Source organism: Variovorax sp. GW821-FHT09D07, assembly GCF_059416345.1.
The window spans coordinates 169582-226671 of record NZ_JBWKOY010000001.1 but is presented as its reverse complement, the minus strand read 5'-3'; the positions used below and the strand labels follow the sequence as shown (position 1 = coordinate 226671).

Below are 57090 nucleotides of genomic sequence, written 5' to 3'. Positions count from 1 at the left end.
CACCACCAGTTCGATGCGTTCGACCAGCGCCTTGGGCGCCTCGTTGAACAGCAGGTGGGCCTCGTCGAAGAAGAAGGCCAGCTTCGGCTTCTCGGGGTCGCCGATTTCGGGCAGCTGCTCGAACAGTTCCGACAGCATCCACAGCAGGAAGGTGGCGTACAGGCGCGGCGAGTTCATGAGCTTGTCGGCCGCCAGGATGTTCACCACCCCCTTGCCGCCCACCGTCTGCATGAAGTCGGTGATGTTGAGCATCGGCTCGCCGAAGAACTTGTCGCCACCCTGGGTCTCGATCTGCAGCAGGCCGCGCTGGATCGCGCCCACGCTGGCGGCGCTGATGTTGCCGTACTCGGTGGTGAACTGGCTCGCGTTCTCGCCCACGTACTGCAGCATGGCGCGCAGGTCCTTCAGGTCGAGCAGCAGCATGCCGCTGTCGTCGGCGATCTTGAACACCAGGTTCAGCACGCCGGCCTGGGTTTCGTTCACGTCGAGCATGCGGCCCAGCAGCAGCGGGCCCATGTCGGACACTGTGGCGCGCACCGGATGGCCCTGTTCGCCGAACACGTCCCACAGCGTGACGGGGCAGGCGGCCGGCTCGGGCACCTCGATGCCGCGTTCCTTGAGCGTGGCGGCCAGTTTTTCGCCGACGCTGCCTTTCTGGCTGATGCCGGTCAGGTCGCCCTTGACGTCGGCCATGAACACCGGCACGCCGATGTTCGACAGTTGTTCGGCGATGGTCTGGAGCGAGACGGTCTTGCCGGTGCCGGTGGCGCCGGTGATCAGGCCATGGCGGTTGGCCAGGCCGGGCAGGAGGGTGCACTCGATGGTGTCGTGGCGTGCGATCAGAAGGGGGTCGGCCATGGGGCGCTCCGGGTCGTATCGAAGCGCGCAGTCTAATCAACCGCCACTCCTATAATTCACGACCCCGCACGGTCGTTCAGGAAAAAAGTTCAGGAGGTTTTTTTGTCATCGACTGCTCAGCCCCCCATTCCCGCCACTGGCGATGCATCCGAACAGTCGCCGATCGAAAAAGAGCTGGCCGTGTTGCTCGTGAACGCGCTCAATCTCGAGGTCGCACCTGAAGAGATCGTTCCCACCGACCCGCTGTACGGCGAAGGTCTGGGCCTCGACTCCATCGACATCCTCGAAGTCGCGCTCGAAGTCTCGCGCCGCTACGGTTTCCAGCTGCGCTCGGACGACGAGCGCAACCAGCAGATCTTCCAGTCGCTGCGTACGCTCGCGACCCACGTCGCCGAGCACCGCAGCGCCACCTGATCCATGTCCCGATGGCGACTCGTACTCCTGCTGCTGGTAGGGGTCACGTATGCCGGCCTCTCCCACTGGATGACGCTGTTCCACGCCACCGAGCCCTGGGCTGTGGTGGTGTTGCTCGGGCCGTTGTGGATCGCGGCCATGGGCTGCGCCGCCAGCTGGTTCGGCCGCTGGGGCCTGGCCATTGCGGCGGCGCTGGGCATCGGCGGCTTCTCGCTCGTCTTCCTCGGTGAGGCGGGCGACACGAACCGCCTGTACGTGCTGCAGCACATCGGCATCAACGGCGCCTTGTGCGGCTGGTTCGGCTCGACGCTGCGTGGCAAGGGCCTGCCGCTGATCACCCAGTTCGCGCAACGCGTGCACCCGCTGAAGGGGCACATGCTGTCGTACACGACGCACCTGACGCAGGTGTGGACGGTGTATTTCGCCGTGGTGGTGGTCTCGTCGATCGTGGTCTACCTGACGATGCCGTTCTCGGCCTGGTCGCTGCTGGCCAACGTGCTGTCGCCGCTGAGCGTGGCGCTGCTTTTCGTGGGCGAGCACCTCGTGCGCTACCGCCTGCATCCCGAATTCGAACGCACGCGACTGGTCGATGCGGTGCGCGCGTTCTACGGCACCTCGACGGTGGACAACGGCGCTGGCGGCCAATGAAACAGGCGCAGCCCGTGTGACCCCCGACACCGCTTCTTCTTCCTTCCTGCCGCTGCTCGCGGACCGCAATCCCGATGCGCCCCTGGCCTGGCGCGCCGGCCAGCCGGTGAGCACGCGGCAGTTCCTGGCCGACGTCGCGCGCCTCGCGCCCGCACTGCCTGCCGAGGGGCCTGCCGTCAACCTCTGCCTCGATCGCTACGCCTTCGCCGTGAGCCTGGGCGCCGCGCTGGTGCGCGGCCACGCCAGCCTGCTGCCGCCCGATGCGCGGCCGGACACGCTGGCGCGCCTGACCGAAACCGGCGGCGCCCACCTGTTCGCGCTGACCGACGACGCCAAGCTCGAGACGCCCGGCATGCGACGCCTGCAGGTCGAGGCCGTGCCCGGCCCGGCCGGCGATGCGCCCGTGCCCGCCATCGATGGCGGCCGGCATGCGGCCAGCCTGCTCACATCGGGTTCCACCGGCGTGCCGCAACCGCATGCCAAGGCCTGGCGCACGCTGGTCGGCGACGTCGAAGTGGCGGTCGAGCGGCTGTGCCGCGTGCTGCAGCGGCCCACGCTCGAAGGGCTCACGCTGGTGGCGACCGTGCCGGTGCAGCACAGCTACGGCCTGGAGTCGTCGGTGCTGCTCGCGATGCTCGGTGGGGCCGCGTTCGAAACCGGGCGGCCGTTCTTTCCGGCCGACGTCGCGAAGGCGCTGGCCTCGGTGCCGCGTCCGCGCGCGCTGGTGACCACGCCGTTCCACCTGAAGACGCTGCTGCTGTCGGGCATCGAGCTGCCGCCGGTCGACCTGATCCTGTCGGCCACCGCGCCGCTGTCGCCGCAACTGGCCGCGCAGGCCGAGCAGGCGCTGGGCGGCGTGCTGCTCGAAATCTACGGCAGCACCGAATCGGGCCAGGTGGCCACGCGCCGCACGACCGAGAGCGAAATCTGGGAAACCTTCGGCGAGATCCGCGTGCATGCGGAATCGGGGGAGGGCGACGGCCCCGAGCGCTTCATCTTCAGCGGCGACTTCATTCCCGAGCCGACGCCGATGGCCGACGTGCTCGAGCTGCTCGATGCACGGCGCTTTCGCCTGTTCGGCCGCGCCAACGACCTGATCCACGTCGCTGGCCGGCGCAGTTCGCTCGCCCATCTGAACTACCACCTCAACAGCATCGCCGGCGTCGACGACGGCGCCTTCTGGCTGCCCGACGAGGTGGCCGACGGCGTGGTGCGGCCGGTGGCGTTCGTGGTCGCGCCCACGCTGTCGGCGGCGGACATCATTGCTGCACTGCGGCAACGCCTGGAGCCCGTGTTCGTGCCGCGCCGCGTGGTGCAGGTCAAGGCCTTCCCGCGCGAAGGCACGGGCAAGCTCACGGTGCGGGCGCTGCGCGAATTTGCGCTGGCGCAGCTGGCCGACGACCAGACGCCGGTGCAGATGGCGCACACGGTGCCGGTCGACCATCCGGCCTTTGCCGGTCATTTCCCCGGCCAGCCACTGGTGCCCGGCGCGCTGCTGCTGGCCGAAGTCATGGAAGTCGTGCGGCGCGTGCCGGCGCTGTCGGCACGGCTCGGCCCGAGCCCGACGCTGGCGGCCGCCAAGTTCCTGGCGCCCGTGCGACCCGGCAGCACGCTGTCCATCGAGCTGCATCCCGAGGCCGGCACCGGCCGCGGCGTGCGTTTCGACGTGCGCTGTGACGGCGTGGCGGCTGTCACCGGCCGCTGGACGGCTGTGCCAGAGTCGGCGGGATGAAGCACACCGACGCCGAAACGCGCGCCGTGGACGAAGCGGCGCGGCAGACTGCCCGCCCGGCGGCCCAGCAGGGCGACTGGGCGCGCGCGCCCGAGCGCAGCAACATGCTGGCGCTGCGCTTCATCTGCCTCATGGCGCTGGTGTGCGGACGGCACGTCACGCGGCTGCTGCTGCCGCCGATCAGCCTGTATTTCCTGCTGTTCGCGCCGGCACCGCGCCGCTACATCAAGCGCTACCTGTTCAGGGCCATCGGCCCGCGCGCGGGCTGGGTCGACGGCTACCGCCTGCTGCACGCGTTTTCCTCCACCGTGCTCGACCGCGTGTACTTCCTGCGCGGGCGCATGGACCTGTTCAAGCTGAAGATCGAAGGCAACGGCCCGATCGAGGCCGAGGCGGCCGAAGGGCGGGGCGCTTTCCTGCTCGGCGCCCACATCGGCAGCTTCGAGGTGCTCGGCGCCTGCAAGCAGCAAAAGCACCAGAACCGCATGCGGCTGGCGATGCTGATGTACCCGGACAACGCGCAGCGCATCACCGCCATCCTGAACGCCATCGCGCTGCCCGAGATGCGGCCCCACGTGATCGCGCTGGGCCGGCCGCATTCGATGCTCGCGCTGCGCGACTGGCTCGACGGCGGCGGCCTGGGCGGTATGCTGGCCGACCGCACCTTGCCGGGCAGCGAGGAGCAGCCGGCGCACCAGCGCGGCAACAACATCGTGCTGCCCTTCCTGGGGCAGCCGGCCGTCTTCAACGACGGCCCGTTCCGGCTGGCGGCGCTGCTGCGCCGCAAGGTGTTCTTCATGGCCGGCATGTACGGCGGCGGTGCCCGCTACGATGTCCGGTTCGATCCGCTGGCCGACTTCGGCACGCCGTTCGTCGACGCCGCGGAGCGTGAACGCCGCATCCGAAGCGCGGTCGAAGCCTATGTGGCCCGCCTGGAGGCGCTGTGCCGCGCCTACCCGTACAACTGGTTCAATTTTCATGATTTCTGGCTCGAAGATGCGGCTTGATCGGCTTTGCAGGGTGGTGGTGCTGGCGGTGGCTTTCTGTGCCGCGCCGGCCTGGGCGGCGTTCGACCTGCCCGAACTGATGGGCCTGCTGGCCCGGCAGAAGAGCGGCGAGGCGCGCTTCACCGAGCAGCGCTTCGTGCACGGCCTCGAAGGCCCGCTCGACGCGAGCGGCACGCTGAGCTTCGAGGCGCCCGACAAGCTGGTGCGCCGCACGCTGTCGCCGCGCATCGAGACCATGTCCGTCGACGGCAACACGCTGACCCTGTCGCGCGGCAACCGCAACCGCACGCTGGCGCTGGACAGCATGCCCGAGCTGCTGGGCCTGGTCGAAGCCATGCGCGGCACGCTGAGTGGCGACGGCGCCACGCTGCAGCGCTACTTCAAGAGCACTGTGACCGGCGCCGCCGGCAAGTGGACGCTCGACCTCACGCCCAACGACAGCCGGCTGGCCGCGCAGGTGCGCAGCATGCGCATCACCGGCCGCAACAGCGAGGTGCTGGGGCTGGAGATGGAGTTCGTGGGCGGTGACCGTTCGGTCATGCACATCTCGCCCAATGCGCCGCCGTCGGCGGTACCGGCCGGCGCTCCCGGGCGCGCGACGCCGTGAGCCTGGCGCAGGCGGGCGGGCCGCCGGGGTGGTCGCGCCGCATCGTCGTTCTGCTGGCGTGGCTCTTGGTCGTGGCCCTGGGCGCGGTCGTCATCGCGCGCACCCAGATCGGCGCCGACCTGTCGGCCTTTCTTCCCAAGAGCCCTGACCTGCGCCAGCGCGTGCTCATCGAGCAGCTGCAAAGCGGCGTCGCCTCGCGCACGCTGATGCTGGGTTTCGAGGGCGGCAGCGTCGCGCAGCGCGCTGAGGTCTCGCGTGCCGTCGGCAAGGCGATGCGCGAGAGCCAGCTCTTCGACCTGGTGCAGAACGGCGACGTGAGCGACTGGAGCGAGGCCGGCACCTGGGTGTTCCAGCACCGCTACCAGCTCTCGTCCGGCGTGATGCCGGGGCAGTTCACGGCCGAAGGGTTGCGCGAGGCCATCGTCGACACGCTGTCGATGCTCGGCACGCCGGCCGGCAACGCGATCAAGCCCTTGCTCGACAGCGATCCGACGGGCGAGACCCAGCGCATCGCGATGGAGCTGGTGCCGGCCAGCGCACCGCGCAGTGAGGCCGGCGTCTGGATGTCGCGCGAGGCGCCGCGTGCGCTCATGATCGCCACCACGCGCGCGGCCGGCGGCGACCTCGATGCGCAGGCCGTCGCCATCGCCCGTGTGCAGGCTGCCTATGAAGCCGCCGCACGCGGCATGGGCGAGGCTGCGCCCAGGCTGTTGTTGAGCGGGCCACCCGTGTTCTCGGTCATGAGCCGCGAAAAGATCAAGACCGAAGCCATCCACCTCGCGGTGGTGGGCGGCATCGTGATGAGCGTGCTGCTGCTGCTGGCCTTTGCCTCGCCGCGTGCGCTGGTCATCGCCTTCCTGCCGGTGGCCACGGGCGTGGTGGTGGGCACCGCGTCGGTCAGCCTCGTGTTCGGCTCGGTGCACGGGCTCACGCTGGGCTTCGGCAGCACGCTGATCGGCGAGACGGTCGACTACGCCATCTACTACCTGATCCAGGCGCGCGGCGCGGCCGTGGCCGGCACCGGCTGGCAGCGCTGGCGCGAGGTGCATTGGCCTACTGTGCGGCTGGGCCTGCTGACCTCCGTGTGCGGCTTTGCGGCGCTGGTGTTCTCGGGCTTTCCGGGGCTGGCGCAGCTGGGCGTGTTCTCGATCGCCGGACTGGTGTCGGCCGCGCTCGCCACGCGCTACGTGCTGCCCGTGCTGGCACCCGATGGCGCGACCGGCATGGGCATGCGCCGGCACATGGCGCGCCTGGCCGGCCTGCTGGTGCGCGGCCTGCCGCGCCTGCGCTGGCCGCTGGCGGCGCTCGGCGTGGCGGCGCTCGCGCTGGTGCTGTGGCAGGGCGGCCACCTGTGGCGCGCCGACCTGAGCGCGATGAGCCCCGTGCCGCGCTCGGCCCAGCAGCTCGACGAGATGCTGCGCAAGGACATCGGCGCCAGCGACGGCGGCGTGCTCGTGGTGGCCTTCGGCGACGACGAACAGGCCGCACTGCGCCACACCGAGGCCGCGGCCGCGCGCCTCGATGCATTGGTCGACAAGGGCGAGCTCAGCGGCTACGAAGCCGTGACCCGCGTGCTGCCCAGCGTGGCCGCGCAAACGGCGCGCCAGGCCAGCCTGCCCGACGCCGACACGCTGCGTGCCAACCTGGCCGAGGCGACCAAGGGCCTGCCGCTGCCGGCATCGCGCCTCGGACCCTTCGTGGCCGACGTGGAGGCTGCGCGCAAGCAAGCGCCTGTGCAGCGCGCCGACCTCATGGGCGGCCCGCTGGGCTCCGTGGTCAACACGCTGATGTACGAGCGACCGGGTGGTGGCTGGTCCACGCTGGTCGTGCTGCATCCCGGCCCGGGCTTCGAACAGGGGCGCCTCGAGGAGGCGCTGGCCGGTCTGCCCGAAGTGCAGGTGGTGGACGTCGGCCGCGAGCTCGGCGGCCTCTACCAGCGCTACCTGCACGAGGCCTTCGTGCAGGTGCTGCTCGGCGCGCTGGCGGTGGTGGTGCTGTTGGGCGTGTACCTGCGCTCGTGGCGCCGGCTGCTGGCCGTGTGCCAGCCGCTGCTGTTCGCTGTGGTGCTCACGCTGGGTGGCATGGCGCTGGCGCAGGCGGCGCTCGGCATCCTGCACCTCGTGGGGCTGCTGCTGATCGTCGCCGTGGGATCGAACTACGCGCTCTTCTTCGACCAGCTGCGCACGACCGGGCGCGCCGACGAAGACACGCTGGCCTCGCTGATGCTGGCCAACCTCACGACGGTGGTGTCGTTCGGGCTGATCGCGATCTCGGACATTCCGGCGCTGTCGTCCATCGGCCGCGTGGTCGCGCCGGGCGCCTTGCTGGCGCTGCTGCTGTCGGCCGCGTTCGCGCGCAACGTGGCGCCCGGGAAGGGCCCGAGCCCGCAGCGTCCGCGCTGATGGGAAAATCCGGACCCACCATGTCGTCGCCTTCCGTCCCTTCCACTGGTTCTGCCGCCTCCGAGTCCTGGCCCTGGCCGCCGGCCATGCGCGCCAGCGCGGCCGTGCATGTGGCGGCGCTGGGCGCAGGCGTGCTGGTGCCGGGCGCATGGCCCTGGGCCCTCGGCGCGGTGGTGCTGAACCATGCGCTGATCACCGGCGCCGGGCTCACGCCGCGCAGCAACCTGCTCGGCCCGAACGTCACGCGTCTGCCCGAGGCCGCCGCTGCGCGTCGCGAGGTGGCGATCACCATCGACGACGGGCCCGAGCCCGAGGTCACGCCCCGCGTGCTCGACCTGCTGGACGCCCACGGCCAGCGCGCCACCTTCTTCTGCATCGCCGAGCGCGTGCTGGCGCATCCCGCACTGGCGCGCGAGATCGTCGCGCGCGGCCACAGCATCCAGAACCACACCGCGCGGCATCGCCACAACTTCTCCTTCCTCGGCCCGCGCGGCTTTGCGGCGGAGATCACGCGCGCGCAGGACATCCTGACCGACGTGACCGGCCAGCGCCCGACCTGTTTCCGCGCGCCCGCCGGCCTGCGCAACCCTTTCCTCGAACCCGTGCTGCACCGCCTCGGCCTCTCGCTCGTGAGCTGGACGCGGCGCGGTTTCGACACCCGCGAAGGCGACGCTGCCAAGGTGATGGCGCGCCTCGCCCGCCACCTGCAGGCACGCGACATCCTGCTGCTGCACGACGGCAATGCCGCGCGCACCGCGGCGGGGCAACCCGTCTTGCTGGAAGTCCTGCCCTTGTTGCTCCAACGCCTGCGCACCGATGGATTGCGCGCCGTGACCCTGCCTGAAGGATTGAAGACCGCATGAGCGCCGTGATGCCATCGACGATGACCACCGACCAAGCCTGGCGTGAGCTGCATGAAGCCGCGACCGTCCCCTACAAGAAGGGCGGTACCTTCGCTTGGCAGTTCGCGCGCGGCAAGCTCGGGCGCGACCCGGTGTTCCGCGGCCTGCTCGAACGCGGCCTGATCGACGCGCAGCACCGGCGCGTGGTCGACATCGGCTGCGGGCAGGGCCTTTTCGTGAGCCTGCTGGCGTCGATGAGCACGATGCAGCAGCAAGGACGCTGGCCCGCTTCATGGGCCGCCACGCCGGCCGCCGCGGACTACACGGGCATCGAACTGATGCCGAAGGATGTGGCGCGCGCCGAGGCGTCGGTCGGCCACCTGAAGCCGACGCCGCGGCTGGTGTGCGCCGACATGTGCTCGGCCGCCTTGCCCGACTGCGACCTGGTCGTGATCCTCGACGTGCTGCACTACGTGGACCTCGCCGCGCAGGAGGGCGTCTTGACCCGCGTGCGCGACGCGCTGCGCCGTGGCGGCAACCCGAAGGCGCGCCTGCTGCTGCGCGTGGGCGACGCGTCGAGCACGCGCGGTTTCGCGATCAGCCAGTGGGTCGATCGCACCGTGACGCGCATCCGCGGCCACAAGGTCTCGCCGACCTGGGGCCGCCCGCTGGCCGAGTGGATCGCCGTGCTGCAGCGCCTGGGTTTCCGCGTGCAGAGCATGCCGATGAGCGAAGGCACGCCCTTTGCCAACGTGCTGCTGGTGGCCGACCTGGAGACTGCCGCTTGACGGCACCGCAGACGCTCGACCGCGCGGGCATCGCCGCGCGCATTCCGCACAGCGGCAGCATGTGCCTGCTGGAGCGCCTCGAAGGCTGGGACGCCGAATCGATCCATTGCAGCACCACGACGCACAGCCAGGCGGACAACCCGCTGCGCACCGAGAGCGGCCTGCTCGCGCCCAACGCCATCGAGTACGCGGCGCAGGCCATGGCGCTGCACGGCGGCCTGCTGGCCGTCGAGGGCAGCACACCGTCGGCCGGCTTCCTGGCCAGCGCGCGCAACGTGAAGCTGGCGGTGGCGCGGCTGGACGACATCGCCGGGGCGTTGCAGGTGCGCGCGAAGCGCCTGTCCGGCGACGACCGGCAGGTCTTGTATGAATTCACGGTGGCGGCCGACGACGGCCGCCTGCTGGCCGAGGGCCGGGCCGTGGTGGTCTTGAACACGCCGCTGGCGGACATGGGAAGCACACCGTCATGAGTTTCGAAGGAAAACGCACACTGATCACCGGCGCAAGCGGGGCGCTCGGCGCGGCCATGGCGGAGCGTTTTGCACGCGACGGCGCCACCGTGCTACTGCATGCTAACTCGCGGCCCGAGGCCATCGAGCAACTGGCCGCGTCGATCACCGCCGCCGGCGGCAAGGCGGAATGCCACGTGTTCGATCTGCGCAGCGACGAGGCCTGCGCGGCCGGCTGCGCACGCATCCTCGAAGGCGGCGCAGTGCAGATCCTCGTCAACAACGCCGGCGTGCACGACGACGCCGTGCTGCCCGGCATGCGCGCGGAGCAATGGCACAAGGTGATCGACGTGTCGCTGAACGGATTCTTCCGCGTGACCCAGCCGCTGCTGCTGCCGATGATGCGCACCCGCTGGGGTCGCGTGCTGAACATCTCGTCCGTCGCCGCCATCGCGGGGAACAAGGGGCAAGTGAACTACGCCGCAGCCAAGGGCGCGCTGAACAGTGCGACCAAGGCGCTGTCGCTCGAAGTGGCGTCGCGCGGCGTGACCGTGAACGCGATCGCGCCGGGGATCATCGCCTCGCCGATGGCCGATGCGGTGTTCGATCCCGCGCTCATCAATCAGATGGTGCCCGTGAAGCGTGCCGGAACACCGCAGGAAGTGGCGGCGCTGGCAGCGTTCCTGGCAGGCGATGAAGCCGCGTACATCACGGGTCAGGTGATCTCGATCAACGGCGGAATGATCTGAGGCCCGGCTGCTTCGTTCTTCCTTGCGAAGGACAGTGCATCCGTTTCACCCCGAAGCCCGGCAGGCGGTGCGGTGTGGGCGGCCCCTCTGTGCCGCCGAGGAGCGCAGCGTTTCGCGGATCAGGGCTCGCAGCTGTTTGAGCGAAGCGAGTTCTGCGAGACCCCGCGAAACGCGAGCACCGCAGGGAAGCCGCGAAGCGGCCGGCGCAGTGGGGCCGACCGCGCCGTGCCGCCTGTCGGGCGCCCTCCAAAGGTCTAAAGAGGCAGCGTATCGAACGCAGCGTAAGCCGTAGCCAGCCAAGACTTCACACGCTGCCGCTCCAGCAAACCCAGCGCATGCGCCCCTTCGCGGTCGTTCACGGCCTTCCAGAAACTGGTGTTCTGCGCATCAATCTTGCGCATGCTGGCTTCGTGCAGGCGAGGCAAGGCAATCACGCGTGCCCCATTCGCATTGGCCTTCGACAGCGACTGCGACGCCAGCAGCATCCCGAAGTCGCTGCCGCGCCCGTAGTTCTGCACCACGATGTAGTTGGGCCGGTTGCCGAAGGTGTCGATCAGCGTGCCGAGCAGGTCGGTGGAGTCCTTGCCGTCGTCCAGCACGTGCCAGAAGTTGACCGTGACGTCGATCTCCTCGAACACATCGAACAGGTCCGATTCCTTGATCCAGCGTGACAGCGGCGCCAGCGTCTGCGCCGCGAGGTCGACGATCACGCTCTGCTTCGGGTTGGTCTCGAAGCCGTTCACCACCGTGTCCAGGCCTTCGAAGCTGTCGACCACCACGGGCGAGGCAAAGCCCTCGTAGAAGCGCGTGAAGGAGCTGTGCGAACGGTCAGTGTCGAAGCCGGTGAAAGGTCGGCTGCGATCGATGAAGTACTGGGCCAGCACGCGGGCCGTGACCGATTTGCCGACACCGCCTTTTTCGCCGCCGATGAAGTTGATGGAGCTCATGAGTGGTTGCTGCCTCGAATGGGTTGAGGGGTGGAGGAGGGCGGATTCATTCTAGGGGTCGCCTGTCGCACCGCTGTGGCTAGCGACCCCGCTTGCTCATGCCCTGCAGCAAGGGATGTGCCTGCAGGCGCTGCTGCAGCCGTTTCTTCCACGGGGCCGGCAGTGCCGACGCGTCGATCATCGCGGGCCACTGGTCGCGCGCAAGGCGGGCCGTGTCGGCCACCACGCGCCGCATGCGCGGCTCGTGCAAGCCAGCCGAGAAACAGAACGCGCGCACATTGGCCGGCGCGAACATCGCGGTACGACGCGCAGCGGTGGCGCTAACCGGGGCCGGCAGCAGCGGCAGCGCATGGCCTTCGACACCCTGCAATGCCGCATAGGCCACGATGTCGTAGGCCGGCGCCAGGCGAGGCGCAATGCCATCGGGATACAGCACGCCGAAGTTCTTCAGGTGCGCATCCGGGTTGCCCAGCAGGTCGTTGACCACGAGCCGGCGCACCAGTTCGAGCACAGCGTCTTCGCCCAGCGACGGAAAGGCGCGCATCGCGAGCGCCATGTCGAGGTAGCTTCCGCTGTACTTATGCATCGGGTCAACCGCGAGCACCTGCGCGAAATCTTCGAAGTGGATGCGGCGCGCGCCATCGCGGTCGAAGCGCGTGACGGCCAGGAACTCGGGCTCGTCCGGCAGCGCATAGCTGTGCTCCGCCGCAATGGCCGACAGCGGTGCGAGTTCGGCGTGGCACACCTCGACGCCCGCCACGCCGGCCATCTGCAGCGAGAGCATCTCGAGTTGCGGCATGTGCGGCCGGCCGGCCACCGGCAGCTTGGCGATCACGCGCGTGCTGGCGCCGGCGCGCACGCGCGCCACGTAGCGTCCGCCCTGGCGGCGCAGGCCCAACTTGGGCTGCACGCCCGAGACCGAGATGCCCTGCGGCATCGGCAACTCGACCACCGACATCTCGAGTGCGTCCTGGTCCTGCGTGATGAGCCGCTGCAGCGTGCCACGGTCCACCGACACGGGGCGCGCGGCCACGGCGCCGGGCAGGTCGCCGCCGCAGGCCGCCAGCAATTCGAAGTGATCGTTCTCGCGGCACCCGCGCAGCTGCGCGATGTGGCTGCGCAGCACACCCTCGGGCAGCAGGTTCTGGAAGAAGCCGGGCAACTGGCCGCCTTGGGCGTTGAACAGCGGGTTCTTCACGTCGCTCCACAACGCGGCCTGGGTCGCCGGGTCGCTCGCGACCATCGACAGCGAAAGCACGCCGGGCGGCGGGTTGGCGATCAGCTCGGGCTCCGCCACGAAACGGCACAGATCGGCGTACTGGAACAGCTTGCCGAGGCGGTGCACGCCGAGCGAAATCTCGAGGATCTTGACGTTCATGGCTGAGAGCGGCGGCCCCGCACGTAGGGCGGCGCGGCGGGCGCTTCGGCCAGCGCCCGACCGACGCGCGTGGCGACCGGCCGGTAGCCGGGATCGACGGCCGTGCCTTCACCGAAGCCCTTGGGCGCGAGCTGCAGTTCGAGCCCCAGCGCATCGACCAGCGCGAGCAGCGACGACAGCTGCGGATTGCCCTTCAGGCTCAGGGCATTGCGCACCGAGCGCTCGGTGAGCCCCGAACGCAAGGCGATCTCGGCGTTCGTGAGGCCGGCGGCCCCGCGACGCGCCGTGAGGGCGGTGATGAGTTCCTGCTTGTCCACGGAAAGATAATACCGCAAATGCCTATTTCGGAAACATATTTCCGATGCGAAGAACCTACTTGGGTATCAGAGTGAAGAGCGGCATGACCACGCCCATCACCCAGTTCTGGCCGAAGTCGAGGGCCGCCCGGCGGTACTTCTCGTCGGCCTGCGCGGCCAGCAGGTCGAGCCGTGCCACCACCTTCGACAGCTCGCGGTCGGCCACGAGGTTGCGCCCGCGCTCGCTGATCTCGGTGGCCAGCAGCAGTGGCTGGCCGTCGGGGCCGGTCTTGGAAGAAATGAGCCAGAGCGAAATCTCGAAGTTGCGCGCCGTGCGGTAGCTGTTCTCGGCGTCGACCCCGTCGATCATGGTCTGGTCCCAGGTGTTGCCGTTGGCCTGCTTGAGCATCGAGGCCCACCCGACGACCAGCGCCGCCACGCGGTCGCCCTGGTAGGCCTGCGGGCCGGTCTCGAAGGCCAGGCGGATGGCGTCGATGCCGGTGGCGCCGCGCAATTCGGGCAGCGGCGTGCCCTGCAGGACCGCGTCCCAGGTGCGCTGCGTGGCTTCTTCCATGCTGGCGGCCGACTTGCGCCATTCGCGCGGGTTGCGCCGGTACAGCGTGGTCTGCACGCGGCGCACCGATTGCAGGTTGTCGCGCAGCGACAGGTTGGCGATGCGGTTGGTGGCCGATTGCAGCCATTCCTGGTTGCCGTAGGGCTCGGCGCGCTCGGTGGAACGGAAGGAGGAACAGCCCGTCAGCGCCAGCGGCGCGAGCAGGGCGGCCGCGGTGCCTGCCAGCAGGCAGGTGCGTCGCGCCGCGAGGGGAGAAGCCAGGGAATCGCTCATGCCCTGACGTTATCATCCACGGCTGGGGCGGCGGCCCGCTTCAAGCTGCGGGCCCGTGCAATTTTCCTTACAAATCAATACCTTGGCGCTACGCCAAGGCAGGGCGACAAGTCGTGCGTCTTAACTCCATCAAGCTCTCGGGCTTCAAGTCGTTCGCCGAACCCACCAACTTCCTGCTGCCGGGCCAACTGGTCGGGGTGGTGGGGCCGAACGGCTGCGGCAAGTCGAACATCATGGACGCCGTGCGCTGGGTGCTCGGCGAGTCGCGTGCGTCGGAACTGCGCGGCGAGTCGATGCAGGACGTGATCTTCAACGGCACGACCACCCGCAAGCAGGCCAGCCGCTCGAGCGTCGAACTCGTGTTCGACAACGCCGACCACCGCGCCGGCGGCCAGTGGAACCAGTTCACGGAAATCGCCGTGCGCCGCGTGCTCACGCGCGACGGCACCAGCAGCTACTACATCAACAACCAGCCGGTGCGTCGCCGCGACGTGCAGGACGTGTTCCTGGGCACGGGCCTCGGGCCCCGCGCCTACGCCATCATCGGCCAGGGCACGATCAGCCGGATCATCGAATCCAAGCCCGAAGAACTGCGCCTGTTCCTCGAAGAGGCCGCGGGTGTCTCCAAGTACAAGGAGCGCCGCCGCGAAACCGAGAACCGCCTGGGCGACACGCGCGAGAACCTCACGCGCGTCGAAGACATCCTGCGTGAACTCAACGCCAACCTCGAGAAGCTCGAGAAGCAGGCCGAAGTGGCGGCGCGCTACAACGCGCTGCAGGGCGACGCCACGAAGAAGCAGCACCAGCTGTGGTTCCTCAAGCGCGGCGAAAGCGATGCCGACCAGGCCAAGATCAAGGCCGATTCGGAAAAGGCCATCAACGACCTCGAATCGCGCACCGCCGACCTGCGCCGCATCGAGTCCGAACTCGAAACCGTGCGCCAGGCCCACTACGGCGCCGGCGACCTGGTGAACCAGGCGCAGGGCAAGCTGTACGAAGCCAGCGCGGAAGTCGGCCGGCTCGAAGGCGAGATCCGCTTCGTGGTCGAAGGCCGCCAGCGCGTCGAGCAGCGCCTCGTGCAGTTGCGCGAACAGATGGGCCAATGGGGCCGTCGCCGCGAAGAAGCCGAAGCCGAGATCGAGACGCTGGCCGGTGCCGGCGTCGATGCCGAAGAGCAGGCCATCCTGCTGGCCGCGCAGCTCGAAGAGCACGACGCGCGCCTGCCCGACCTCGAAGAGGCCGTGCAGCGTGCGCAGAACGAGGCCAACACCCAGCGCGCGACGGTGTCGCAGGTGCAGCAGCAGATCCAGGTGCTGGCCGCCGACCAGCGCAACATCGAAGACCAGAGCCGTCAGCTCACGCTGCGCAGCGAACGTCTGCGCGCCGATCAGAACGCACTCGCCGCACCCGACGAAGACCGGCTGACCGAAATGCAGGAGCAGCTGGCCGCGGCGCAAGAAACCGCGAGCGAATCCGATGCCCGCCTGCAGGAACTGCAGGAGGCCGTGCCCCAGCTCGACGAAGACCGCCGCGCCAAGCAGCAGGCCGTCAACACCGAGGGCGCCCGCCACGCCGAGTTCTCGGCCCGCCTCGAAGCGCTGCGTGCGCTGCAAGAGAAGGTAAAGACCGACGGCAAGCTCGCCCCCTGGCTCGCCAAGCACGGGCTCGACGGCCTGCAGGGCCTGTGGAGCCGCATCCACATCGAACAGGGCTGGGAGAACGCGCTCGAATCCGCACTGCGCGAACGCCTGGGCGCGCTCGAGGTCAGCCGGCTCGACATGGTGCGTGCCTTCGGCAACGACGCACCGCCCGCCAAGCTGGCCTTCTACAGCCCGCCCGCCGCTGGCGTGCCGCAGGGCGCGGGTGCGCTGCCCAAGCTGTCGAGCCTGCTGCGCCTGAACGACGCCGGCCAGCAGGCGTTGCTGAACGACTGGCTGCACGGCTGCTTCACGGCCGAGACTTTCGAAGAGGCGCTGGCCCAGCGCGCCACGCTGCAGCCCGGCGAGGTGATCTACGTGCGCAGCGGCCATGCCGTGTCGTCGCACAGCGTGAACTTCTACGCGCCCGATTCCGAGCAGGCCGGCCTCCTGGCCCGCCAGCAGGAAATGGAAAACCTCGAGCGCCAGCTCAAGGCCCAGACGCTCATCAACGAAGAGGCGCGCACCGCGCTGGTCCGCGCCGAAGCGGCCTACGGCGATGCCGCACAGCGCCTCGTCACGGCCCGCCGCGAAGCCGCCGAAACGCAGTCGCGCGCCCATGAACTGCAGGTCGAGACGCTGCGCATGACGCAGCTCGCCGAACAGACCCGCGCGCGCAGCCAGCAGCTGGCCGCCGACCTCGGCGAGGTCGATGCCCAGCTCGAAGAACTGCAGGAAAAGCGCATCGCCGCCGAAGGTCGTTTCGAAGAGCTTGATATGCAGCTCGCCGACAGCCAGGAGCGGCATGCACAACTCGACGAGCGTGTGATCGAAGCCGGCCGCGCGCTCACGGCCAGCCGCGAACAGCACCGCAGCCTCGAACGGCAGGCGCAGGAAGCCACCTTCTCGCAGCGCACCCTCGAAGCGCGCCGCGGCGAACTGAACCGCAGCATCGAAACCGCTTCGCAGCAGACCGTGGCGCTGACCGACGAAGACGAGCGCGCCCGTGCCGAACTCAGCCGCCTGTCGGATGCCGCCGCGCAAGCCGGCCTGCAGGACGCGCTATCGCTCAAGCTGGAGCGCGAGACCGCGTTGGGCGCGGCCCGCAGCCAGTACGACGACCTCACGCTCAAGCTGCGCGCCAGCGACGAGCGCCGGCTGCAGCTGGAGCGTGAACTCGATCCGCTGCGCCAGCGCATCACCGAGTTCCAGCTCAAGGAGCAGGCCGCGCGCCTGGGCGTCGAGCAGTACCAGCAGCTGCTGGACGACGCCGGTGCCGACCTCGAAGCGGTGGCGCAATCGATCGAGACCGAGAAGGTGCGCCTGACCGGCCTGCAAAGCGAAATCGACCGCCTGAACCGCGAGGTGGTCGCGCTCGGCGCCGTCAACCTGGCCGCGCTCGACGAACTCGCGATTGCGAGCGAGCGCAAGATCTTCCTCGACGCCCAGTCGGCCGACCTGAACGAAGCCATCGGCACGCTCGAAGACGCCATCCGCAAGATCGACGCCGAAACGCGCGACCTGCTCGGCGGCACCTTCAAGATCGTCAACGAGCACTTCAGCCGCATGTTCCCGGAGCTGTTCGGCGGCGGCAACGCCAAGCTGATGATGACGGGCGACGAAATCCTCGATTCCGGCGTGCAGGTCATGGCCCAGCCGCCCGGCAAGAAGAACCAGACCATCCACCTGCTCTCGGGCGGTGAGAAGGCGCTCACGGCCATTGCGCTCGTGTTCGCCATCTTCCAGCTGAACCCGGCGCCTTTCTGTCTGCTGGACGAAGTGGACGCGCCGCTGGACGACGCCAACACCGAACGCTATGCCAAACTCGTCTCCGCCATGAGCCGTGAAACCCAGTTCCTTTTCATCAGCCACAACAAGATCGCCATGGAAATGGCCGAACAGCTGATCGGCGTGACCATGCAGGAGCAGGGCGTGTCGCGCATCGTTGCGGTCGACATGGAGTCGGCGGTCTCGATGGTCGAAGCGGCATAAGGCAGGCGCGCGCATGAGCAATCTCACCCTCGCCCTGGCGATCCTCGGCGGCCTCGTTCTCGCGGCCGTCGTGGCCTACAACACCCTGATGTCGCGCCGCAATGCGCCGCGCCAGCCCGATGCGGTCGATGTCGCCCTGGCCGAAGCCGAGCGCGCGTTGGCCGGCGGCAGCGACGGCGGCGTGGAGCCGATGCTCCATGCCGACCCGAGCCAGGTGGCCGGCAGCGACCGCCACGAGCCGCTGTTCGACCCCGACCTGCCCGCGCCCAGCGGCGTGCCCGTGCCCACCGGCGAGCGCCGCGGCGGGCTCGATCCGCTGATCGATGTCATCGCGCCCATTTCGCTCGAAGGCCTGGCCTCGGGCGATGCCGCGCTCGCGTCCATGCCGTCGACGCGCCGCGCCGGCAGCAAGCCGGTGGCCATCGAAGGCCTGAACGACCTCACCAGCCAATGGGAGCCGCCGGCGCCCGGACAGCGCTACCGCGCGTTCCAGGTCGGCGTGCAGCTGGCCAACCGCACCGGGGCGCTCAACGAGATCGAGTACTCCGAATTCGTGGTCAAGGCGCAGGCTTTTGCCGATGCCGTGAACGGCGCGCCCGAGTTTCCCGAGATGCTCGACGAAGTGGCGCGCGCCCGCGAGCTCGACCAGTTCGCCAGCGCGCACGACGCACAGCTGGGCTTCGTGCTGCGCGCGCTGCACGCCGCCTGGAGCCCGGGCTACGTGCAGCAGAACGCCGCGCGGCTGGGCTTCGTGGCCGGGATCATTCCGGGCCGCATGGTGCTGCCGACCAGCGAGGCCGGCCTGCCGCCGATCCTCGGGCTCTCGTTCGACACCCAGGCGGCGCTGGCCGACGATCCGGCGCAATCGGCCATCCGCGAGCTCAGCCTGAGCCTCGATGTGCCGCAGGTCGATCGCGGCGAAGAGCCGTTCCGTCGCATGCGTGAAGCTGCTGCCACGCTCGCCCGCGAGATGGACGGCGTGGTGACCGACAGCGACGGCCAGTTGCTGCGCGACGAAACCATGGACGTGATCGGCACCGACCTCGAGCAGCTGTACGACACGCTCGACGCACGCGATCTCGCCGCGGGTTCGCCGCTGGCGCGACGCCTCTTCAGCTGATCCGTCTTTTTCCCGAGGGACCCCCCATGACAACGCGCGACGAAGCGGCACGCGAAGCCGCCGCACTGAGCGAGCAGCTGCATCGCCACGCCCATCTGTACTACGTGCTCGACGCCCCCGAGCTGCCCGACGCCGAGTACGACAAGATGTTCCAGCGCCTGCAGGTGCTGGAGACCGAGTTTCCCGAGCTGCGCACGCCCGATTCGCCGACGCAGCGCGTGGGCGGCACGGTGCTCGACAGCCTGGCCAAGGTGCGCCACCGGGTGCCGATGCTGTCGATCCGCACCGAGACCGACATCACGCCCGCCGGCGCCAGCGCCTTCGACGCACGCGTGCGCCGCGAGCTGGGCCTGGCCGAAGACGCGCCGCAGATCAGCTACGTCTGCGAACTCAAGTTCGACGGGCTGGCCATGAGCCTGCGCTACGAACACGGCGTGCTGGTGCAGGCCGCCACGCGCGGCGACGGCGAGGTGGGCGAGGACGTCACGCAGAACATCCGCACCGTGCGCGAGATTCCACTCAAGCTCAAGGGCGCGGCGCCACCCGTGGTCGAGGTGCGCGGCGAGGTCTACATGAAGCGCGCCGATTTCGATGCCCTCAACGAACGCCAGCGCCAGAAGATCGCCGCCGGGCAGAAGAACGAGAAGGTGTTCGTCAACCCGCGCAACGCGGCGGCCGGCGCGGTGCGCCAGCACGACCCGGCGATCGCGGCAGAACGCCCGCTGAGCTTCTTTGCCTACGGCCTGGGCGAGGTTTCGCCCGCGAGCGACGGCGGCCCCGACATCGCGACCCAGTTCGACTGGCTGCAGCAGTTCCACGCCTGGGGCTTTCCGGTAGCCACGCAGACCGCGCGGGCGACCGGTGCTATTGAACTGATAGCGTTCCACGAAACCATCGGCCGCCAGCGGGATGCGCTGCCGTACGACATCGACGGCGTGGTCTACAAGGTCGACAGCCTGGAGCTGCAGCGCCAGCTGGGTTTTGTTTCGCGCGAACCGCGCTGGGCCGTGGCCCACAAGTACCCGGCGCAGGAGCAGCTGACCGAGGTGGTCGGCATCGAGATCCAGGTGGGCCGAACCGGCAAGCTCACGCCGGTGGCCAAGCTGGCGCCGGTGTTCGTGGGTGGCGTGACCGTGACCAACGCCACGCTGCACAACGAGGACGAAGCCCGCCGCAAGGACGTGCGCGTGGGCGACACGGTGATCGTGCGGCGCGCCGGCGACGTGATTCCCGAAGTGGTGGGCGTGGCGCCCGACAGCCTGGCCAAGCCCGATGACCAGCGCGGCGCGGTCTTCACCATGCCCCACAAGTGCCCCGTCTGCGATTCCGAGGCGGTGCGGGAGGAGGGCGAGGTCGACTACCGCTGCACCGGCGGCCTGTTCTGCGCGGCCCAGCGCAAGGAGGCCATCCTGCATTTCGCGGCGCGGCGCGCGGTCGATGTCGACGGGCTGGGCGACAAGCTGGTCGAGCAGCTGGTCGATGCCAACCTGATCCGCACCTTGCCCGACCTCTACAAGCTCGGTTTCGTCACGCTGGCGGGCCTGGACCGCATGGCCGAGAAGTCGGCCCAGAACCTCGTCGATGCGCTCGAGGCGTCGAAGAAGACCACGCTGCCGCGCTTTTTGTTCGGCCTGGGCATCCGCCACGTCGGCGAGAGCACGGCGAAAGACCTCGCCAAGCATTTCGGCAAGCTCGACGCCATCATGGACGCGACCGAGGAACAGCTGCTCGAGGTCAACGACGTCGGCCCGGTGGTGGCGCAGAGCCTGCGCACCTTCTTCGACCAGCCGCACAACCGCGAGGTGGTCGAGCAGCTGCGCGCCTGTGGCCTGACCTGGGAAGAGTTCGAGCCCGAGGCCCGCGCGCCCAAGCCTTTGGCGGGACTGACCTTCGTGATCACCGGCACCCTTCCTACGCTGGGCCGCGACGAAGCGAAGGATAAATTGGAGGCAGCCGGCGCCAAGGTGGCCGGCTCCGTCAGCAAGAAGACCCACTACCTCGTGGCCGGGGAAGAGGCCGGCAGCAAGCTGGACAAGGCGCGCGACCTCGGCGTCACGGTGATTGACGAGGCGCGTATGCTGGAGATCCTCGCCAGCGGTGTTCCGCCGGCACCCGACGCCTGAGTCGCCCGGCGCCCGGGATCCAGGCCTTTACCGGCCGTTACGCGACTTCACACCAGCGCAGTCAACAGGGTCTACAAGCGGGCGTTGAACGACTACAGAAGGCCGACAAGGAGTCCCTCATGCAAAAAATTCGTGTTCTCGCTACCAGCCTCGCACTCGGCGGCATCGCGCTGCTGAGCGGCTGCGTGGCCGTTCCTGGCGATCCGTACTACTCCGGCGGCTATTCCGAACCGTACTACTCCGACCCGGGTCCCGTGGTGGTGCCGGCGCCGGTCTACATCCAGGGTGGCGGCTACTACGAGCGGCGTCCGTACTACGACCGCCGTCCTTATTACGACGGCCGTCGGCCGGCTTACCCGTACCCCGGCGTGCGACCCTCGTACCCGACGACCCGCCCGGGTTGGGGCGGTGGCCGCCCGCCCGTTGCCGTGGTGCCGCCGGTGCGGCCCGGCGCGGGTGGCGTGCCCGGCATCACACCCTCGCAGCCGCAGCAGATGCCCCGCGGCCCTGCGCGGCTGTGGACCTCGCCGGACTCGAAGAACAACCCCGGGGGTATCCCGTGATCTTGGCATGAGGCTCTCGCGATAATCGCGCGATGGCCTTCCGCGAAATCCTCAAGATGGGCGACCCCCGGCTGCTGCGCACCGCGCAGCCGGTCGCCGCTTTCGACACCGACGAACTGCACCTGCTGGTGCGCGACATGTTCGAGACCATGCAGGCGGTCAATGGCGCCGGCCTTGCGGCGCCGCAGATCGGCGTCGACCTGCAGTTGGTGATCTTCGGCACCGACACCGTCAATCCACGCTACCCCGACGCGCCGCCGGTGCCACGCACCGTGCTGCTCAACCCCGTCATCACGCCGCTGGGCGATGAAGAGGAAGAGGGCTGGGAAGGCTGTCTGTCGGTGCCTGGCCTGCGCGGCGTGGTGCCGCGCTTCGCCCACATCCGCTACGCGGGCTTCGACCTGTACGGCGACCCGATCGATCGCACCGCCGACGGTTTCCATGCGCGCGTGGTGCAGCACGAGGTCGATCACCTGTTCGGCAAGCTGTACCCGATGCGGGTGCGCGATTTCTCGCGCTTCGGCTACACCGAGGTCCTGTTCCCGGGCCTCGATGCGGCCGACGACGACTGATTCGCCAGTCGCCTCTTCGCTTACTTGTTGTTGAGCCCGAAGCGGCCGCCGCCTGTGAGCGCGAGCGAGATCGCCGCGAACAGGAACATGCCTTGCAGTTCCAGTGCCCAGCCGCCTTGCCCGTTCAGCGCGCCGAGGTCCTTGCGGTGCGCCAGCCAGATTGCCACCACCATGTTGATGGCCACGACCAGCGCGGCGGGCCGCGTGAACAGGCCGACGATCAGCAGCACCGGCGCCAGGATCTCGCCCACGTAGACCAGGTAGGCCAGCACCGCTGGCACGCCGTGCGACGCGAGCATGCCGCCGATGCCGTCGACGCCCTTGCCGACCTTGGCAATGCCATGCAGCAGGATGAGGATGCCCAGCGCAACGCGCAGGATGAGCTTGCCGGTGTCGTCGGACTTGACCATGGTGTGATTCCTGTTCGGGAGTGATGAAAGGGCCGTATGGTAGTGAAACTCGCCGCGCCGCCAACCGATCGCCCGCGAGCGGATCGACATATGTATCCAACGCAGGGTTCTTTGTCGTCGGCCTGCATCGCCCCGTACACTGCCTTTTGCCTACTGTTGAGGAGCACACACCAATGATGATGAAGAAGACAAGCACCCGATTCCGCCCGGCACTGCTCGCCGCCGCTTCCGTTCTCGCGCTGGCCGCCGCGGCCCCGGCCTTCGCCGGCAAGACGCTCGACGCGGTCAAGCAGCGCGGCAGCGTCAAGTGCGGCGTGACCAACGGCGTGGCCGGTTTCTCGGCCCCCGACACGCAGGGCAACTGGTCGGGCCTGGACGTCGACACCTGCCGCGCCATCGCCGCGGCCGTGCTGGGCGATCCCAAGAAGGTCGACTTCGTGCCGCTGAATTCGCAGCAGCGCTTCTCGGCGCTGCAGGCCGGCGAGATCGACATCCTCGCGCGCAACACCACCTGGACGCTCACGCGCGACGCGTCGCTGGGCTTCAACTTCACCACCATCACCTACTACGACGGCCAGGGCTTCCTGGTGCCCAAGAAGCTCAAGGTGACGAGCGCCAAGCAGCTCAAGAACGCCACCATCTGCACGCAGTCGGGCACCACCAACGAGAAGAACGTGTCGGACTACTTCCGCGCGCAGAACATCCCGGTGAAGACCGTCGTGTTCGAGAGCTTCGAAGCCTCGTTCAAGGCCTTCTTCTCGGGCCGCTGCCAGGCCTTCACCACCGACGCCTCGGCGCTGGCCGGCCTGCGCAACAAGGAAGCGCCCAACCCCGACGACTACCTCATCCTGCCCGAGCTGATCTCCAAGGAGCCGCTCGCGCCGCTGGTGCGCCGCGGCGACGACGAGTGGTTCGCCATTGCCAAGTGGGTGCCCAACGCGCTCATCGAGGCCGAGGAGTTCGGCGTCACGCAGGCCAATGCCGACCAGCTCAAGGCCGGCAGCAAGGACCCGGCCCAGCAGCGCCTGCTCGGCGCCGGTGAAGACCTCGGCAAGCTGCTGGGCCTCGACAAGGACTGGTCGTACCGCGCCATCAAGGCGGTGGGCAACTACGGCGAGATGTTCGAGCGCAACGTCGGACCGAAGTCGGTGCTCAAGCTGCCGCGCGGCTCCAACAATCTATGGAGCAAAGGCGGCCTGATCTACGCACCACCGGTGCGATGAGGCAGGAGGGCGCCTCGCGCCGCGGCGCCTGGCTGGCCTGGCTCGTGCAGGCCCTCCTGGTGCTGGCCGTCGTGGCCGGCGCCTTCTGGGTGGTGAACCATGCGCTCGAGGTGCTGCGCGCACGCGGCGTGCGTTCGGGTTTCGACTTTCTCACCGAGCCCGCGGGCTTCTCGATCAGCGAGGGCTGGCTCGACTTCGATGCCAGCCAACCGTCATGGCGCGCGTTCCTCGCGGGCCTGATCAACACCGTGCGCGCGGCCGTGCCGGCGGCCGTCTTCGCGGTGGTGCTCGGCACGCTGATCGGCATCGGCCGGCTCGCGCCACACGTGCTGCTGCGCGGCATCTGCACCGCGTACGTGGAGCTGCTGCGCAACGTGCCGCTGCTGGTGCAGCTGCTGATGCTGGCGTTCGCGATGGCCAACCTGCTGCCCGATCCGACCGAGCCCGTGCACCTGCTGCCGGGCGTGTGGCTCAGCAAGGGCGGGCTCAGCGTGCCCTGGCCGGTGGCGGGCGAGGGCGGCGGGTGGCCCACGCATTTCGAATGGCCCGAGCGCGGTGACTTCGGCGTGAGCGGTGGCGCCGCGCTGAGCCCGGAGTACGTGACCATCGCCGCCGGGCTGTCGCTGTACTCGGCGGCCTTCGTCGCCGAGATCGTGCGCGCGGGCATCCTCTCGGTGTCGCAGGGGCAGGTGCTGGCGGGGCAGGCGCTGGGCCTGTCGTCGGTGCAGCAGCTGCGCATCGTGATCCTGCCGCAGGCGCTGCGCGTGATCGTGCCCTCGCTCACCAACCAGCTGCTGAGCCTCACCAAGAACTCGTCGCTTGCTGTGGCCGTGGGCTATCCCGAGTTGGTGTCGGTGGCCAACACGACCATCGGCTCCAACGGACGGGCCTTCGAGTGCATCGCGATCATCATGGCGGTGTACCTGCTGCTGTCGCTCGTGATCTCCTTCGGCATGAACCGCTACAACGCGCGCGTCGCGCTGCGAGGCTGGCGATGAGAAACGTCGCGCAAGGCCCCATCGCGTGGCGCAGCGAGCTGTGGGGGTCGCCGCTGCGCGCACTGGCCACGGTGCTGCTGCTGGGCCTGCTGGCCTGGGCCGGCTTCCACGCGTTCGAATGGGGCGTGGTGCACGCCGTGTTCCGCCCCGACGCCGAGGCCTGCCGCGCGGTGCAGCACGGCGCCTGCTGGGGCGTGGTGGCCGAGAAGTGGCGGCCGATGCTGTTCGGTCGCTTTCCGTATGAAGAGCAGTGGCGCCCAGCCGTCGCCGTCGTCGTGCTGTCCGCGGTAACCGTGCTCAGCGCGTGGCCGCGCAGCTGGCGCTGGTGGTTGGCGCCGCTGTGGCTCGTGGTGTTGCTGCTGTTCGTCGGACTGATGCACGGCGGCGTGGCCGGGCTCAGCACCGTGCCGACCAGTCGCTGGGGCGGCCTGCCGCTCACCATCGGGCTCGCGGTGGTCGGGCTGGCGCTGGCCTTTCCGCTGGCGCTGCTGCTCGCGATGGGGCGGCGCTCCCAATGGCCCGTGGTGCGCACGCTGAGCGCGAGCTACATCGAGCTGGTGCGCGGCGTGCCGCTGATCTCGGTGCTGTTCATGGCCTCGTTCCTGCTGCCGCTCCTGTGGCCCGCGGGCTGGCAGCCCGACGTGCTGGTGCGCGTGCTCATGGGCCTCACGCTGTTCGTCGCTGCTTATCTTGCGGAGATCATTCGCGGCGGCCTGCAGGCCGTGCCACGCGGGCAGACCGAGGTGGCGATGGCGCTCGGCTTCGGCCGCTGGCCGGTGCAGCGCGACATCGTGCTGCCGCAGGCGCTGCGCCTCGTGGTGCCCGCGCTGACCAACAGCGTGGTCGGCACGCTGAAGGACACCTCGCTGGTCACCGTGGTCGGGCTGTTCGAGCTGACCGGCGCGCTCGGGCTGGCGCTGGGCGGCGACCCGGTCTGGCGGCCGTTCTACCTCGAGGGCTACCTGTTCGTGGCGGCCGTCTACTGGCTGCTGTGCTTCGGGCTGTCGCGCTACAGCGTCTGGCTGGAGCGGCGCCTGGGCACCAGCTCGGCGTAGCCGGTCTGCGCATCGGGCTCGCGCGAGAAGCGCCATTCGGGCAGCACCGCGACGAGGATCTCCGCCGTGGTGCGCACCACGCAACCCGGCGCGGCATGGCCGCCCGACACCCGGCCGGCGCCGTCCGACACGCTGAGGTGCAGGTGCGAGCCGTCGGGCGACAGCGTGCCGGCGAGCGTGAGGATTTCAAGATCGCCTTCGATCCGCGTCGCCGTCTCGGCGCCCGCGAAACGGATGCTCGCGCCGCGCAGGCTGCCGATGCCCGAGACCACGAAGGCCGCGTCGCCGATGCCGGGTTGCTTCAGCACGGCGTCGAGCGCCGCGCGCAGGTCGTCGCCCGGTTGCAGCCGCAGCACGAGCGTGTCCATGCGCGTGCGCCTCGCGTCAACTCGCCGACAGCGCCTTGTCGACCACCTGCTGCGCCTCGCCGAGGATGCGTGCGAGGTGGTCGTCACCAAGGAAGCTCTCGCCGTAGATCTTGTAGATGTTCTCCGTGCCCGAAGGCCGTGCGGCGAACCAGCCGTTCTCGGTGACGACCTTCACGCCGCCGATGGCCGCGCCGTTGCCCGGGGCGTGGCTCAGCACGTTCTCGATCTTCTCGCCCGCCAGCGTGGTCGAGGTGATCTGCTGCGGCGACAGGGCCGACAGGCGTTTTTTCTGCTCGGGCGTGGCGGGCGCGTCCACGCGGTCGGACACGGGGCGCCCCAGCGCCTGCGTCAGCTCGGTGAAGCGCTCGCCGGGGTCGCGGCCCGTGCGTGCGGCGATTTCGGCCGAGAGCAGGGCGGGCACGATGCCGTCCTTGTCGGTGGTCCAGGCGCTGCCGTCGTGGCGCAGGAAGGTGGCGCCCGCGCTTTCCTCGCCGCCGAAGCCCAGCGAGCCGTCCACCAGGCCGTCGACGAACCACTTGAAGCCCACGGGCACCTCGTACAGCGGGCGGCCCAGTTGCGCCGCCACGCGGTCGATCATGCGGCTGCTGACCACGGTCTTGCCAACGGCCGCCTGCGCCGGCCAGTGCGGGCGGTGCGTGAAGAGGTAGTCGACCATCACCGCGAGGTAGTTGTTCGGCTGCATCAGGCCCGCGCTGCGCGTGACCACGCCGTGGCGGTCGTGGTCGGTGTCACAGGCGAAGGCGATGCCGAAGCGGTCTTTCAGCGCGACCAACCCGTGCATCGCGTCGGGCGACGACGGGTCCATGCGGATGCGGCCGTCCCAGTCGAGCGACATGAAGCGGAAGGTCGGGTCGACCGCCTGGCTCAGCACATTCAGGCGCTGGAGCTTGTAGCGCGCGGCGATGGCCGGCCAGTAGTGCACGCCGGCACCGCCCAGCGGATCGACGCCCAGGTCGATGGTGCCGCCGCGGATCGCGTCCATGTCGAGCACCTGGGCCAGGTCTTCGACGTAGGTGTTCAGGTAGTCGTGGCGGTGCGTGGTGGACGCCTTCAGCGCCTGCGCCAGCGGCGTGCGCTTCACACCGTCGAGCTTGTTCGCCAGCATCCGGTTGGCTGCCGCTTCGACCGCGGAGGTGATGTCGGTGCCCGCGGGGCCGCCGTTGGGCGGGTTGTACTTGAAGCCGCCGCTTTCGGGCGGGTTGTGCGAGGGCGTGATCACGATGCCGTCGGCCAGGCCGCTCGTGCGTCCGCGGTTGTAGACCAGGATGGCGTGCGATACGGCCGGCGTGGGCGTGTATTCGTCGTCCTTCGACAGCATCAGTTCGACGCCGTTGGCCGCCAGCACCTCGACCGCGCTGGCGAAGGCGGGCGTGGACAGCGCGTGCGTGTCGATGCCCAGGAACAGCGGGCCGTCGATGCCTTGCTGCTTGCGGTAATCGCAGATGGCCTGGCTGATCGCGAGCACATGCCATTCGTTGAACGCGTCGTCGAACGAGGAGCCGCGATGGCCCGAGGTGCCGAAGGCCACGCGCTGGCTGGGCACGGCCGGATCGGGGCGACCGGTGTAGTAGGCCGAGACGAGGCGCGGCACGTCCACCAGCAGATCAGACGGGGCCGGCTGGCCCGCGAGGGGATGGGAAGAGGTGCTCATGTCGAAAGCGGGTGATGAAAGGGAGCGCGCCGGTGGTGCCGTGCGCGGCCTTTCAGCATACGCCATGGGCGGGACCGGCCCGCCGCCTGCGCGCCCGTTTACAGAGGCCCGCTTACAACCCTTTCAATGTGAGCGCCGCGTGCGGACCCGCTCCGGGCCGTCGCCCGTGGCCAGCCACCGGGCCGGCACCTCGAAGTACGCAGCGATCGCGTGCAGGTGCAGGGTGCCTGCGCAGCTGTGGCGGTCGGTGAGCCAGCGGATCACGGTGGGGGCGCTGACGCCGCACTGTCGGGCGAGCTCGGATTTCCATTGGGGCTGCGACCCCGCGACAAGCGAGATCAGGCGGTCTTGAAAACTGGCGTTCATGGTCGGCCCCCTTTGGCGACAACAGCGGTCGGCACTGAATTTCCTCGAAACGCGCAACGGACCCAACCCCTCCTTCGCAGGGGCTGGTAGTTTTTTGCATGGAGGGTGATCTAGTTCCGACGCGCGGCGGCTGCACCCGTGGGCGCCAGCGTCAGAATGAGGGTGCATATCGGCCAGAAAGGCCGAAGGGGGTGTGCCATGAAAGTGATGACGCTGGACGACCACGCGTTGTTTCGCGCGGGCCTGCGCATGCTGCTGGAGAGCATGGAGCGCAGCGCCGAAATCTTCGAAGCCGCCACGGTCGACGAGGCCTGCGCCCTGGCGCTGCGCCATCCCGACCTGGCGATCTGCCTGCTCGATCTCGAACTGCGCGGCGAGTACGGCCTGGATGCACTGGTGCGCCTGAAGGCGGCGGCGCCCGACATCGCGGCCGTGGTGGTGTCGGCCTCGACCGATGTCGACATCATCCGAGGCTGCCTGGAGGCGGGTGCCATGAGCTTCGTGCCCAAGAGCATGCCGGCCGACTTCCTGAAGCGCGCCTTCGAGACCGTGCTGGCGGGGGAGGTCTACCTGCCGCAGGAAATCCTGCACCTGGGGTCGAAGAGCACCGCCAGGCCGACGCTAAGCCCGCGCCAGACCGACACGCTGCACGGCCTGGCGCGCGGGCTGCCGACCAAGTCGATCGCGCGCGAGCTCGGCCTGTCCGAACACACGGTGAAGGAGTACATCGGCACCTTGTTCCAGGCACTGGGTGTGCACAATCGCACCGAGGCCGTGATCACGGGCATCCGCCTGGGGCTGTTGTCCCCGCTGCAGCGCAAGGGGTCATGAGCGGGCCACCGCGGGCGGCTAAGCTTCAGGCTGGTTTCAAGGAGCAAGACAAGATGCGCATGACGTTTGGCCGGCACGGGTTTCTTCTGACGGCTGCGGCCCTGGCTGCGGTGCTCGCGGGCTGCGAGGCCCCGCCCAAGGACCGGCCGCTCACCTCCGAAGTGCCGGCGCCGCCGAGCTTCGCGCCGCCGCCCGAAAGTTGCCAGGCCCCGGAAGTGCGCTTTGCGTTGGGCATGCAGGCGACGCGCCCGTTGCTGGAAGAGATGCGCCAGCGCGCCGGCGCGAAAACCGCCCGCACCGTGCCGGCCACGGCGCCGGCCGACCCGGCGCAGGACGCGACGCGCCTGAATGCACAGGTCGATCCCACGGGTCGCATCCTCGGCGCGTACTGCGGCTGAGCCGCAACCGCCAAGTCCGCGGCCTCACTGGGAGGCCAGCGCCTCCATCAGGTCGGTCTCGATGGCCAGCTGCGTCTTCTGGCCCTGCAGCTCCGGCCCGCTGATCAGGAAGGTGTCTTCCACCCGTTCGCCCAGGGTCGTCACCTTCGCCAGCTGCAGGTTCAGGTGATGCCGCGCGAGCACGCGCGCCACCGAATACAACAGGCCCGCACGGTCGCTGGCCGAGATGCTGAGCAGCCAGCGCTGCGCCTTGTCGTCGGGCACGAGGCTGATGCGTGGCTTGATCGGAAAGCTGCGCACCCGGCGTGACACGCGCCCCATGCTCGGCGCGGGCAGGGCGCCGGCCTCGGTGAGCGTTTGCGCCAGGCCGGTTTCGACCATGCTGATCAGGTCGCGGTAGTGGTCGGGCTGGAAGGTCGTCACCACCTGGAAGGTGTCGAGCGCATAGCCGTTGCTCGTGGTGTGGACCTTGGCGTCAAGAATGCTGAACGACGCCTGGTCGAAGTAGCCGCAGATGCGCGCGAACAGGTCGGACTGGTCGGGCGTGTAGACCACCACCTGCAGCCCTTCGCCCACCGGCGACAGGTGCGCGCGCACGATGGGCAGCGCCTTCGGATCGATAGGCACGTTCTTGGGCGGCACGAAGCGCGAGAGCTGCTTGGCGTGCCAGGCGATCTCGGTGGCGTCGTGGCGCATGAAGTAGCCGACGTCGAGCGTGTCCCACAGCGCCTTGTGCGCCTCGAAGCGCTGGGCGTGCAGGGCCAGCAGCACCAGCGCCTCGCGCTTGCGGGCCTCGACCTCGGCGTCCGGGTCGGGCATGCGTCCGCCCAGGGCGCGCAGGGTGAAGCGGTACAGGTCTTCGAGCAGCTTGCCCTTCCAGGCATTCCACACGCGCGGCGAGGTGCCGCGGATGTCGGCCACCGTCAGCAGGTACAGCGCCGTGAGGTAGCGCTCGTTGCCCACGCGCTTGGCAAAAGCGCCGATGACCTCGGGGTCGCCCAGGTCCTGCTTCTGCGCGACCTGGCTCATCACCAGGTGCTCGGCCACGAGAAATTCGATCAGCTTGGCGTCTTCGCGCGCGATGCCGTGCTGCTTGCAGAAGCGCTGCACGTCGCGCGCGCCGAGCGTGGAGTGGTCGCCGCCGCGGCCCTTGGCGATGTCGTGAAAGAGGGCGGCGACGTAGAGGATCCAGGGCTTGTCCCAGCCGGCCGCGAGCTGCGAGCAGCCAGGGTACTCGTGCGCATGCTCGGCGATGAAGAAGCGGCGCACGTTGCGCAGCACCATCAGGATGTGCTGGTCGACCGTGTACACGTGGAACAGGTCGTGCTGCATCTGCCCCACGATGCTGCGGAACACGCGCAGGTAGCGCCCCAGCACCGAGGTCTGGTTCATGAGCCGGAAGGCATGCGTGATGCCGTAGGGCTGCTGCAGGATCCGCATGAAGGTCACGTGATTGACCGGGTCGTTGCGGAACTTGCTGTCCATGACATGGCGCGCGTTGTACAGCGCGCGCAGCGTGCGCGCCGACAGGCCCTTCACGCCGATGGTCTTCTGGTACAGCAGGAAGGTCTCGAGCACCGCGTGCGGCTCGCGCTCGTACAGGTCGTCGCTGGCGATCTCGATCAGGCCGGCGCGCTCGTAGAAGCGCTCGTTGATCGTCGTGGGCTGCTCGTCGATAGGCTGCAGCCGCTCGGAAATATTGAGCAGCAGGATCTGGTTGAGCTGCGACACCGCCTTGGCCGCCCAGTAGTAGCGGCGCATCAGCGCCTCGCTCGACTTGCGCTGCGACTCGCTCTCGTAGCCGAAGCTCGCGGCCACGGCGGTCTGCAAGTCGAACACCAGCCGGTCTTCGCGCCGGTTGGCGATCACGTGCAGGCGGGCGCGAATGAGCGAGAGCAGGGCCTCGTTGCGCTTGATCTGCTGCGCCTCGAAGGGCGTGGCCAGGCCGTTCTTGGCCAGGTCGTCCCAGCGGCTGCCGAAGCCGGCGGCCTTGCTCATCCACAGGATGGTCTGCAGGTCGCGCAGGCCGCCGGGCGATTCCTTGCAGTTGGGTTCGAGCGCGTAGGGCGTGTTGTCGAACTTCTGGTGGCGGTGCCGCATTTCCTGCGACTTGGCCACGAAGAAGGCCTGCGGGTCGATGGCCTGGGTGAAGCGGCGGCGAAAGGCCGCGAAGAGCTTCTTGTCGCCCGTGATCAGGCGCGATTCGAGCAGCGAGGTCTGGACCGTGATGTCCTTGGCGGCCTCGTCCAGGCACTCCTCGAGCGTGCGCACGCTGGAGCCGATCTCGAGGCCGGCGTCCCAGCACTGGCCGATGAAGGCCTCGATGCGGGCCGGCTCGACGCCGCTGTCCTGGCCTTCGGGCGGCAGCAGCAGCAGCACGTCGACGTCGGAGTACGGAAACAGCTCGCCGCGTCCGTAGCCGCCCACCGCGGCCAGCGCGAAGGCGTCGCCGAAGCCGGCTTCGTTCCACAGCGCAGTGAGCGTCTGGTCGGCCAGCGCCGAGAGCTGGCGCAGCACCGTGTGGACGCTGCGGGTGGGCGCGCGTGCGAAGCGCAGGGTGTCGAAAAGGGCGAGCTTTTTCGCGCGATAGGCTTCGCGCAGCGTCGCCACGTCGATCTTGGCTGCTTCGATCACGGCGGGGGCGCGCTGGGGCGCGTCAGGTTTTGGTGGAGGTGACGAAGGCCGGCAGCGGCGGGCTGCCTTCGGAGAGCGTCAGCACCTCGTAGCCGGTTTCGGTGACGAGCACCGTGTGCTCCCACTGGGCCGACAGCGAATGGTCGCGCGTGACGATGGTCCAGCCGTCGTACTGGCCGCCCTTGAAGTCTTCCTTCACGTCGCGCTTGCCGGCGTTGATCATCGGCTCGATCGTGAAGATCATGCCGGGCTTGAGCTCTTCCATGGTGCCCGGGCGGCCGTAATGCAGCACCTGGGGCTCTTCGTGGAAGCGTTGGCCCACGCCGTGGCCGCAGAACTCGCGCACGATCGAGAAGCCCTGGCCCTCGGCGAATTTCTGGATCGCATGGCCCACGTCGCCCAGGTGGGCGCCGGGGCGCACCTGCAGGATGCCGTGCCACATGGCTTCGAAGGTGACGTTGCACAGGCGCTTGGCGGCAATGGAGGCGTCGCCGATCACGAACATGCGGCTGTTGTCGCCGAACCAGCCGTCCTTGATGACGGTGACGTCGACGTTCATGATGTCGCCCTTCTTCAGGGGCTTGTCATTGGGGATGCCGTGGCACACCACGTGGTTCACCGAGGTGCACAGTGACTTCGGGAACGGCACGCTGCTGGCGCCCATGTAGCCCACCGTGGCCGAGGTGGTGCCCTGCTTGACCATGTACTCGGCGGCCAGGCGGTCCACGTCATTGGTCGTGATGCCGGGCTTGATGAAGGGCGTGAGGTAGTCCAGCACCTCGGACCCGAGGCGGCAGGCGACCCGCATGGCTTCGATGCCTGCGGCGTCTTTGTAGGTAATGCTCATGCCCCGAATTATCCCATTCGGCAAATGAACCTGCCCCCAACACGGAGCACTTCGTGTTCCGTTGCCCCCGAGGGGGGCGGCCATCTTGGGGCGGCCCGGCGATGGCCTAAAATTCCGGGTTAACGCGGATGACCCCAGTCAGCGGCCTCCGCCTCGATTCCTTGATTCCCAACGCGGCCCCCGAGGCCCTCCATCGACCGTGACGCAGCCCGCACCTCAAGCCCTTCCTGTCGTAACCATGTTCGAGGGCGGCAGCGCACTCAGCGACTTCCGTGCACGGCAATTGCTGCCGAAGCTGCAGGCCATCGAGCCGCGCATCGAGGGCATTTCGGCCCGTTTCGTGCACCTGGTGGTCACCGATGCGTCGCTGGGCGACGCCGACCGCGAGCGCTTTGCCGCGCTGCTGACCTACGGCGAGCCCTTCGAGGCCCCGACGGCCAAGGCGAGCGCCTCGGTGGTCGTCACGCCCCGCCTGGGCACCGTGTCGCCCTGGGCCTCCAAGGCCACCGACATCGCCCACAACTGCGGCCTGGCGCTGCGCCGCGTGGAGCGCGTCACCCAGTACCACCTGAAGCTCAAGGCGCCGCTGATCGGCAAGGCCCCCGTGCTCGAGGGCGACGCCCTGGCCGCCGTGGCCGGCCCGCTGCACGACCGCATGACCGAATCGGTGCTGGCCACCGTCGAGCAGGCGGCCAGCCTGTTCAGCGAACTGCCGGCCCAGCCGATGGCGCAGGTCGATGTGCAAACGGGCGGGCGCGACGCCCTGGTGGCAGCCAATACCGGCTTCGGCCTGGCGCTGGCGGAAGACGAAATCGATTACCTCGTCGAAGCCTTCACCCGCCTGGGCCGCAACCCCAGCGACGTCGAACTCATGATGTTCGCGCAGGCCAACAGCGAGCACTGCCGCCACAAGATCTTCAACGCCAACTTCACCATCGACGGCGTGGCCCAGCCGCTGAGCCTGTTCTCGATGATCCGCCACACCGAGAAGCAGAACCCGCAGCACACGGTGATCGCCTATGCGGACAACGCTTCGGTCATGGAAGGCGCGACCATCGAGCGCTTCATTCCGGCGAATGGCTCGCAAAGCTATCAAAAAGATAGCGCCCTGAGCCATGTGCTGATGAAGGTCGAGACGCACAACCACCCGACGGCCATTTCCCCGTTCCCCGGCGCATCGACCGGCGCGGGCGGCGAAATCCGCGACGAAGGCGCCACCGGCCGCGGCTCCAAGCCCAAGGCCGGCCTGACCGGCTTCACCGTCTCCAAGCTCTGGCCGGAAGAGGGCCACTACGGCAAGCCCGAGCACATCGCCAGCCCGCTGCAGATCATGACCGAGGGCCCGCTGGGCGGCGCCGCGTTCAACAACGAATTCGGCCGTCCCAACCTGCTGGGCTACTTCCGCGAGTACGAGCAGGCGGTGGCGAGCGACCTCGACACCGTGCAGCGCGGGTACCACAAGCCCATCATGATCGCGGGCGGCCTGGGCAGCATCGACGCCACGCAGACCAAGAAGATCCTGTTCCCGGCCGGTTCGCTGCTGATCCAGCTCGGCGGCCCCGGCATGCGCATCGGCATGGGCGGCAGCGCCGCCAGCTCGATGGCCACCGGCGCGAATGCGGCCGAGCTCGACTTCGACTCGGTGCAGCGCGGCAACCCCGAAATCGAACGCCGTGCGCAAGAGGTCATCAACCACTGCTGGCAGCAGGGCGCGGCCAACCCGATCCTGGCGATCCACGACGTGGGCGCGGGCGGCCTGAGCAATGCCTTCCCCGAGCTGACCAATGACGCCGGCCGTGGCGCACGTTTCGACCTGCGCGCCGTGCCGCTCGAAGAGTCGGGCATGGCGCCCAAGGAAATCTGGTGCAACGAAAGCCAGGAGCGCTACGTGCTGGCCATCGCGCCGGAGTCGCTCGAGCAGTTCAAGGCCTTCTGCGAGCGCGAGCGCTGCCCGTTCTCGGTGGTCGGCGTGGCGACCGAAGAGCGCCAGCTGCTGGTGGCCGACGAAGGCGCGGCGGTGCAGCCCGTCGACATGCCCATGGACGTGCTGCTGGGCAAGCCGCCCAAGATGCACCGCGACGTGAAGACCGTCGCCCGCAGCTTCAAGCCGCTCGACCTCACGGGCGTCGACCTGCAGAAGGCCGCCATCGACGTGCTCGCGCACCCGACCGTGGCCTCCAAGCGCTTCCTCATCACCATCGGCGACCGCAGCGTGGGCGGCCTGACGCACCGCGACCAGATGGTCGGTCCGTGGCAGATGCCCGTGGCCGACTGCGCCGTGACGCTGGCCGACTACAAGGGCTTCGCCGGCGAAGCCATGAGCATGGGCGAGCGCACGCCGCTGGCCGCGCTCGACGCGCCGGCCTCGGGCCGCATGGCCGTGGCCGAGGCCATCACCAACCTGCTGGCCGCGCCGATCGAACTCTCGCGCGTCAAGCTGTCCGCCAACTGGATGGCCGCCTGCGGCGAGCCCGGCGAAGACGCCGCGTTGTACGAAACCGTGAAGGCCGTGGGCCTGGAACTGTGCCCGGCGCTGGGCGTGTCGATTCCGGTCGGCAAGGATTCGCTGTCGATGCGCACGCAGTGGAAGGACAACGGCGAAGCCAAGAAGGTCACCTCGCCCGTGAGCCTGATCGTCACCGCCTTCGCCTCGCTGGCCGACGTGCGCGGCACGCTCACGCCGCAGCTCGACGCGACCGAAGACGACACCACGCTCGTGCTGATCGACCTCGGCCGTGGCCAGCACCGCATGGCCGGCAGCATCCTGTCGCAGACGCTCGGCCAGAGCGGCGACACCGTGCCCGACCTCGACGACCCGGCGCAACTGGTCGCGCTGGTCAACGCCGTGAACGCGCTGCGCGCGGACGGCAAGATCCTCGCGATGCACGACCGCAGCGACGGCGGCCTGTTCGCCACTGCCTGCGAAATGGCCTTTGCCGGCCACGTCGGCGTGGCGCTGAATGTCGACATGCTCGTCACCGAAGGCGACGGCATTTCCGACAGCCGCATGGAAACCGGCGACGCCAAGAACTGGGCGCAGCAGGTCAGCGCGCGCCGCGAAGAACTCACGCTCAAGGCGCTGTTCAACGAAGAGCTGGGCATGGTGCTGCAGGTGCGCACCGCCGAGCGCAACGACGTCATGCAGGTGCTGCGCGCCCACGGCCTGAGCACGCACAGCCACTTCGTCGGCAAGACGCGCCCGGCCAGCTCGGCCATGGACGCCGGCAAGGGCAAGCTCGAAGTCTGGCGCGATGCCAAGTCGGTGTTCAGCGCCAGCCTGCACGACCTGCACCAGGTGTGGGATTCGGTCAGCTGGAAGATCGCCCGCGAGCGCGACAACCCGGCCTGCGCCGATGCCGAGCACGCCGCGGCCGGCGTGGCGAACGACCCGGGCATGCATGTGTTCCTTCCGAACACGCCGGTGGCGCCGGCCATCCTGCAGTCGCGCCCCAAGGTCGCGATCCTGCGCGAGCAGGGCGTCAACTCGCACGTCGAGATGGCTTACTCCTTCACCGAAGCCGGCTTCGAGGCCTTCGACGTGCATATGACCGACCTGCAGACGGGCAGGGCGGACCTGGCCGCGTTCAAGGGCGTGGTCGCCTGCGGCGGCTTCAGCTACGGCGACACGTTGGGCGCGGGCATCGGCTGGGCGCGCAGCATCACCTTCAACCCGAAGCTGGCCGAGCAGTTCAAGACCTTCTTCGGTCGCGCCGACACTTTCGGCCTGGGCGTGTGCAACGGCTGCCAGATGTTTGCCGAGCTGGCCGACATCATCCCGGGCGCCGAGGCCTGGCCGCGCTTCACCACCAACCAGAGCGAGCGTTTCGAGGCGCGCCTGTCGATGGTCGAGGTGCTCGAGTCGCCCAGCATCTTCTTTGCGGGCATGGCCGGCAGCCGCCTGCCGATCGCGGTGGCGCACGGCGAGGGCTATGCCAACTTCAAGCACCGCGGCGACGCCGCCAAGGCCATCGGAGCGATGCGCTTCGTGGACAACCACGGCCAGCCGACCGAGCAGTACCCGTTCAACCCGAACGGCAGCGCGGGCGGCCTGACTTCGGTCACCACGCCGGACGGCCGCTTCACCGCCGTGATGCCGCACCCGGAGCGCGTGTTCCGCAACATCCAGATGAGCTGGACCTCGGGCGACAAGAGCGACCTGAGCCCGTGGATGCAGATCTGGCGTAACGCGCGCAAGTGGGTGGGTTGATCGGACATCGTCAGGCCCTGCAGGCGGCTTGACCTCAGTCAACAAGAAATGCCCTCCAGGCTTTGGCCTGGAGGGCATTTTTCATGGGGGATGCGCCGGAGGCGCCAGCAATCAGCGCTGGCTGTTCAGCATTGACGCCTTGAACGACAGCACATGCGTCTTCGCCGCTTCGGCCGCCGCATCGGCGTCATGCCGCTGCAGCGTGGCGACGATGGTGCGGTGCTCTTCGATCACCTCGGCAAGATGCCCCTCGGCGGCCAGTGAAATCGCCCAGAAGCGCTGCGAGCGCGCGTGCAGCACGCTCAGGATGTCCTGCAGCATCGCGTTGCGCGCCGCCGCCGCGATCTTTTCGTGGAAGAGGCGGTCCAGGTTCATCACCGACATCGCATCGCGCCGCTGCGCCGCGGCTTCGAACTGCTCGGCGATGGCCTGCAGCTCGGCCAGCTCGGCCTCGGTGATGGCCGCCGCGGCCAGGCGCATGCACAGCACCTCGTTCACCAGCCGGACCTCGATGAGCTCCAGCGCGTCGTTGATCGACAGCGGCGAAGCCATCGCGCCCTTGCGCGGAATGATGCGGACCAGGCCCTCGGCCGACAGACGGTGCAGCGCCTGGTTCACCGGCGTGCGGCCCACGCCCAGCCGCTCCATGACCTGGGCGGTGTTGAGGTACTCCCCGGGCTTGTAGGCCAGGGTCACCAGGGCTTCCTTCAGGCGCAGGTAGGCGGTTTCGTTGAGGGAGATGGCTGCTTCGGGCCGCCGGACGGGGGCTTTGCGGGCGGGCGTGGCTGCGTTCATCGGGGCGGGAGGGTCATGGTGGAGTTCCCCGATGGTACCTGCGGGAAATCCCTTTGAAGTTTCTGTGGACTCACTGTAATATCGTTGTGAAATTTCACTGAAACTTCAATCGAGCTGCCACCCATGAAACTGTCTTTCGAACTTCCCGAGGGGAATACCCCGCAAACGCTGAGTTTCGAGGCCCGGCACCTCGTGATCGCCGGCTGGACCGGGCGCGACACCGCCGCCATCGAGCACCACATCGAGGAACTCGCCGAGCTGGGCGTGCCCGCGCCCAGCACCGTGCCGCTGTTCTACCGGGTGGCCACCCAGCAGCTGAGCCAGGCCGACGTCGTGCAGGTGGTGGGGGCCGACACCTCGGGCGAGGTCGAGCCGCTGCTGTTCCTGCACGGGGGCGAATTCTTCGTCTCGATCGGCTCGGACCACACCGACCGCGCGCTGGAAGCCCACAGCGTGGCGCTGTCCAAGCAGATCTGCGTGAAGCCCGTGGCGCGCAGCGCCTGGCGGCTGGCCGACGTGCAGGAGCGCTGGGACACGCTGGTGCTGCGTTCGTGGATCGAGGAGGGCGGTGAATGGCGCCTCTACCAGGAAGGCACGCTGGCCGCGCTGCGTCCGCCGGCCGATCTGCTGGCGCGCTGCGCCGCGGCCGACGGCGAACCGGCCGACGGCTTCGCAATGACCTGCGGCACGGTCGGCGCCATCGGCGGCATCCGCCCGGCGGCGCGTTTTCGCATGGAGCTGGTGGACGAACACACGGGCCGCCGCATCGCGCACGAGTACCGCGCGGTCTCGTTGCCCATCGTCGCCTGACGCACGAGGACCGCACATGTCCGTCGCGATCTCCCTCGAAGTCGCCCGCGCCGACCTGGCCGCGGGCCGGATTACCTCCGTCGCGCTGACAGCATCGGCGCTGCAACGCATTGCCGATCCTTCCGGTGAAGGCACGCGCACCTTCACGCGCGTGCTCACAGACCGCGCCCAGCACCTGGCGCACGCCTCCGACAGCTTGCGTGAAGCCGGCGTCGTGCGCTCGCCGCTCGAAGGCCTGCCGGTCTCGGTCAAGGACCTGTTCGACGTGGCCGGCGAAACGACGACCGCCGGCTCCGTCGTGCTGCGCGACGCACCGCCCGCCGCGCACGATGCCGAGGCCGTGCGGCGCCTGCTGGCGGCGGGCGCGGTGCTGGTCGGCAAGACCAACATGACCGAGTTCGCGTACTCCGGCCTCGGCCTCAACCCGCACTACGGGACGCCGGCCAATCCGTGGCAGCGCGGCGAGCGGCGCATTCCCGGCGGTTCATCCTCGGGCGCGGCCGTGGCGGTGGCCGATGGCATGTGCGTCGCAAGCGTCGGCAGCGACACGGGCGGCTCGGCGCGCATTCCGGCGGCGCTGTGCGGCATCACCGGCTTCAAGCCGACGGCGCGCCGCATGCCCGGCACCGGGCTCGTGCCGCTGTCGCACAGCCTCGATGCGGTCGGCGTGATGGCGCTCGACGTGGCCGGCTGCGCGGCCATGGATGCGGTGCTGTCCGGCGTGTCCGAGGCGCCCCGCACGCAGCGCCTGCGACAGGCGCGCTTCGCGGTGCCGAGCACCTTGGTGCAGGACGGCATGGACGCGCACGTCGCGGCAACCTTCCAACGCGCGCTGCAGCGCCTCTCGGCCGCCGGCGCGCAGCTGGTCGAGCTGGCGGTGCCCGAGTTCGACGAGCTCGCGGCCATCAACGCCGCAGGCGGCTTCAGCGCCGCCGAGTCATGGGCGTGGCATGCCGAGCTGATCGAACGCAGCGGCAGCGGCTACGACCCGCGCGTGCTCAGCCGCATCCTGCGCGGCAAGGACTTCACGGCGCGCGCCTACCTCGCGCTGCAAGCACAGCGGGCCGACTGGCAACTTCGCGTGGCCGCGCGCCTGGGCGAATTCGATGGCTGGCTCATGCCGACCGTGCCGCTGGTGGCGCCGCGCATCGAGGCGCTCGAAGCCGACGAGGCGCAGTACGTCGCCGTCAACGCCGCGATGCTGCGCAACCCCGCCATCGTCAACTTCATGGACGGCTGCGCCATCTCCTTGCCCTGCCACGCGGCCGGCGAAGCGCCCGTGGGCCTGAGCCTTGCTGGCCTGCCGATGCGCGACGCCGCGCTGCTCGCGTGGGCCGCCGACATCGAACGCACCCTGCGCGCCACTGCCGATTGACCCGTCTGCCCACCCTCAAGAAACTCCGGAGAACCTCATGACCCAGCGCTTCCGTTTCCCGCTCGCCTCGTTCGCGTGCCTTGCCGCCGGCCTGGCGTGCATCGTCCCCGTCGCCCACGCGCAGGAGGCCTACCCCTCCAAGCCGATCCGCATGGTCGTGCCGTTCCCACCGGGCGGCAGCATCGACATGACGGCACGCCTGGTCGGCCAGAAGCTCTCGACGGCGCTGGGCCAGCCCGTGCTGGTGGACAACCGCCCGGGCGCCAGCGGCAACATCGGCATGGACTATGTCGCCAAGGCCCCGAAGGACGGCTACACGCTGTTGATGGTGCACACCGGCCTGGCTTCCAACGGGCACATGTTCGCCAAGCTGGCCTACGACCCGATCAAGGACCTGGCGCCCGTGATCCGCGTGGCCGACCAGCCCAACGTGCTCATCATGAATCCCAAGTGGACGTTCAAGAACGTCGGCGAGCTGGTGGCCTATGCGAAGGCCAACCCCGGCAAGCTCAGTGTCGGCACCTCGGGCGTGGGCGGCCCGCAGGACGTGGCCGCGCGCCGCTTCATGCAGATGACCGGCACCGATCTGCTCAACGTGGCCTACAAGGGCGGGGCGCCCGCGCTGTCCGACCTCGTCGGTGGGCAGATCGACATGATGTTCGAAACCTCGCCGACCGCCGTGCCCTACGCCAAGAGCGGCAAGCTGAAGGCGCTGGCGGTCACGGGCGACAAGCGCGTTTCGACCTTGCCCGACGTGCCGACGGTGGCCGAGTCCGGCGTGCCGGGCTACCGCTTCATGGGCTGGGTTGGGCTGGTGGCGCCGGCCGGAACGCCGGCACCGGTCATCGCCAAGCTCAACGAGCAGGTGCAGGCGCTGCTCAAGAACGCCGACACGCAAAAGCAGTTCACCGACCTCAGCCTCGAGGTCATCGGCGGCTCGACGGCGGACTTCACAAGTTTCGTGCGCAAGGAGTCGAACGACTACGCCCGGTTCGTCAAAGACTTCAACATCACGCCGCAATAAAAAAGCCCCGCGATTGCGGGGCTTTTTACTGGGCGATGGCTTGAGGCTTACTCGACCTTGGCCTTCGCGCGCAGGTCTTCCTGGTACTTCTGCAGGCGCTGCTGTTGCAGCTGCTGCGTGATCTGCGGCTTCACTTCTTCCAGCTTCGGCAGTTGGGCCTGGCGGATGTCGTCGACGCGGATGATGTGGTAGCCGAACTGGGTCTTGACCGGGGCAGGGGTGGTCTCGCCCTTCTTGAGCTTGATCATCGCTTCCGAGAACTCGGGCACGAAGCTGGCGGGGTTGGCCCAGTCGAGGTCGCCGCCGTTGGCGCCCGAACCCGGGTCCTTGCTCTGCTTCTTGGCGATGTCTTCGAACTTGGCGCCCTTCTTCAGGTCGGCCATGATCTTCTTGGCCTGGTCTTCGGTCTCGACCAGGATGTGGCGGGCCTTGAATTCCTTGCCGCCGTTGGCTGCCACGAACTTGTCGTACTCGGCCTTCACGTCGGCGTCGGACACCGCGTTGGTCTTGCGGTAGTTCTCGAACAGCGCGCGGATCAGGATGGCCTGGCGGGCGAGTTCGAGCTGGTTCTTGTAGTCCTCGGTGGCGTCCAGGCCTTGCTTTTGCGCTTCCTGCATGAACACTTCGCGCGCCACGATTTCCTCGCGCAGCTGGCTTTGCATCTCGGGCGTCACCGGGCGGCCGGCGGCAGCCAGCTGCTGGGCCAGGACGTCCATGCGGGCCTTGGGCACCGGCTTGCCGTTCACGATGGCTGCGTTCTGCGCCAGGGCCGACAGGGGGAGTGCACCGATCAGCGCTGCGGCCGCAACGGCCTGCAAGATGTGTTTTTTCATGAAATGAATATCAGGCTGGAGAGGAAATGCGCGTGTAGGAAAAGGCGCGGGAAAGAAAGCAGGAATCAGGAGAAAAGAAGGAGAGGGTGGGCGGCCGCGGCGAACGCGGCAAGCAACCGATTGGACGACTCAGAGCACCTCGATGGCGATGGCGTGCAGACCCTGTGCGATAAAAACTTGGAGGGCATCATACACAAGCCGATGCCGCGCCACGCGGGGCTTTCCGTCGAACAGCGGGGAGGCGATGCGCACCCGGAAATGCGTGCCGTAACCCTCGGCGTTGGCGCCCGCATGGCCCGCGTGGGCGGCGCTTTCGTCGATCACTTCGAGCTGCGTGGGCGAAAGCGAGGCGCGCAGCGCCGCCTCGAGCGCGGCCACGGTGGGCAGGGGGATGGTGGTGGTCGTCATGCGGTCGGCTTGTCTTCCTTGAGGTGCGGCGCGATGTACAGGCCCTGCGCCACCAGGAAGACGATCGGGAACACATAGCCCCAGAGCTTGAAGTTGACCCAGGCCTCGGTCGTGAAGTACGCCGCCACGTAGCCGTTGATGAGCGCCATGAAGAGGCAATAACCGATCCACGCCACATTGAGCCGGCCCCAGATGCGCTCGGGCAGCTCGAGCTGTGCGCCCAGCAGCATCTTCAGGAAGTTCTTCTTCAGCGCCCACAGCGCCACCGCCAGCGCGACGGCCATGGCGCCGTACAGCACCGTCGGCTTCCACTTGATGAAGCGGTCGTCGTGCAGCACCAGCGTGAGCGTGCCGAACAAGAGGATCAGCACCAGCGTGGCCTTCTGCATCGCCTGCAGCTTGCGTTCCATGGCGTAGATGACGGCCATCTGCACCACGGTGGCGGCCATCAGCACGCCGGTGGCGGTGTAGATGTCGGCGAACTTGTAGGCGCCGAAGAACAGCAGGATCGGAAAGAAGTCGAGGAGCAGTTTCATTTCTTCTTCTGGAAGTCGAGCGACGCCGAGTTCATGCAGTAGCGCAGGCCGGTTTCGGTGGGGCCGTCGGGGAACACGTGGCCCAGGTGGGCGCCGCAATTGGCGCACACGTTCTCGGTGCGCACCATGCCGTGCGAGCGGTCGACGATGTTGCGGATGGCGCCGGGCACGGCTTCTTCGGAGAAGCTGGGCCAGCCGCAGCCGGCGTCGAACTTGGTGGCCGCTTCGAACAGCTTGGCGCCGCAGCAGATGCAGTGGTAGGTGCCGTCGTCCCAGTGGGCTTCGTACTTGCCGGTGAAGGGGCGTTCGGTGGCGGCGTGGCGCGTCACCTCGAAGGCGGCGGGTTCGGCACCCTTCTCAGCGAGCAGGGCTTTCCATTCGGCGTCGGTTTTCTGTACGGGCGTGGTCATGAGGAGCAGCTGATTTCGATCGTGGAGGCCCAGTCGGGCGGGAAGCCGGCGTATTCGTCGGCACCGGGGTGTTCTTCACATGGGGTTTGGAGCAGCGTCAGCAAGGTTGCCACACCCGCGTGGTCCTTTTGCTGACTGGCTTCGATGGCCTGCTGGCCCAGGTGGTTCCGCAGCACGAACTTGGGGTTCGACTGCAGCATCAATTTTGCCGCTTCGGCGCGCTGCGATTGTGCATGGCGCTCCGAAAAAGAGAGCATCCAGGCATCGAAGCCGGCCCGGTCGAGGAACAGGTCGCGCACCGGCTCGACGTTGCCGTCGGCCATGTGATTCGACAGGCGGCGCCAGAAGATGGTGTGGTCGACCTTCTCGGCCGCCATCAGCTTGAGCACGCCCTCGATCAGCGCGCGGTCGCCCTCGGCGGGTGCTGTGAGGCCCAGCTTGGCGCGCATGCGGTCTTCGAAGGCGTTGGGGAACACGGTCTTGTACGACTCCAGCGCGGCCACGGCGATTTCCTGGTCGCCGATGAGCGGCAGCAGCGCCTGCGCCAGGCAGAACAGGTTCCAGTAGGCGACGTTGGGCTGCTGGTTGAAGGCATAGCGGCCCTGGGTGTCGCTGTGGTTGCAGATGTGGCGCGGGTCGAAGCCGTCGAGGAACTGGAACGGGCCGTAGTCGATGGTGAGCCCGAGGATGCTCATGTTGTCGGTGTTCATCACCCCGTGGCAGAAGCCCACGGCCTGCCACTGGGCGAGCAGGGCGGCGGTGCGCTCGCTCACGGCCTCGAGGAAGGCGGCATAGGCGTTGCCGTTGAAGCGCGCGGTGGCGCGGCACTCGGGGTAGTAGCGGTCGATGACGTAGTCGGCCAGCGCGCGCAGCTCGTCTTCGCGCTGGTTGGCGGCGAAGTGCTCGAAGTGGCCGAAGCGGATGAAGCTCGGCGCCACGCGGGTGACCACGGCAGCGCTTTCCAGCTCTTCGCGGCGCACGCGGGCGTCCGAGCCCGTCACGCACAGCGCGCGCGTGGTCGGAATGCCCAGGCCATGCATGGCCTCGCTGCATAGGAACTCGCGGATGCTCGAGCGCAGCACGGCGCGGCCGTCGCCGCCGCGCGAGTAGGGCGTGCGCCCCGCGCCCTTGAGCTGCACCTCGAGCCCGCCCTCGGTCTCGCCGAGCAGGATCGCGCGCCCGTCGCCCAGCTGCCCGGCCCAGACGCCGAACTGGTGGCCGCTGTAGACCGTGGCGAAAGGCCGCGTGCCGGCGACCGGCAGGCTGCCGGTGAGCGCGGCGAGTGTGGTGTCCGAGTCGCGCCAGCCGGGCGGCAGGCCCAGCTCGCGCGCCACGGCGTCGCTGTGACCGACCCAGTACGGGTCGGGCAGCGGCGTGGGGCGCAGTTCGGTGAAAAAAGCGGGGCCCAGCGTCGAGAAGCCGGGCTTCCAGCGCAGGCCCAGGTCGGCGACCGGGGTGTCTTCGGCTAACAAGCTCATGCCCGGATTGTCCGGCAGCGCGCGAAACCCCAGGCCGTTGAGGCCATCGGGCGCGTGGGGTGGATGCCCGCCGGTCAGTTCAGCAGCGCGCCGCGCAGCGCCCCGGCGCCGTCGAGCGCGAGGCTGGCGCGGTACTGGGCCGGCGGCAGGCCGAACCAGCGCTTGCAGGCGCGAAAGAAGTTGCTGACGTCCACGAAGCCCAGCCGGTCGGCCACGTCCGCGAGCGTGTGGCGCTGTTCGGCCAGGTACTGCTTGGCGAGTTCGCGGCGGGTGCGGTCGAGCAGTGCCTGGAACGACACGGACTCCTCCTGCAGGCGGCGCTGCAGCGTGCGGTCGGCCAGCCCCAGGCCCGAGGCCACGTCCTGGCGGCGCGGCTCGCCGTGCTGCAGCCGGCGCGCGATCTCGGCGCACACCAGGCTGGCGGTGGTGGTCTGGCCCAGCAGGTTGAGCTGGTCGTCGAGCAGGTGCTCCTGCATCTCGCCCAGCGCCGGGTGGTGGGTGGGCAGCGGCATGGTCATGTCGGCCGACGACAGCAGCACGCGGTTGGCGGGCGCGTTGAAGCGGATCTCGCAGCCGAAGGCCTCGCGGTGCAGCCGGTCGTTGGCCGGCGGCGGGTAGACGAACTCCATGGCCAGCGGCTGCAGCTCGCGCCGCGTGAGCCACTGGCACTGCATGAGCACGGTCAGCAGGGCGTACTCGACGCGCTGGCGCGGGATCGGCAGGCTGCCGCCGGTGTGCTCCATGACCATCCAGCAGCCGCGCGCGTCGGACTGCAGCGAGAACGCGGTGGCGTCGGAGATCACGGCCATGTAGCGCGTGAGCCGCGTGAGCGCCGCGCCCAGGGTGGGGCTGCAGGCCATGGCGTGGCCCACGGTGCCCAGCTTGCTGTGCGTGGCGGCCAGGTCGCGGTCCAGGCCCAGCGTGGGCCGCCCGGCGTGCGCCACGGCCACCTGCCACAGCACGGAGATCTCGTCGACCGGGATGCGCGCGTTCTGGCGGTGCAGCGAGTCGGGGTCGAAGCCGGCATCGCGCAGCAGCGCGGGCACGTTCAGCCCCTCGGCCTCGAACATCGACAGCACCCCCTCCAGCCATGCGGCCGAGCTGGTGCGCAGCTCAGGCTGCGGACAGCCGGGGCGGCGCGACGGCCGGCGCGAATGGCGCGGCAGGGAGGCTTCTGAAGTCATTCGATTGGCTCGCTTGCGATAGCGGTGAAAACGGGGCCGGTTCCTAGAATTTTTCCAGTGCACGGCGGCCCGGAGTATGGGTGCCGCGCGCCAAGCCAGGAATTCCGATTAACCCGGTGTGGAGACAAAACATGAAGACAACGACAACAGCACAAAACCAGGGTGCGGCAGGACAGACGGCGATGGCGCGCGCCATCGCCACCGTGGCCACGCTGGCCGCCGCGGCGGCGCTTGCAGCCTGCGGTGGCGGTTCGTCCGGGGCGACCGCCTTTCCCGTGTTGCCGCCTGCACCGGCTCCGGCACCCGCGCCCGCTCCGGCACCCGCCGCCGACGGCCCCATGGTGCGCCAGACCACGGCCGGCAAGGTCGAGGGCGTGGACGACAGCGCCAGGAATGGCACCTGGTCCTGGAAGGGCGTTCCGTTCGCCCAGCCGCCGGTCGGCGCGCTGCGCTGGCGCGCACCGGTCGAGCCCGAAGCCTGGACCGGCATCCGCCCGGCCAAGACCTTCGGCAACGCCTGCCTGCAGATCGGCCGGATCTTCAGCCCTGGCACCAGCAACACCTACGACGCCACCATCGGCACCAACCTGGGCAAGCCGGTCGGCAGCGAAGACTGCCTGTTCGTCAACATCTGGCGTCCGGCCACCACCGAGAAGAACCTGCCGGTGCTGCTGTTCATCCATGGCGGCAGCAACATTTCGGGTTACACGGCCGATCCGCTGTACGACGGCGCGGCGCTGGCCAAGGCCACCAATGCAGTGGTCATCACCGCCAGCTACCGCCTGGGCATCCTGGGCTTTTTGAACATGCCGCAGCTGCGGCCGGGCGGCAGCGCGGGCGACGACTCGGGCAACTTCGCGCTGCTGGACAACATGGCGGCGCTGCGCTTCATCCAGGGCAACGTCGCCAACTTCGGCGGCGACCCGGGCAACGTCACGCTGTCGGGCGAATCGGCCGGTGCGACCAACCTGCTGGCGGTGATGACCTCGCCGATGGCCAAGGGCCTGTTCCACAAGGCCTTCGAGATGAGCGGCGGCATTTCGCTCAAGACCAATCTGCCGCCCGGGACGCTGCCGACGCTGCAGCCGGCTTCGGCCTCGCTGACGCAGGGCCAGACGATCCTCGAAAAGCTGCTGGTCGCCGACGGCACCGTGGCCGATGAAGCGGCGGCCAAGGTGTACATCGGCACGCGCTCGCCGGCGCAGATCGCCGAGTACCTGCGTGCGCAAGAGGGTGGGGCGCTGCTGACCAAGGTCACGGCAGCCGGGCAGGGCAACGTGGCGCCGATTCCCGATGGCACGGTGTTGCCGGCGGACCCGATCGGCGCCATCGCGGCCGACAAGTACGTCAAGGTGCCCATGCTCGCGGGCAACACGCGCGACGAGGGCAAGCTCTTCGCGTCGCTGCTGGGCACCATCGGCTTCCCGACGTCGGGCTGGATCGTCACCGATGCCCCGCGCTTCTCGATGATGTTCAACTTCAACCCCGATGCTGCGCCCACGCTCACGGTGAACCACATCATCGACCCGTTCTACCTTCCGGTAGACAAGGCCGGCACCGGCTACAACGCGGCCACCGCGCTCATCACGAAGGGGCTGTTCGAGGCCAACCGCGACAACCTGCTCAACACCATGAAGACGCGCCAGTCGAACATCTGGCACTACCGTCTCGACTGGTCGCAGGAGGCCGCGCCGTGGAACGACGTGTACGGCGCATCGCACGCCTTCGACCTGCCGTTCGTGTTCGGCAACTTCGAGGGTTCGCTGCTGAGCAACGTGATGGGCGGCAAGGCCAACGAGAAGGGGCGCGTGGCGCTGTCGAAGGCCGTCATGGCCAGCGTCGGTGCCTTCATGCGCAACGGCGATCCGAACACGCCTGAACTCGGTGCCACCTGGGGAACGTGGCCCTCGCAGTTGCTGCTCGACGCCACGCCCACCGCCACGAAGATCACCGCGGCGCCCTGATCAAAGGGATCGCCGTCCTGCCCCGAGACGCGCCTGGGCAACGCATGCCATCCACCAGAACGATCACAGAGACAACACCATGAGGATTTCCATGCACCCCCGCCGATGGCGCCTTGCCGCGTCGCTGCTTGCCAGCGTGGCGGGCCTTGCGGCCTGCGGCGGCGGCTCGTCGGGCGGCAGCGGGTTCAGCTTCTTTCCGCCCGCCGCCGAAACGCCACCCGCGCAGCCGCCGGTCACGCCCGAGACGGGCCCGGTCCGCAAGTGGGGCTACATCACGCTGCCCGACGGCAACAGGATGCGCTATTCGCTGCTGCTGCCCAGCGGAGGCAACGCCACCTATCCGCTGCTGGTCGAGTACGACGGCTACAGCTCGGGCTCGGCCCCGAACATCGGCCAGCGCTGGCTGGCCGAGGGCTATGCGGTGATGGGCCTCAATGTGCCGGGCACCGGCTGCTCGACGGGCGACGACCAGGTCTTCGACGCCAGCACCGGCGCGGCCGGTGCCTTCGCCCTCGAATGGGCCGGCAAGCAGCCATGGTCGAACGGCAAGATCGGCATGATCGGCTACTCGTACTCGGGCTACAACCAGCTGTGGGTGGCGGCGCACCGGCCCAAGGGCCTGCTGGCGATCACGCCCAGCAAGAACGTGACCGATCCGTACCGCGACGTGGGCTACCCGGGCGGCATCAAGAACGTCGGCTTTCCCGCGCAGTGGTGGGGCGGCTTCCCGGCCACCTGGAACCGCGCGGCCGCGCTGGCCGCCAAGCTCGACGGCGACACGGAGTGCGCCAAGACCGTGGCCGACAACATCGAGAAGCTCAAGCGCCCCGATCTCGACCTGACCAAATGGCTCGAGAACCCGTATGCCGACGGCCTCTACGTGAAGCGCAGCGCGTTCTACGAGACCGGCAAGATCGACATTCCCGCGCTGGGCACCCAGTCGTGGCAGGACGAGCAGATCGGCCCGCGCTCGGGCTACTACGAAGACACCATGGCGCCCGAAAAGATGTGGCTCGTCAGCTCGAACGGCGACCACCACACCAACGTCACCTCCGACTACATCGACGGCACGCTGAAGCGCTTTCTCGCCCATTTCGTGAAGGGCGAGGACAACGGTTTCGAGAAGGAGCCGCACGTGCGCCTGCTGCAGGAAATGCAGCAGACCGACCAGAAGGCGATCAACGGCGCCGCCAAGCTGAAGCAGACGGCCGTGGCCGAGTTCGACCGCCTGCCGGTCAAGGTCAAGCCGATGCGCCTGTGGCTGCAGCCGGGCGGCGGCCTCGCCGATGCCAAGCCGACCGCCGGCGCGGCCTCGTCCGACTACCGGTATCCGGTGAAAAGTCCGGTGGTGAACAACCCGGCCGCCGAAGGCTGGCAGGCCGTGGCCGATGCCGAGAAGGACGGCCAGCTCACCTTCACCACCGCCGCCTTGCCCGAGGACCTGAGCTTCTACGGGGAGGGCTCGGCCGACCTGTACCTGAGCGCCACCGCCGACAGCACCGACCTGCAGGTCACGGTGTCGGAAGTGCGCCCCGACGGCAAGGAGATGTTCGTGCAGCGCGGCTGGCTGCGCGCCTCCAAGCGGGCGCTCGACGCCAGCCGCTCCACCGAGCTGCGCCCCTTCGGCGACTTCACTCAGCCCAAGGAAGCGCCGCTGCAGTCCGGCCAGCCCAACCTGGTGCGCATCGAGATCCAGAAGTTCGCCCATGTCTTTCGCGCCGGCTCCAGCATCCGCGTGACGGTGGACTCGCCGTCGCAGACCGGCTTCTGGCTGTTCGGCAACGACACGAGGCCTTCGACCAACACGCTGTGGCACCAGGGCGCGAACGCGTCGAGCATCGTGCTGGGCTATGTCGCCTACCCGCATGCGGCCGACCGGCCCGAGTGCGGCAAGACGCTGCGCCAGCCGTGCCGCACCAACGTGGTGACGGTGCCCGCGGGCACCGGTCCGAAGGCGCCCACTTGAGCCGCTTCGTTCAATCATGCAGTGCGGGTTTGTGTCATTGTGCAAGTGGCCGAAGCTTGCGTGAATCTCTCGTTCGCAACGCTTTTTGAAGTCATTTCACATAGGAGTCCGTAGATGCTGGGTTTGATGCAAGACCAACCGCTTTTGATCTCGTCGCTGATCGAGTTCGTCGAGCGCCACAACGGCGACGGCGAGATCGTCTCGCGCCGTGTCGAGGGTGATATCCACCGCTGCACCTGGAGCGACATCGCATCGCGCGCCAGGCAGGTGGCCAACGCGCTGGACGGCGAGCAACTGCTGTTCAGCGACCGCATCGCCACCCTGGCCTGGAACGGCTACCGCCACCTGGAGCTGTACTACGGCGTGAGCGGCAGTGGCCGCGTGCTGCACACCATCAACCCGCGCCTGCACCCGGACCAGATCGCGTGGATCGCCAACCATGCCGAAGACCAGATCCTGTGCTTCGACCTGAGCTTCCTGCCGCTGGTGCAGGCGGTGCATGCGCGTTGTCCCACGATCCGGAAATGGGTTGCACTGTGTGATGCCGACAAGCTGCCGGCCGACAGCGGCGTGCCCAACCTCGTGAGCTACGAGGCTTGGATCGACACGCAGTCCACCACCTACGACTGGCCCACCTTCGACGAGAACTCGGCCTCGAGCATGTGCTACACGAGCGGCACCACGGGCAACCCGAAGGCCGCGCTGTACAGCCACCGCTCGACCATGCTGCATGCCTACGCTGCCGCGCTGCCCGACGTCATGCGCATCTCGGCGCAAGACTCGGTGCTGCCGGTGGTGCCGATGTTCCACGTCAACGCCTGGGGCATCCCGTACTCGGCCGCGCTGGTGGGCTGCAAGCTCGTGTTCCCGGGCCCGTCGCTGGACGGCAAGTCGGTGTACGAACTCATCGAAGCCGAAGGCGTGACCTTCGCGGCCGGCGTGCCCACCGTGTGGCAGATGATGCTGGGCCACATGCAGACCAACGGCCTGAAGTTCAGCAAGCTGAACCGCACCGTCATCGGCGGCTCGGCCTGCCCGCCGGCCATGATCACGGCGTTCCAGGAGAACTACAACGTCGAGGTGCTGCATGCCTGGGGCATGACCGAGATGAGCCCGCTGGGCACGCTGTGCACGCTGAAGAACAAGCACCTGTCGCTGCCCGCCGACGCGCAGCTGCAGATCCGCATGAAGCAGGGCCGCGCCATCTTCGGCGTCGACATGAAGATCGTCGACGGCAACGGCGACGAGCTGCCCTGGGACGGCAAGGCCTACGGCGACCTGTTGGTCAAGGGCCCCTGGGTCGTCAAGGAGTACTACAAGGGCGAGGGCGGCAACCCGCTGGTCGCCGACGCCGCGGGCCGCGGCTGGTTCCCCACCGGCGACGTGGCCACCATCGACGCCGAGGGCTACCTGCAGATTACCGACCGCAGCAAGGACGTGATCAAGTCCGGCGGCGAGTGGATCAGTTCTATCGACATCGAGAACATCGCCGTCGCGCACCCGGCCATCGCCATGGCGGCCTGCATCGGCGTGTTCCACCCCAAGTGGGACGAGCGCCCGATCATCGCGGTCGTGAAGAAGCCCGGTGCCGAAGTCACCCGCGAGGAGCTGCTGAAGTTCTACGAGGGCAAGACCGCCAAGTGGCAGATCCCGGACGACGTGGTGTTCGTGGAGGCCATTCCGATCGGCGCCACCGGCAAGATCCTCAAGACCAAGCTTCGCGAACTGCTCAAGGACTACAAGCTGCCGGGCCTCTGAAGCACGGCCAAAGCCCACCCGCACTGTCGCGCACGCGATAGGAAGGCCGCCCCGGCGGCTTTCCTTCCGGGCATTCCCTGTGCGGCGAAGAAAAGGGCGCTTGTACGCTGGCGTCCCGCCTTTCAACCAGGAGACTCTTCATGCACTTCGGTATCAAGTCAGTGGCCGCCTGCGCCATGTTGGTGAGTGTTTCAGCGTCGTTCGCCCAGAAGGGCGAAACCGTCAAGATCGCCTGGCTGGACCCGCTGTCGGGTCTCATGGCGGCCGTGGGCACCAACCAGCTCAAGACGACCCAGTACCTGGCTGACGAGTTCAACAAGAAGAATGCGTCGGGCGTGAAGTTCGAGATCATCGCGATCGACAACAAGCTGAGCCCGCAAGAGACCACCGCGGCGCTGCGCTCGGCGCAGGACCAGGGCGCGCGCTACATCACCCAGGGCAACGGCTCGGGCCCGGCGCTCGCGATCATCGACGCCGTCGAGAAGAACAACGCACGCAATCCCGGCAAGGAACTGCTCTACCTGAACTATGCGGCGGTCGATCCCGACCTGACCAACAGCAAGTGCAGCTACTGGCACTTCCGCCTCGATGCCGACACCTCCATGAAGATGGAAGCGCTGACCACCTGGATGAAGGACCAGGCCGACATCAAGAAGGTCTACATCCTGGGCCAGAACTACTCCCACGGCCAACAGGTGTCCAAGTTCGCCAAGGACAACCTCAAGACCAAGCGCCCCGACATCCAGATCGTGGGCGACGACCTGCACCCGCTCGCGCAGGTGCGCGATTTCTCTCCGTACATCGCCAAGATCAAGGCCTCGGGCGCCGACACGGTCATCACCGGCAACTGGGGCTCCGACCTCTCGCTGCTCATCAAGGCGGCGAATGACTCGGGGCTGGACGTCAAGTTCCTCACGTACTACGCACCGGGCGCCGGCACGCCCACGGCCATGGGCGCCACCTCGGCCGGCAAGGTCTACACCGTGGCCTATGCCCACTACAACATGGGCGGCGAAATCCAGCGGCTGCTGACCGGCTACAAGAAGAAGATGAACGACGACCTGACGCAGTCCTCGATCTATCACACGTTCGCCTTGCTCGATGCCGCTTTCGTGCAGACCAAGTCGACCGACCCCGTCAAGGTGGCCGCGGCGCTCGAAGGCATGAAGATCAAGAGCTTCAACGGCGAGGTCGAGATGCGCAAGGCCGACCACCAGTTGCAGCAGGGCCTGTACATCTCGCGCTGGGAGAAGGCCAGCGCCAAGTACCCCTACGACGCCGAGAACACCGGCTACACCAACGTCCCCGTGAAGTATTACGAGTCGTATGTGGCGAGCACGCCCACGACCTGCCAGATGAAGCGCCCCTAGGCGTCTTTGTGAACGCATTTCCTACCCATCGGTAGAAGATACCTACCGCCGGGTAGCAAAAGAAGGAAATGCACTGTCGCCTGCGCGATAGATACGTGCCTTTGCAGCCCCTTCCTTACGGGCATTCCCTGAGGGGTGGGGTGGCAAAGACTTGTACGCTTGTGCAGCGTTTTTGATATCGGTTTGACCAGGAGATATAGATTGAAGTTCGCTCTGAAGATCGCTACCGCCGCCGTGCTCGCGGCAAGTGCCACCGGTGCCCTTGCCCAGAAGGGTGAGACCGTCAAGATCGCGTGGCTGGACCCGCTGTCGGGCCTGATGGCGGCCGTCGGTACCAACCAGCTCAAGACCTTCCAGTTCCTGGCCGAAGAATTCAACAAGAAGAACGTGGCCGGCGTGAAGTTCGAGGTCATCGGCATCGACAACAAGCTCAGCCCGCAGGAAACCACCGCCGCGCTGCGCTCGGCCATGGACCAGGGCGCGCGCTACGTGGTGCAGGGCAATGGCTCCGGCCCGGCGCTGGCCATCATGGACGCGCTCGAAAAGCACAACGCCCGCAACCCGGGCAAGGAAGTCGTGTACTTCAACTACGCGGCCGTCGATCCCGACCTGACCAACAGCAAGTGCAGCTACTGGCACTTCCGCCTCGACGCCGACACCTCCATGAAGATGGAAGCCCTGACCACCTTCATGAAGGACCAGGCCGACATCAAGAAGGTGTACCTGATCAACCAGAACTACTCGCACGGCCAGCAGGTCGCGAAGTACGCCAAGGACAACCTCAAGACCAAGCGCCCCGACGTGCAGATCGTCGGCGACGACCTGCACCCGCTGGCCCAGGTGCGCGACTTCGCGCCCTACATCGCCAAGATCAAGGCCTCGGGCGCCGACACGGTCATCACCGGCAACTGGGGTTCCGACCTGGCGCTGCTCATCAAGTCGGCCAACGACGCAGGCCTGAACGTCAAGTTCTACACCTACTACGCGGTGACCAACGGCACGCCGACCGCCATGGGCGCGGCCTCGGACGGCAAGGTCTACATGGTGGGCTACAGCCACTACAACGCGCCGGGCCCGATCGCGCCGATGATGAACGAGTTCAAGAAGCGCTTCAACGAAGACCTGTACACGACGTCGCCGTACACCGTGTACGCGATGCTCGCCGAAGCCTTCGTGCGCACCAAGTCGACCGACCCCGTCAAGGTGGCGGCCGCCATGGAAGGCATGAAGTTCAAGAGCTTCAACGGCGACGTCGAGATGCGCAAGTCCGACCACCAGCTGCAGCAGGGCCTGTGGATCACGCGCTGGCAGAAGGCCGACGCGAAGAGCCCGTACAGCCCGGAAAACACCGGCTACACGCTGGCACCGGTCAAGTACTACGAGCCCTACGTTTCGAGCACGCCCACCTCGTGCCAGATGAAGCGACCCGGCGGCGCCTCCTGATCGCCTGCTGATCGCCCCCTGACCGGTCGAGGCCCGACTTCAACACTCGGGCCTCTTTCTTTTTCAACCGACACGGAAGACCGATGAACGTCGAATTCTTCGTCATCTCACTGCTCAACGGCGTCAGCTACGGCCTGCTGTTGTTCATGCTGAGCTCTGGCCTTACGCTGATCTTCAGCATGATGGGTGTGCTCAACTTTGCACACGCCAGCTTCTACATGCTGGGCGCCTATTTCGCCTACACCCTGTCAGGCATCGTCGGCTTCTGGCCCGCGCTCTTTCTCTCGCCGCTGCTGGTGGGGGCACTGGGCGCGGCCTTCGAGCGCTACAGCCTGCGCCGGGTCCACAAGTTCGGCCACGTGCCCGAGCTGCTGGTGACCTTCGGTCTTTCGTACCTCATCCTCGAGCTGGTCCAGCTGGTCTGGGGCCGCTCCACGGTGCCCTACGGCCTGCCCGAGGCGCTGCAGGGGCCGCTGTTCTCGCTGTACGGCACCCAGTTCCCCAAGTCGCGCTCGTTCATCATGCTGGTGGCGATGCTGATGCTGGTGTCCGTGTGGCTGCTGCTCACGCGCACCCGCATCGGCCTGGTGATCCAGGCGGCGCTGAAGCACCCCGACATGGTCGAGGCGCTGGGCCACAACGTGCCGCGCGTGTTCATGCTGGTGTTCGGCGGCGGTGCCGCGCTGGCCGGCCTGGCGGGCGTGATCGGCGGCAACACCTATGTCACGGAGCCGGCCATGGCCGGTTCGGTCGGCACCATCATCTTCGTGGTGGTGGTGGTCGGCGGCATGGGCTCGCTGGCCGGCGCCTTCCTGGCGTCGCTGCTGATCGGCATCATCCAGACCTTCGCCGTGGCGCTGGACCACTCGCTGGCCACCGCGCTGCAGGCGCTGGGCGTGGCCGTGACCGACCAGACCTTCGGCTACGAGCTGCTCAAGCTCACCATCTCGCAGGTCGCACCGATCCTGCCGTACCTGTTCCTCGTGCTGATCCTCATCTTCCGCCCGAAGGGTCTTCTGGGCACCCGGGAGGACTGACACCATGACCACCGCAACCACCACTTCACCGACGACCCCGACGCGGTACTACCGCTTCAAGCCCTGGAACATCGGGCGCTACCTGGTCTGGGCGCTGTTCGCCCTGGTGCTGATCATCTCGCCGATGCTGTTCAAGAGCAGCCTGGCGCTGACGATGCTCTCGCAGATGGGCTACCTGATCATCATCTGCCTGAGCTACAACATCCTGCTGGGGCAGGGCGGCATGCTGAGCTTCGGCCATGCCGTGTACACCGGCCTGGGCTCGTTCATCGCCATCCACGCGATGAACATGGCGACCAAAGGCGGCCCGACGATTCCGCTGGTGCTCATTCCGCTCGTCGGCGGGCTGGCGGGGATGTTCTTCGCCATCCTGCTGGGCTTCGTGACCACCAAGAAGTCGGGCACCACCTTCGCCATGATCACCATGGGCATCGGCGAGCTCGTGGCCTCGATGGCGCTGATGTTCCCCAGCTTCTTCGGCGGCGAGGGCGGCATCACCACCGACCGTGTGTACGGCCCGAGCTTCTTCGGCTTCACCTTCGGTCCGCAGATCCAGGTGTACTACCTGATCGCCGCGTACTGCTTCGTGTGCACCGCCCTGATGTATGCCTTCACCGGCACGCCACTGGGCCGCATGCTGAACGCGGTGCGCGACAACCCGGAGCGCGTGGAGTTCATCGGCTACAACACGCAGCGCGTGCGCTACTTCGCGTTCATCATCGCGGGCTTCTTCGCCGGCATCGGCGGCGGCCTGGCCTCGATCAACTTCGAGATCGTGAACGCGGCCGACAGCCTGAACGCCATCCGCTCGGGCGGCTACCTGCTGTTCACCTTCCTGGGCGGCGCGGTGTTCTTCTTCGGCCCGATCATCGGCGCGGTGCTGCTGGTGTTCGCCTCCATCCTGCTGTCCGAACTGTCGAAGGCCTGGCAGCTGTACTTCGGCCTGGTGTTCGTGTTCATGGTGATGTTCGCCCCCGGTGGCATCGCCAGCCTGGTCATGATGAACCTGCGCGTGGCCAAGTTCGGCAAGTTCAACCGCTTCTGGGGCCTGTACGCCGCGCTCGCCGTGGCCCTGGTGCCAGTGGTGGTCGGCGCTGCCGCGTTGATCGAGATGATCTATCACATCCAGCTCAACGCGGCGATGGGCCCGGACCTGAAGTTCTTCGGCACCATGCTGAACACGGCGGGCGTGACCAGCTGGCTGGGCGCCATCGCGATCCTGGCCGTCGGCCTGGGCCTGCTCGAGGTGGCACGGCGCCGCTTCGTGCGGGTCTGGGGCCAGGCGCAGGAAGAGATCGAAGCAGAAATCAAACGTCGGGAGGCGGCGTAAATGAGCGCGCAATACGCATTGGAACTGAAGGCGCTGCGCAAGAATTTCGGCAAGACCGAAATCATCCGCGGCGTGGACCTGGCGGTGAAGGCCGGCGAACGCATCGCCGTGATCGGGCCGAACGGCGCGGGCAAGTCGACGCTGTTCAACCTGATCAGCGGGCGGCTCACGCCCACCAGCGGCGAGGTGCTGCTCAACGGGCAGCGCATCGACGGCAAGAAGCCCTATGAAATCAACCGCCTGGGGCTGTCGCGCAGCTTCCAGATCACCAACATCTTCCCGAAGCTCAGCGTCTTCGAGAACCTGCGCTGCGGCGTGCTGTGGAGCCTGGGCTACAAGTACACCTTCCTGCGCTTTCTCTCGAACCTGGACGACGCCAACGCGCGCAC

At 68.2% G+C, this 57090-nt stretch carries 50 protein-coding genes (2 of these 50 cut by a window edge); 32 read left to right on the top strand and 18 right to left on the bottom strand.

Annotated elements, in window-relative coordinates; translation table 11 throughout:
- On the bottom strand, positions 1 to 858 hold the 5' portion of the coding sequence (locus AC07OX_RS01025) for a helicase HerA-like C-terminal domain-containing protein (RefSeq protein WP_495262502.1). It extends 654 nt beyond the left edge of the window; the window shows 858 of its 1512 coding nt (coding positions 1-858); the start codon lies at positions 856 to 858; its stop codon lies beyond the left edge, outside the window.
- A 102-nt stretch (positions 859 to 960) separates the two neighbouring features.
- Between AC07OX_RS01025 and AC07OX_RS01020 the strand changes: the two genes are divergently transcribed.
- The 10 genes from AC07OX_RS01020 to fabG are packed head-to-tail and all read left to right on the top strand — an operon-like array spanning position 961 to position 10496.
- Positions 961 to 1272: a phosphopantetheine-binding protein gene (locus tag AC07OX_RS01020; RefSeq protein ID WP_062482694.1), complete on the top strand. Its 312-nt coding sequence runs from the start codon at positions 961 to 963 to the stop codon at positions 1270 to 1272.
- 3 nt (positions 1273 to 1275) lie between these two features.
- A complete protein-coding gene (locus AC07OX_RS01015) occupies positions 1276 to 1920 on the top strand; it encodes a COG4648 family protein (protein WP_070060740.1) in 645 nt (214 codons plus the stop codon).
- Between the two features lie 16 nt (positions 1921 to 1936).
- On the top strand, positions 1937 to 3652 hold the full coding sequence (locus AC07OX_RS01010; protein WP_495262501.1) for an AMP-binding protein: 1716 nt from the start codon (positions 1937 to 1939) through the stop codon (positions 3650 to 3652).
- The gene (locus AC07OX_RS01005) at positions 3649 to 4659 is read left to right on the top strand and encodes a lysophospholipid acyltransferase family protein (protein ID WP_495262500.1); all 1011 of its coding nucleotides are present in this window, start codon (positions 3649 to 3651) and stop codon (positions 4657 to 4659) included. Before AC07OX_RS01010 ends, AC07OX_RS01005 begins: the two co-directional genes overlap by 4 nt.
- Positions 4631 to 5266, top strand: a complete 636-nt coding sequence (locus AC07OX_RS01000) for a LolA-related protein (protein ID WP_495265722.1) — start codon at positions 4631 to 4633, stop codon at positions 5264 to 5266. Before AC07OX_RS01005 ends, AC07OX_RS01000 begins: the two co-directional genes overlap by 29 nt.
- Positions 5263 to 7668 (top strand): MMPL family transporter, encoded by a 2406-nt coding sequence (locus tag AC07OX_RS00995; RefSeq protein WP_495262499.1) that lies wholly within the window; start codon positions 5263 to 5265, stop codon positions 7666 to 7668. The genes AC07OX_RS01000 and AC07OX_RS00995 overlap by 4 nt, the downstream gene beginning before the upstream one ends.
- The gene (locus AC07OX_RS00990) at positions 7668 to 8531 is read left to right on the top strand and encodes a polysaccharide deacetylase family protein (RefSeq protein WP_495263336.1); all 864 of its coding nucleotides are present in this window, start codon (positions 7668 to 7670) and stop codon (positions 8529 to 8531) included. The genes AC07OX_RS00995 and AC07OX_RS00990 overlap by 1 nt, the downstream gene beginning before the upstream one ends.
- Entirely contained in the window at positions 8528 to 9298 is a 771-nt protein-coding gene (locus AC07OX_RS00985) for a class I SAM-dependent methyltransferase (RefSeq protein ID WP_492726855.1), read from the top strand. The genes AC07OX_RS00990 and AC07OX_RS00985 overlap by 4 nt, the downstream gene beginning before the upstream one ends.
- Positions 9295 to 9768 (top strand): hotdog family protein, encoded by a 474-nt coding sequence (locus AC07OX_RS00980; protein ID WP_495262497.1) that lies wholly within the window; start codon positions 9295 to 9297, stop codon positions 9766 to 9768. The genes AC07OX_RS00985 and AC07OX_RS00980 overlap by 4 nt, the downstream gene beginning before the upstream one ends.
- Positions 9765 to 10496, top strand: coding sequence for a 3-oxoacyl-ACP reductase FabG (gene fabG / locus AC07OX_RS00975; RefSeq protein WP_062471225.1), 732 nt, complete (start codon positions 9765 to 9767; stop codon positions 10494 to 10496). The genes AC07OX_RS00980 and fabG overlap by 4 nt, the downstream gene beginning before the upstream one ends.
- 254 nt (positions 10497 to 10750) lie before the next feature.
- Here fabG and AC07OX_RS00970 read toward each other — a convergent pair whose 3' ends face one another.
- The 4 genes from AC07OX_RS00970 to AC07OX_RS00955 all read right to left on the bottom strand — a co-directional run bounded on the left by AC07OX_RS00970 (position 10751) and on the right by AC07OX_RS00955 (position 13964).
- Positions 10751 to 11443, bottom strand: a complete 693-nt coding sequence (locus AC07OX_RS00970) for a P-loop NTPase family protein (RefSeq protein WP_095948584.1) — start codon at positions 11441 to 11443, stop codon at positions 10751 to 10753.
- Between the two features lie 79 nt (positions 11444 to 11522).
- Complete coding sequence (locus AC07OX_RS00965; RefSeq protein ID WP_495262496.1) at positions 11523 to 12821, bottom strand: type II toxin-antitoxin system HipA family toxin; 1299 nt, start codon at positions 12819 to 12821, stop codon at positions 11523 to 11525.
- Complete coding sequence (locus tag AC07OX_RS00960) at positions 12818 to 13138, bottom strand: helix-turn-helix domain-containing protein (RefSeq protein WP_062471231.1); 321 nt, start codon at positions 13136 to 13138, stop codon at positions 12818 to 12820. The genes AC07OX_RS00965 and AC07OX_RS00960 overlap by 4 nt, the downstream gene beginning before the upstream one ends.
- Before the next feature lie 55 nt (positions 13139 to 13193).
- Positions 13194 to 13964 carry a hypothetical protein gene (locus AC07OX_RS00955; RefSeq protein WP_369628924.1) on the bottom strand — a complete coding sequence of 257 codons (771 nt, stop codon included), beginning with the start codon at positions 13962 to 13964 and terminating at the stop codon, positions 13194 to 13196.
- 113 nt (positions 13965 to 14077) lie between these two features.
- Between AC07OX_RS00955 and smc the strand changes: the two genes are divergently transcribed.
- From smc to def, 5 genes are all read left to right on the top strand, one after another.
- The gene (smc, locus tag AC07OX_RS00950; protein ID WP_070060697.1) at positions 14078 to 17593 is read left to right on the top strand and encodes a chromosome segregation protein SMC; all 3516 of its coding nucleotides are present in this window, start codon (positions 14078 to 14080) and stop codon (positions 17591 to 17593) included.
- 13 nt (positions 17594 to 17606) lie between these two features.
- Positions 17607 to 18713 carry a cell division protein ZipA C-terminal FtsZ-binding domain-containing protein gene (locus AC07OX_RS00945; protein ID WP_062471237.1) on the top strand — a complete coding sequence of 369 codons (1107 nt, stop codon included), beginning with the start codon at positions 17607 to 17609 and terminating at the stop codon, positions 18711 to 18713.
- 26 nt (positions 18714 to 18739) lie between these two features.
- Entirely contained in the window at positions 18740 to 20836 is a 2097-nt protein-coding gene (gene ligA, locus AC07OX_RS00940; protein WP_495262495.1) for an NAD-dependent DNA ligase LigA, read from the top strand.
- A 119-nt stretch (positions 20837 to 20955) separates the two neighbouring features.
- On the top strand, positions 20956 to 21399 hold the full coding sequence (locus AC07OX_RS00935; RefSeq protein ID WP_495262494.1) for a hypothetical protein: 444 nt from the start codon (positions 20956 to 20958) through the stop codon (positions 21397 to 21399).
- 32 nt (positions 21400 to 21431) lie between these two features.
- The gene (gene def, locus AC07OX_RS00930; RefSeq protein WP_495262493.1) at positions 21432 to 21971 is read left to right on the top strand and encodes a peptide deformylase; all 540 of its coding nucleotides are present in this window, start codon (positions 21432 to 21434) and stop codon (positions 21969 to 21971) included.
- 20 nt (positions 21972 to 21991) lie between these two features.
- Here the strand turns inward: def and AC07OX_RS00925 are convergent, their stop codons facing one another.
- Positions 21992 to 22381 carry a DoxX family protein gene (locus AC07OX_RS00925; RefSeq protein ID WP_062471245.1) on the bottom strand — a complete coding sequence of 130 codons (390 nt, stop codon included), beginning with the start codon at positions 22379 to 22381 and terminating at the stop codon, positions 21992 to 21994.
- 179 nt (positions 22382 to 22560) lie between these two features.
- On the opposite strand from AC07OX_RS00925, the gene AC07OX_RS00920 reads away from it, so the two are divergent.
- From AC07OX_RS00920 to AC07OX_RS00910, 3 genes are read left to right on the top strand one after another with little or no spacing between them, the layout of a single operon-like run.
- Positions 22561 to 23604 (top strand): amino acid ABC transporter substrate-binding protein, encoded by a 1044-nt coding sequence (locus AC07OX_RS00920; protein WP_159278318.1) that lies wholly within the window; start codon positions 22561 to 22563, stop codon positions 23602 to 23604.
- Positions 23601 to 24602: an amino acid ABC transporter permease gene (locus AC07OX_RS00915; protein ID WP_495262492.1), complete on the top strand. Its 1002-nt coding sequence runs from the start codon at positions 23601 to 23603 to the stop codon at positions 24600 to 24602. The genes AC07OX_RS00920 and AC07OX_RS00915 overlap by 4 nt, the downstream gene beginning before the upstream one ends.
- Complete coding sequence (locus AC07OX_RS00910) at positions 24599 to 25657, top strand: amino acid ABC transporter permease (RefSeq protein ID WP_495262491.1); 1059 nt, start codon at positions 24599 to 24601, stop codon at positions 25655 to 25657. Before AC07OX_RS00915 ends, AC07OX_RS00910 begins: the two co-directional genes overlap by 4 nt.
- Here the strand turns inward: AC07OX_RS00910 and AC07OX_RS00905 are convergent.
- The 3 genes from AC07OX_RS00905 to AC07OX_RS00895 all read right to left on the bottom strand — a co-directional run bounded on the left by AC07OX_RS00905 (position 25612) and on the right by AC07OX_RS00895 (position 28063).
- A complete protein-coding gene (locus AC07OX_RS00905; RefSeq protein WP_495262490.1) occupies positions 25612 to 26025 on the bottom strand; it encodes a PPC domain-containing DNA-binding protein in 414 nt (137 codons plus the stop codon). The genes AC07OX_RS00910 and AC07OX_RS00905 overlap by 46 nt on opposite strands.
- Before the next feature lie 16 nt (positions 26026 to 26041).
- Positions 26042 to 27697, bottom strand: a complete 1656-nt coding sequence (pgm, locus tag AC07OX_RS00900; RefSeq protein WP_495262489.1) for a phosphoglucomutase (alpha-D-glucose-1,6-bisphosphate-dependent) — start codon at positions 27695 to 27697, stop codon at positions 26042 to 26044.
- Positions 27698 to 27820: 123 nt separating this feature from the next.
- Entirely contained in the window at positions 27821 to 28063 is a 243-nt protein-coding gene (locus AC07OX_RS00895; protein ID WP_062471259.1) for a helix-turn-helix domain-containing protein, read from the bottom strand.
- A gap of 198 nt (positions 28064 to 28261) precedes the next feature.
- On the opposite strand from AC07OX_RS00895, the gene AC07OX_RS00890 reads away from it, so the two are divergent.
- Positions 28262 to 28894 (top strand): LuxR C-terminal-related transcriptional regulator, encoded by a 633-nt coding sequence (locus AC07OX_RS00890; RefSeq protein ID WP_062471262.1) that lies wholly within the window; start codon positions 28262 to 28264, stop codon positions 28892 to 28894.
- A 53-nt stretch (positions 28895 to 28947) separates the two neighbouring features.
- Positions 28948 to 29292: a hypothetical protein gene (locus AC07OX_RS00885; protein WP_056580768.1), complete on the top strand. Its 345-nt coding sequence runs from the start codon at positions 28948 to 28950 to the stop codon at positions 29290 to 29292.
- Between the two features lie 24 nt (positions 29293 to 29316).
- Here AC07OX_RS00885 and AC07OX_RS00880 read toward each other — a convergent pair whose 3' ends face one another.
- Both AC07OX_RS00880 and map read right to left on the bottom strand, forming a co-directional pair.
- Positions 29317 to 31926, bottom strand: a complete 2610-nt coding sequence (locus AC07OX_RS00880) for a [protein-PII] uridylyltransferase (RefSeq protein ID WP_159276945.1) — start codon at positions 31924 to 31926, stop codon at positions 29317 to 29319.
- A 22-nt stretch (positions 31927 to 31948) separates the two neighbouring features.
- On the bottom strand, positions 31949 to 32773 hold the full coding sequence (map, locus tag AC07OX_RS00875; RefSeq protein WP_062471267.1) for a type I methionyl aminopeptidase: 825 nt from the start codon (positions 32771 to 32773) through the stop codon (positions 31949 to 31951).
- Between the two features lie 238 nt (positions 32774 to 33011).
- On the opposite strand from map, the gene purL reads away from it, so the two are divergent.
- Positions 33012 to 36980 carry a phosphoribosylformylglycinamidine synthase gene (gene purL, locus AC07OX_RS00870; RefSeq protein WP_495262488.1) on the top strand — a complete coding sequence of 1323 codons (3969 nt, stop codon included), beginning with the start codon at positions 33012 to 33014 and terminating at the stop codon, positions 36978 to 36980.
- A gap of 111 nt (positions 36981 to 37091) precedes the next feature.
- On the opposite strand, the gene AC07OX_RS00865 is transcribed toward purL, so the two are convergent.
- The gene (locus AC07OX_RS00865; RefSeq protein ID WP_095745340.1) at positions 37092 to 37775 is read right to left on the bottom strand and encodes a GntR family transcriptional regulator; all 684 of its coding nucleotides are present in this window, start codon (positions 37773 to 37775) and stop codon (positions 37092 to 37094) included.
- A gap of 123 nt (positions 37776 to 37898) precedes the next feature.
- Here AC07OX_RS00865 and AC07OX_RS00860 point away from each other — a divergent pair, with 123 nt between their 5' ends.
- From AC07OX_RS00860 to AC07OX_RS00850, 3 genes are read left to right on the top strand one after another with little or no spacing between them, the layout of a single operon-like run.
- Entirely contained in the window at positions 37899 to 38585 is a 687-nt protein-coding gene (locus AC07OX_RS00860; RefSeq protein WP_495262487.1) for a DUF2848 domain-containing protein, read from the top strand.
- A gap of 16 nt (positions 38586 to 38601) precedes the next feature.
- Positions 38602 to 39960 carry an amidase gene (locus AC07OX_RS00855; protein WP_495262486.1) on the top strand — a complete coding sequence of 453 codons (1359 nt, stop codon included), beginning with the start codon at positions 38602 to 38604 and terminating at the stop codon, positions 39958 to 39960.
- A 37-nt stretch (positions 39961 to 39997) separates the two neighbouring features.
- Positions 39998 to 40984, top strand: coding sequence for a Bug family tripartite tricarboxylate transporter substrate binding protein (locus tag AC07OX_RS00850; protein ID WP_495262485.1), 987 nt, complete (start codon positions 39998 to 40000; stop codon positions 40982 to 40984).
- 47 nt (positions 40985 to 41031) lie between these two features.
- Here AC07OX_RS00850 and AC07OX_RS00845 read toward each other — a convergent pair whose 3' ends face one another.
- The 6 genes from AC07OX_RS00845 to AC07OX_RS00820 form a co-directional block, all read right to left on the bottom strand.
- A complete protein-coding gene (locus AC07OX_RS00845) occupies positions 41032 to 41817 on the bottom strand; it encodes a peptidylprolyl isomerase (protein WP_062471282.1) in 786 nt (261 codons plus the stop codon).
- A gap of 129 nt (positions 41818 to 41946) precedes the next feature.
- A complete protein-coding gene (locus AC07OX_RS00840; protein WP_056580792.1) occupies positions 41947 to 42225 on the bottom strand; it encodes a BolA family protein in 279 nt (92 codons plus the stop codon).
- Complete coding sequence (locus AC07OX_RS00835) at positions 42222 to 42761, bottom strand: septation protein A (protein ID WP_062471286.1); 540 nt, start codon at positions 42759 to 42761, stop codon at positions 42222 to 42224. Before AC07OX_RS00835 ends, AC07OX_RS00840 begins: the two co-directional genes overlap by 4 nt.
- Positions 42758 to 43171, bottom strand: a complete 414-nt coding sequence (msrB, locus tag AC07OX_RS00830; RefSeq protein WP_070060682.1) for a peptide-methionine (R)-S-oxide reductase MsrB — start codon at positions 43169 to 43171, stop codon at positions 42758 to 42760. Before msrB ends, AC07OX_RS00835 begins: the two co-directional genes overlap by 4 nt.
- Positions 43168 to 44649, bottom strand: coding sequence for a protein adenylyltransferase SelO (locus AC07OX_RS00825; RefSeq protein WP_495262484.1), 1482 nt, complete (start codon positions 44647 to 44649; stop codon positions 43168 to 43170). Before AC07OX_RS00825 ends, msrB begins: the two co-directional genes overlap by 4 nt.
- A 74-nt stretch (positions 44650 to 44723) precedes the next feature.
- Entirely contained in the window at positions 44724 to 45815 is a 1092-nt protein-coding gene (locus AC07OX_RS00820; protein ID WP_369647719.1) for an AraC family transcriptional regulator, read from the bottom strand.
- Positions 45816 to 45964: 149 nt separating this feature from the next.
- On the opposite strand from AC07OX_RS00820, the gene AC07OX_RS00815 reads away from it, so the two are divergent.
- The 8 genes from AC07OX_RS00815 to AC07OX_RS00780 form a co-directional block, all read left to right on the top strand.
- Entirely contained in the window at positions 45965 to 47797 is a 1833-nt protein-coding gene (locus AC07OX_RS00815; protein ID WP_495262483.1) for a carboxylesterase/lipase family protein, read from the top strand.
- A gap of 79 nt (positions 47798 to 47876) precedes the next feature.
- On the top strand, positions 47877 to 49763 hold the full coding sequence (locus AC07OX_RS00810; protein ID WP_495262482.1) for a CocE/NonD family hydrolase: 1887 nt from the start codon (positions 47877 to 47879) through the stop codon (positions 49761 to 49763).
- Positions 49764 to 49877: 114 nt separating this feature from the next.
- Positions 49878 to 51521, top strand: a complete 1644-nt coding sequence (locus AC07OX_RS00805) for a 3-(methylthio)propionyl-CoA ligase (protein WP_495262481.1) — start codon at positions 49878 to 49880, stop codon at positions 51519 to 51521.
- Between the two features lie 140 nt (positions 51522 to 51661).
- Positions 51662 to 52891 (top strand): branched-chain amino acid ABC transporter substrate-binding protein, encoded by a 1230-nt coding sequence (locus tag AC07OX_RS00800; protein WP_062471303.1) that lies wholly within the window; start codon positions 51662 to 51664, stop codon positions 52889 to 52891.
- Positions 52892 to 53092: 201 nt separating this feature from the next.
- Entirely contained in the window at positions 53093 to 54334 is a 1242-nt protein-coding gene (locus AC07OX_RS00795; protein WP_062471306.1) for a branched-chain amino acid ABC transporter substrate-binding protein, read from the top strand.
- A gap of 83 nt (positions 54335 to 54417) precedes the next feature.
- Positions 54418 to 55371 carry a branched-chain amino acid ABC transporter permease gene (locus AC07OX_RS00790; RefSeq protein ID WP_062471309.1) on the top strand — a complete coding sequence of 318 codons (954 nt, stop codon included), beginning with the start codon at positions 54418 to 54420 and terminating at the stop codon, positions 55369 to 55371.
- Positions 55372 to 55375: 4 nt separating this feature from the next.
- The gene (locus tag AC07OX_RS00785; RefSeq protein ID WP_062471312.1) at positions 55376 to 56701 is read left to right on the top strand and encodes a branched-chain amino acid ABC transporter permease; all 1326 of its coding nucleotides are present in this window, start codon (positions 55376 to 55378) and stop codon (positions 56699 to 56701) included.
- Positions 56702 to 57090: the 5' portion of an ABC transporter ATP-binding protein gene (locus AC07OX_RS00780; RefSeq protein ID WP_062471315.1), read on the top strand. Its footprint extends 388 nt past the window's final position; the window shows 389 of its 777 coding nt (coding positions 1-389); it begins with the start codon at positions 56702 to 56704; its stop codon lies beyond the right edge, outside the window.

Coding starts and splice junctions, on each gene's coding strand:
- map (WP_062471267.1), bottom strand. CDS start 32,773: ATGAGCATTACCTACAAAGACGCCGCAGGCATCGAAGCCATGCGGGTC.
- AC07OX_RS00955 (WP_369628924.1), bottom strand. CDS start 13,964: ATGAGCGATTCCCTGGCTTCTCCCCTCGCGGCGCGACGCACCTGCCTG.
- AC07OX_RS00935 (WP_495262494.1), top strand. CDS start 20,956: ATGCAAAAAATTCGTGTTCTCGCTACCAGCCTCGCACTCGGCGGCATC.
- AC07OX_RS00790 (WP_062471309.1), top strand. CDS start 54,418: ATGAACGTCGAATTCTTCGTCATCTCACTGCTCAACGGCGTCAGCTAC.
- AC07OX_RS00840 (WP_056580792.1), bottom strand. CDS start 42,225: ATGACGACCACCACCATCCCCCTGCCCACCGTGGCCGCGCTCGAGGCG.
- AC07OX_RS00805 (WP_495262481.1), top strand. CDS start 49,878: ATGCTGGGTTTGATGCAAGACCAACCGCTTTTGATCTCGTCGCTGATC.
- AC07OX_RS01005 (WP_495262500.1), top strand. CDS start 3,649: ATGAAGCACACCGACGCCGAAACGCGCGCCGTGGACGAAGCGGCGCGG.
- AC07OX_RS00915 (WP_495262492.1), top strand. CDS start 23,601: ATGAGGCAGGAGGGCGCCTCGCGCCGCGGCGCCTGGCTGGCCTGGCTC.
- def (WP_495262493.1), top strand. CDS start 21,432: ATGGCCTTCCGCGAAATCCTCAAGATGGGCGACCCCCGGCTGCTGCGC.
- AC07OX_RS00800 (WP_062471303.1), top strand. CDS start 51,662: ATGCACTTCGGTATCAAGTCAGTGGCCGCCTGCGCCATGTTGGTGAGT.
- AC07OX_RS00945 (WP_062471237.1), top strand. CDS start 17,607: ATGAGCAATCTCACCCTCGCCCTGGCGATCCTCGGCGGCCTCGTTCTC.
- AC07OX_RS00815 (WP_495262483.1), top strand. CDS start 45,965: ATGAAGACAACGACAACAGCACAAAACCAGGGTGCGGCAGGACAGACG.
- AC07OX_RS00920 (WP_159278318.1), top strand. CDS start 22,561: ATGAAGAAGACAAGCACCCGATTCCGCCCGGCACTGCTCGCCGCCGCT.
- AC07OX_RS00850 (WP_495262485.1), top strand. CDS start 39,998: ATGACCCAGCGCTTCCGTTTCCCGCTCGCCTCGTTCGCGTGCCTTGCC.
- AC07OX_RS00925 (WP_062471245.1), bottom strand. CDS start 22,381: ATGGTCAAGTCCGACGACACCGGCAAGCTCATCCTGCGCGTTGCGCTG.
- AC07OX_RS00835 (WP_062471286.1), bottom strand. CDS start 42,761: ATGAAACTGCTCCTCGACTTCTTTCCGATCCTGCTGTTCTTCGGCGCC.
- AC07OX_RS00890 (WP_062471262.1), top strand. CDS start 28,262: ATGAAAGTGATGACGCTGGACGACCACGCGTTGTTTCGCGCGGGCCTG.
- purL (WP_495262488.1), top strand. CDS start 33,012: ATGTTCGAGGGCGGCAGCGCACTCAGCGACTTCCGTGCACGGCAATTG.
- msrB (WP_070060682.1), bottom strand. CDS start 43,171: ATGACCACGCCCGTACAGAAAACCGACGCCGAATGGAAAGCCCTGCTC.
- AC07OX_RS00785 (WP_062471312.1), top strand. CDS start 55,376: ATGACCACCGCAACCACCACTTCACCGACGACCCCGACGCGGTACTAC.
- AC07OX_RS00825 (WP_495262484.1), bottom strand. CDS start 44,649: ATGAGCTTGTTAGCCGAAGACACCCCGGTCGCCGACCTGGGCCTGCGC.
- ligA (WP_495262495.1), top strand. CDS start 18,740: ATGACAACGCGCGACGAAGCGGCACGCGAAGCCGCCGCACTGAGCGAG.
- AC07OX_RS00895 (WP_062471259.1), bottom strand. CDS start 28,063: ATGAACGCCAGTTTTCAAGACCGCCTGATCTCGCTTGTCGCGGGGTCG.
- AC07OX_RS00990 (WP_495263336.1), top strand. CDS start 7,668: ATGGGAAAATCCGGACCCACCATGTCGTCGCCTTCCGTCCCTTCCACT.
- AC07OX_RS00985 (WP_492726855.1), top strand. CDS start 8,528: ATGAGCGCCGTGATGCCATCGACGATGACCACCGACCAAGCCTGGCGT.
- AC07OX_RS00910 (WP_495262491.1), top strand. CDS start 24,599: ATGAGAAACGTCGCGCAAGGCCCCATCGCGTGGCGCAGCGAGCTGTGG.
- AC07OX_RS00845 (WP_062471282.1), bottom strand. CDS start 41,817: ATGAAAAAACACATCTTGCAGGCCGTTGCGGCCGCAGCGCTGATCGGT.
- fabG (WP_062471225.1), top strand. CDS start 9,765: ATGAGTTTCGAAGGAAAACGCACACTGATCACCGGCGCAAGCGGGGCG.
- AC07OX_RS00865 (WP_095745340.1), bottom strand. CDS start 37,775: ATGAACGCAGCCACGCCCGCCCGCAAAGCCCCCGTCCGGCGGCCCGAA.
- pgm (WP_495262489.1), bottom strand. CDS start 27,697: ATGAGCACCTCTTCCCATCCCCTCGCGGGCCAGCCGGCCCCGTCTGAT.
- AC07OX_RS01000 (WP_495265722.1), top strand. CDS start 4,631: ATGATTTCTGGCTCGAAGATGCGGCTTGATCGGCTTTGCAGGGTGGTG.
- AC07OX_RS00860 (WP_495262487.1), top strand. CDS start 37,899: ATGAAACTGTCTTTCGAACTTCCCGAGGGGAATACCCCGCAAACGCTG.
- AC07OX_RS00855 (WP_495262486.1), top strand. CDS start 38,602: ATGTCCGTCGCGATCTCCCTCGAAGTCGCCCGCGCCGACCTGGCCGCG.
- AC07OX_RS00905 (WP_495262490.1), bottom strand. CDS start 26,025: ATGGACACGCTCGTGCTGCGGCTGCAACCGGGCGACGACCTGCGCGCG.
- AC07OX_RS00810 (WP_495262482.1), top strand. CDS start 47,877: ATGAGGATTTCCATGCACCCCCGCCGATGGCGCCTTGCCGCGTCGCTG.
- AC07OX_RS00965 (WP_495262496.1), bottom strand. CDS start 12,821: ATGAACGTCAAGATCCTCGAGATTTCGCTCGGCGTGCACCGCCTCGGC.
- AC07OX_RS00970 (WP_095948584.1), bottom strand. CDS start 11,443: ATGAGCTCCATCAACTTCATCGGCGGCGAAAAAGGCGGTGTCGGCAAA.
- AC07OX_RS00885 (WP_056580768.1), top strand. CDS start 28,948: ATGCGCATGACGTTTGGCCGGCACGGGTTTCTTCTGACGGCTGCGGCC.
- AC07OX_RS01015 (WP_070060740.1), top strand. CDS start 1,276: ATGTCCCGATGGCGACTCGTACTCCTGCTGCTGGTAGGGGTCACGTAT.